The following is a 46,710-nucleotide window of genomic DNA, read 5'->3' on the forward strand; positions in this document are numbered from 1 at the left end:
CGACGGCCGGCCGGCGGTGCGGTACATGGAGTATCCGGTGCTGACCGGGATGTATCAGTACGTGTCGATGGCGCTGGCCAAGACCTACACCGCGCTGACGAAGCTGGCCCCGATCCCGGTGGTCGCCGAGGTGGTGATGTTCTTCGACATAGCGGCCTTCGGCCTGGCGCTGGCCTGGTTGGCGACCGTTTGGGCGACCGCAGGCCTGGCGGGACGCCGGATATGGGACGCGGCTCTGGTGGCCGCCTCGCCGCTGGTGATCTTCCAGATCTTCACCAATTTCGACGCGCTCGCAACGGCTTTCGCCATGGGTGGGTTGCTGGCGTGGGCGCGGCGCAAGCCGGTGCTCGCCGGCGTCCTCATCGGATTGGGCGCCGCCGCCAAGCTCTATCCCCTGTTGTTCCTGGGCCCCATGGTGGTCCTGGCGATCCGGACGGGGCGCTATCGGGCGCTGGCGCGGACCGCCGGGATGGCCGCGGCCACCTGGCTGTTGGTGAACCTGCCGGTGCTGGTGCTCTTTCCGCGCGGTTGGTCGGAATTCTTCCGGCTCAACACCCGACGGGGTGACGACATGGATTCGGTGTACAACGTCGTGAAATCGTTCACCGGCTGGCACGGGTTCGATGCGAAGCTGGGGTTCTGGCAACCACCCACGGTGCTGAACGCCGTGGTCACGATTCTGTTCGTAATCGGGTGTGCGGCAATCGCTTACGTGGCGCTCACCGCCCCGCAACGCCCGCGGCTCGCGCAACTGTTGTTCTTGGTGGTGGCGGTGTTCCTGTTGACGAACAAGGTGTGGAGCCCCCAGTTCTCGCTGTGGCTGGTGCCGCTGGCGGTGCTGGCCCTGCCGCATCGTCGGATCCTGCTGGCGTGGATGACCATCGACGCGGTGGTGTGGGTGCCGCGGATGTACTACCTGTACGGCAACCCGAACCGTTCGCTGCCGGAACAGTTCTTCACCACGACGGTGCTGTTGCGAGACGTTGCCGTCATTGTGTTGTGCGCGTTGGTGATTCGCCAGATCTACCGGCCCGACGAGGACCTGGTCCGCTGGGGCGGCCGGGTGGACGACCCGTCGGGCGGACCCTTTGACCGCGCCCCGGACGCGCAGCCTCGCTGGCTGCCGGACTGGCTGCGACCGACCGGCGCGCGCCGCGCGCCGGTCCCCGAGGCCGAGCCCGCGGTGCCGGTGGGAGTGGCGCCATGACCCTCATTGCCGTCCCGCTGTTCCCACGGGTGACCGCGCTCGACGCCGTGGGCCCCTACGAGGTGCTGCAGCGCATCCCCTCGATCGAGGTGGTGTTCGTCGGTCACCGTCGGGGTGAGGTGCGCACGGAAAACGGGATGCTCGGGCTGAGCTGCGACGCGAGATTCGACGAAGTCGGCTCGCCCGATGTCGTGCTGTTCCCCGGCGGGATCGGGACCCGCCAGCTGATCCACGACGAGACCATCCGCGCGTGGCTGCAAGCCGTGCACCCGACGACGACGTTCACCACGTCGGTGTGCACCGGCGCGTTGCTGTTGGCCGCCGCGGGCCTGCTCGACGGGCTGACCGCCACCACGCACTGGCGCGCCAGGGACCTGCTCAACGACTTGGGCGCGCGTTACGTGCCGGACCGCGTCGTCGAGCATCTCCCGCAGCGGATCATCACCGCGGCGGGCGTGTCCAGCGGCATCGACATGGCCTTGCGGTTGGTCGAGCTCCTGGTCGATCGGGAGGCGGCCCAAGCCGCGCAGCTGCTCATCGAATACGACCCGCAGCCGCCCTTCGACTCGGGCTCCCTCGCCAAGGCCGACCAGGCGACGATGGACCGGGCCACCGAATACCTGGACGCCCGGCAGTAGCGGCTTGCTCGATCGCCCGGATTTCTTTCCCCACCCCGTCGTCCGGTAGCCTGGTGCGGTTGCCGACGCAGGCGACCCTCCTGCCACGGATCGACCGTGGCCGTTTTAGACCAGAGGAGGTGGTGAGGTTTCCATGCGTCCATACGAAATCATGGTCATTCTTGACCCCACGCTCGACGAGCGGACCGTTGCCCCGTCGTTGGAGACGTTCCTGAACGTCGTCCGCAAAGACGGCGGAACCGTCGAAAAGGTCGACATCTGGGGCCGGCGCCGGCTGGCCTACGAGATCGCCAAGCACGCCGAAGGCATTTATGTGGTCGTCGACCTGAAGGCGGAGCCGGCGACGGTCTCCGAGCTCGACCGCCAGCTGAGCCTCAACGAGTCGGTGTTGCGCACCAAGGTGATGCGCACCGACAAGCACTAACACCCATGGCTGAGTCGCGGGCCCACCGTCGGTGGACTTGCGTAGGCTCAGCGAGGATACGTGCCATTCACCGTCGGAGAAGCGAGTAGCAGGGCGGAACGAGGAGGAAACTGTGGCTGGTGACACCACTATCACCGTTGTCGGGAATCTGACCGCCGACCCGGAATTGCGGTTCACCCCGTCCGGTGCCGCCGTCGCCAATTTCACCGTGGCGTCGACACCGCGGATCTACGACCGCCAGAGCGGGGAGTGGAAAGACGGTGAGGCGCTCTTCCTGCGCTGCAACATCTGGCGGGAGGCGGCCGAGAACGTCGCCGAGAGCCTCACCCGCGGGTCGCGGGTGATCGTCACCGGCCGGCTCAAGCAGCGGTCCTTCGAGACGCGCGAAGGCGAGAAGCGCACCGTCGTCGAGGTCGAGGTCGATGAGATCGGGCCCTCGCTGCGGTATGCCACCGCCAAGGTCAATAAGGCCAGCCGCAGCGGCGGCGGTGGCGGTGGCGGCGGCTTCGGCGGCGGAGGCGGGTCCCGTCAGGCATCGGCGCCGGCGAGCAGCGCACCCGCCGACGACCCGTGGGGCAGCGCCCCGGCGTCCGGGTCCTTCGGCGGCGGCGACGACGAACCGCCGTTCTAAGAACTTCAACTGTAAGAAAAGGAAAGAAAGACAGTCATGGCCAAGTCCAGCAAGCGACGTCCGGCTCCGGAAAAGCCGGTCAAGACGCGCAAGTGTGTCTTCTGCGCGAAGAAGGACCAATCGATCGATTACAAGGACACCGCACTGCTGCGCACCTACATCAGTGAGCGCGGCAAGATCCGGGCGCGCCGCGTCACCGGCAACTGCGTGCAGCACCAGCGCGACATCGCGATCGCGGTGAAGAACGCCCGTGAGGTGGCGTTGCTGCCCTTCACCTCCTCGGCGCGATAGCCGGCGCATTCATTTAGGACCCAAGCGAAAGTACGAACAACGATGAAGCTGATTCTGACGGCCGACGTCGACCACCTCGGTACCGTCGGCGACACGGTCGAGGTCAAAGACGGGTATGGCCGCAACTTCCTGCTCCCGCGCGGCCTGGCGATTCTCGCCTCGCGCGGCGCCCAGAAGCAGGCGGACGAGATCCGCCGGTCGCGCGAGAGCAAGGCCGTGCGCGACCTCGGCCACGCCAACGAACTCAAGACGGCAATCGAGGCGCTGGGCCCCGTCCAGCTGCCGGTGCGGACCGCGGCCGACTCCGGGAAGCTGTTCGGCTCGGTGACGTCCGGTGACGTCGTCGCGGCCATCAAGAAGGCCGGCGGCCCCAACCTGGACAAGCGAATCGTCCGGCTGCCCAAGTCGCACATCAAGGCCGTCGGCACCCACCCGGTGTCGGTGCACCTGCATCCCGAGGTCGACGTCCAGGTGGCCCTCGAGGTCGTCGCGGAGAGCTAAGCCTCCGACGTTTGCTCTTTCCCGGCGGTGGCCACTATCGGCCGCCGCCGGGCTCTGTTGCGCTGGGGGCGCCCGCCCGCTTCGCGCGGCGGATGGTCGCGGACTGCCGCCCTAGCGAACAATTGCTGCGGTGTCTTCCACCGACCCTATTTACCGGCCCGTAACGCTGCCAAAATGTGGCTGAAAGCCAACACGCCCGGCGCAGTAACCTGCGACGACACGCCGTAGAGATTCTTGTCCACACGAATTTCGTCGCGTTACATGGCCCTTAACAGCAGTGATGTCAGGGCCCCTTGAATTCATACACAGGTTCTCCACACCCCACTCAACACAGGTGTCGACGGATATGCACACACGATGCACAGGTTCATGAACAGCGCCCCTTTCACCTACTAGCCAGCAACGTCTAACGTCGTCCCGGCGCGAGGCGTGCGAGTGCTGCGGGACGGAAGTGTCGGCTCCTTGACTTACGCTGACGAGAGCGGTTTTCGAATGTACGTTCGGGTGCGTGGTAGGGGAGGAGGGATGCATGGCGGTCGTCGATGACTTGGCGCCGGGCATGGATTCTCCCGCGCCCAGTGAGGACTTCGGCCGTCAGCCCCCGCAGGACATGGCGGCCGAGCAGGCGGTGCTGGGCGGCATGCTGCTGAGCAAGGACGCCATCGCCGACGTACTCGAGCGGCTGCGCCCCGGCGACTTCTACCGCCCCGCGCACCAGAACGTGTACGACGCCATCCTGGACCTCTACGGCCGCGGCGAGCCGGCCGACGCCGTGACAGTCGCCGCGGAACTCGACCGCCGCGGGATGCTGCGCCGGATCGGCGGCGCGCCCTATCTGCACACCCTGATCTCGACCGTGCCCACGGCCGCCAACGCGGGCTACTACGCGACCATCGTCGCCGAGAAGGCGTTGCTGCGCCGGCTTGTGGAGGCGGGCACGCGGGTGGTGCAGTACGGCTACGCCGGGGCCGAGGGTGCCGACGTGGCCGAGGTGGTCGACCGGGCGCAGGCGGAGATCTACGAGGTGGCCGACCGGCGGACGACGGAGGACTTCGTTCCGCTGGAGGATCTGCTGCAGCCGACGATGGACGAGATCGACGCCATCGCCTCGAACGGCGGCGTCGCACGCGGCGTACCGACCGGTTTCACCGAGCTCGACGAGGTGACCAACGGTCTGCACGCCGGGCAGATGATCATCGTGGCGGCCAGACCTGGAGTCGGGAAGGCACTCGCGCTGGACACGCTGCTGCCCACGCCGTCCGGCTGGACGACGATGGGTGAGGTCGCGGTCGGTGACGAGCTGCTCGGCGACGACGGGCGGCCGACGCGGGTGGTCGCCGCCACCGAGGTGATGCTCGGGCGGCCCTGCTTCGAAGTGGAGTTCTCCGACGGGACCGTGATCGTCGCGGACGCGGCGCACCAGTGGCTGACCGAAACCCGCGCATCCCGAAAGTCGGCGCAGGCCGCGGCGGTGGGCTACAACCGCTACAAGAATCAGCGCACGTTTGCGGCCGTGCGAACGACGGCCGAGATCGCCGGGAGCCTGCGCTGCGCCACTCAGGACCGGCGCCTGAACCACAGCGTGGTCAACGCGCGCGCCCTCGATCTCCCGGACCGGGAATTCCTCGTCCCGCCCTATACTCTCGGCGCCTGGCTCGGGGATGGCACCAGCGCTGCGGCCCAGATCACGGCGGCCGATCCCGAAATCATCATGCGCATCGAAGCGGACGGATTGGTGGCGGTTCCGTCGCAGTCGGCGCCGTACCGGTACCAGTTGCGGCTACCGGCCGGCGCCGAGTCGGCGGCTCGCTCGTGCGTCGTATGCGGTAAGTCGTTCATTCCGCAAACCAGTCAGGTGCGCACCTGCGGACGCTCATGCGGTGGCCGGGCCCGGTTCGTCTCCGCCCCGGTGCCGAGTCCAACCTGCGTCCGCTGCGCCGGGCCATCGGCCGGGATGCGGCTGTGCCAGAACTGCCACACCGCCGTGGGCACGTTGCAGGCCCGGTTGCGGACCCTCGGCGTGCTCGGTAACAAGCACATTCCCGTGGACTACTTGCGGGGTTCGGAGACACAACGGCGCGCCCTGCTCGCCGGCTTGCTGGACACCGACGGAACCGTAACGGCGGGCGGAGCCGTCCAATTCTCGGTCACCAACCAGCGGCTGGCCTGCGATGTCGCCGAACTGATCGTCAGCCTGGGCTACCGCTGCCAAACCTCGACCAAGCGCGTCCGGGGCCGCCGCGAGTCGTCCAGCGTCGCGTACACCCTGACGTTCTCCACCGACGACGCGGTATTCGCATTGCAGCGAAAAGCGTTGTTGCACAAGGAGCGTCGGGCCGCCACCTGCACCGCGCGCTCGGGTTCGCGCTTCATTGTGGACGTCCGGCCGATCGAGACCGTTCCCGTCCGTTGCGTCGAGGTGGACAACGACAGCCACATGTATCTGGCGAGCCAGGCGATGGTTCCCACCCACAACTCCACCCTGGGGCTGGACTTTCTGCGCTCATGCTCGATCAAGCACCGGATGGCCAGCGTCATCTTCTCGCTGGAGATGAGTAAGTCCGAGATCGTGATGCGATTGCTCTCGGCCGAGGCGAAGATCAAACTCGCCGACATGCGGTCGGGCCGGATGAACGACGACGACTGGACGCGGCTGGCGCGGCGGATGAGCGAAATCAGCGAGGCGCCACTGTATATCGACGACTCGCCCAACCTGACGATGATGGAGATCCGCGCCAAGGCGCGCCGGCTCAAGCAAAAGGCCGACCTGCGCCTGGTCGTGGTCGACTACCTGCAGCTGATGTCGTCGGGCAAGAAGGTCGAGTCGCGGCAGTTGGAGGTGTCCGAGTTCTCGCGCCAGCTCAAGCTGCTGGCCAAGGAGCTCGAGGTTCCCGTGGTCGCGATCAGCCAGCTGAACCGCGGTCCCGAGCAGCGCACCGACAAGAAGCCGATGCTCTCCGACTTGCGCGAGTCCGGGTCGCTGGAGCAGGACGCGGACATGGTCATCCTGCTGAACCGGCCCGACGCGTTCGAGCGTGACGATCCGCGCGGCGGCGAGGCGGACTTCATTCTGGCCAAGCACCGCAACGGCCCGACCAACACGGTGACCGTCGCGCACCAGCTGCACCTGTCGCGCTTCGCCAACATGGCGCGGTAGGAGAGGCTCCGCGGCTGCGATGCAGCGAAGAATGACAACGTTGCGCCCTGGTCTGGTGGAATGGCGCAGCCGCCACCCTGGCTCGTTGACCGTTAACGAAAGCGCAGATGCAGCGTCGCCAGGCCAAAGATCTTCCGGCCACCGGACTTCGCGCCGACGATTACGACACCGGTGCGGGTGGCCGGGTCCAGCGACTTGATCCGGCCGCTGTATTCGATATCGGCACCATCGGCGGCCGACACGATGACGGGCTGGGACAGCCGCACCGCGTACCGGGTCGCCGCACCGGGATCGCCCGACCATGCCGAGGCGAATCCGGCACCCAAACCCATGGTGAGCATTCCGTGGGCGATCACGTCGGGCTGCCCCGCCATTTTGGCGAGGTTTTCGTCCCAGTGCAGCGGGTTGGCGTCGCAGGCCACGCCGGCGTAGTTCACCAGGTCGCCGCGCGACAGTCGGGCGTGATGTACCGGTAACTCGTCGCCGACATTCACCTCATCGAAGGACGGCGTGCCGGGGATACGGGCCGGATCTGCTTGGGCGATGGGAACCTCGCCCTCGGGGCGCACTGTCTTCTGGTAGGCCGCATCGGAGTAGTCGATTCCGGCGAGGTTCACGTCGTGCATCATCACTTGCTGCGCGGTCACCCTGATCGCCGGATCGACATCCTCGGCGGTGACGCCGACGACGGTGGTGTGGAGCGTATGCACGCGCTCGCCGGCGGTGTCGGTGAAAGTGTTAGTCACGGTGATCAGGTCCCTGCCCGCGATCCTGCGCACCGATGACAGCTCGACGTCGATTTGTAGTTCGTCGCCGGCGACGATCGGTCGATGCTGCTCGAAGACTTCTTCGGTCTGCAGGTACATCTCGTAACCGATCACCACCGATTCGAACAGGTGCCGATTGGCCGCCATTGCCGGGGCCGATGTGAATGTCAGCGGCGCTACCAGGCCCGAATACCCCAGCTCGGCGGCAGCGGCGACGTCCCAGTGCGCGGGGTGATAGTCCTGCACGGCACGTGCGAACTCGCGTATCTTTTCGCGGCCGACCTGGTATGTGTCGTCGGCCCGGTAGTAATGGCCGACCCGCGATTCGAGCACCGACGTTTCGGTTGCTGCGGTCATGAATTGCCCAACTTTTCTACTGGCCTGTTCACTGAAGGCCTGCGAACGCACCCTAACGTGCACGATAGCCCTGACATGACGGCGGCTATGCCCGACGGCGTCCGCTACATCTGATCCTTTGCGGGAGCACAGACAGTCCACGCGCCGTCGTTTTTGCGAAAGTACATCGTCTGCGTTTCGTGGTCTTCGAATATCAGGGTTGCCGCCGCCGCGTCGCCGTGCACGACGACGTCCCCGATCTTGAACCTTGGCTTTGGCGCGTTAGCCGGTTCTCCGCCCGGGTCTGCCACGGCATCGAGATAGGGCTCGGCTTCCTCGCGGCACATGAGCCGGGCAATTTCGTGTGGATTACCCTTGCTGACCGAGTCGGAGAAGGCGCCGATCAACGCTTTGATCTTGACGGGATCACTGTTCTGGTAGTGCTCATAGGTAGCGATCGCCGCGACGCCGCCGGCGACGGCGATCACGATGACCGCCAGCACGGCGTACAACCACGCCTGTTTGCGGCGACGCGGCCGCACCGGCGGGGGCGGTGGCCACCAGCCGCTCGGAGGCGGCATCCACGGGCCGTGGGGCGGGGGTGGCCAGGGCGCTCCGCCTTGAGGGTTACCGTGATAGGGCGTTGTCATGTTGCGGCTCAGGCGAATTCATCGAGTTGTGCGGTCATCGTCTCGTCAAGCAATGCACCGAAATCGTCTGGCGGCTCGGGTACCCCTCCGTACACGGTGATGGCCTGGCCCGCGGGAAGGTCAGGCGAAACGCACACGTGTGAGTCCGCGGTAGTCGCCAGGAGCAGCAGGCGCGTCGGGTCTACCGCATCTTGCGGCCAGTTGGATTCTGGTAGCCCTTCGGGGCACCCCAGGTACTCGGCGTAGGTCTGCAGATGTCGAGGCTGGATGAGGCCGTTGGACATCCAGTCCGGCGCCACAAAGCCGGCATGTACCTCGCGGTAGAACCGGCGCACCGGATCGGGGATAGCGTCGGCGAACCGCAACTGTGAGCTCGTGCAGAGGGCCGGATCCCAACCGATCCAGCAGACGACATGCCGCCGGTCGGCATCGTGAATTTTGAGGGCGTAGACCAGGACGGGTTCCCCGCCGAGGTGGCCGATCCGGACGTCTTCGAGTTTGGTGACGAGTGCTTGGGCGAAGTCGGGCACCAGTTCCAGGAAGTCGCGGTTCCATAGCGACACAGCGGCTTGGCGCCGGGTCTTTGCCGTATCGGCGCGCGCGATCGCCTGCCAGCGTTCAGGGACCTCGGCGGTGGATCCAATATCGGCGAGCACGACTTGCTCGGAGTGCGCGACACTTCCGAGAACCCTTGCTATCTCAACGGTGTCGACTGTCATCAGCCTGGCGGAATCGTGGCGAGTAACTGGTTGATCAGGTCTTGTAGCGTCGCACGGGTGTCATTTTCCAGTTGTACCTGCTCCTGCACCCACTTGGGGTCGGCGTCGCCGATCCGGGCGAATTCGCCCGACCGCAGCGCGCCCACGCCGCTTGCCCGGCATCGATTCGCGATCAATGCCTCGAGGCACTAGTTTTCCTAAGCGTGATTGCGTCAGCGGCCGGTGCCTTCGTCCGGTGTATTTGCTCTGTGTTGACCGTTGCGGCCATCGCCTGGGTGGGTATGTCCACCGGCACGCCGCACGCCCCGACGATGCGACTGGCCGCCGACGGCAACCCGTTGGCCGGCGCGCCGTTCTACGTCAATCCCAACTCGGCGGCGATGCGCGCCGCGCAGAGCGCCGATCCGCCGAGCCCCGAGTTGACCGCCATCGCCAACACGCCGCAGGCCTACTGGATCGTTCCCGGCTCGTCCGCGGGCACGGTCGGCAAGTACGTCGGCGACGCGAACGCCGCCGGCGCGATCCCGGTGCTGGCGCTCTATGGCATTCCGCACCGCGACTGCGGCAGCTTCGCTGCGGGCGGCATGGGGTCGGGCGCCGACTACCGCGGCTGGATCGACGGCATCGCCTCCGGCGTCGGCGCCTCACGGGTGGCGATCGTCGTCGAACCCGACGCGCTCGCCATGGCCGACTGCCTGTCGGCCGATCAGCGTCAGGAACGCTACGACCTGATTCGCTACGCCGTCGACACGCTCACCAAGGATCCGAACGCCGCGGTCTACGTCGATGCCGGTCATCTGCGTTGGCACACCCCCGAGGACATGGCCGGGCGGCTGAATCAGGCCGGTGTCGCCCACGCGCGGGGCTTCAGCGTCAACACCGCCAACTTCTTCACGACCGAGGACGAAATCGGCTACGGCGAAGCCATTTCGGGGCTCACCAACGGTTCGCACTACGTGGTCGACACGTCCCGCAACGGTGCCGGGCCGGCGCCCGACTCCGAGCTCAACTGGTGCAATCCCAGCGGCCGGGCGCTGGGCACCCCGCCCACCGCGTCGACAGCCGGCGCGCACGCCGACGCCTACCTGTGGATCAAACGTCCCGGTGAATCCGACGGGTCTTGCGGCAAGGGCGATCCCGCGGCGGGAACCTTCGTGAGCCAGTACGCCATCGACCTCGCCCGCAAGGGCGGCCAGTAGTCCGTTCGGGATGAGGCACGGCGAGCAGGTCTACGACATCGAGATGGCGCTGCTGCGTAACTACGGTTACGTCGCGCGCAAGGTGGACAACCCCGACGACGACCCGCTGCTGCACGTGCTCGACAAGGCCGGCGGCGTCGGCATGACCGTCACGGTCTCCAGCGACGGGTTTCATTGGGTCGCCATGAGCAGCCGCCACAAACCGATCGTCTTGCCGATCCAAACGCCGGGTTCGCGTATCGCGGACGCGATAGTCCCAGCGCTGGACGCGCTCTAGGAAGTCGGGCGCGTAACCTCTGCCCCCATGACCGTTTATGCCTTGAACCTTTTCGACATCGCCGATGCCGACGAGTACCGCGCCTACTCGCGACGGTCTCCCGCCGAGGTGGCCAAGCACGGCGGTCGGGTGGTCGCGCTCGGCGGTTTCCAACACGCGGTCCTCGGCGACATCACTCCGCGGCAGGTGCTGATTCTCGTGGAGTGGGAATCGCGGGAGGCCTTCGACAGCTACTGCACCGACCCGGAGCTCGCCGATCTGCACGCGCATCGCGAGAACGGGTCATCGGGATATGTCTGGCACCTGTTCGACCGCCTGGACGACCTGAGGCCCCTGCTGAACAGGTAATCGCCTACCGCACAGTCACATCCAGTGCGAAACGCCGCACGACGTGCGCGGGGTTGCCGTTGTCTTCCTGGACGAGCGTCACGTGCACAGTCCCGGCGCCCGCCGCCCGATATCTACTGGTGAACGTGCCCCCGCTGGTGGCGCCCGGCGGTCTTCGGTCGGGTTGATAGCGCTGTCCGAGCGGCCGGAGGATCGCGAAGTCGTACTTCTCTTCGTCGTGCCATTGGCAGTGCGACGTCACATAGTCGTCCGCCAAGACGATGTCGAACAGCTGACCGTTGTTGATCGAGATGTGCCCGCCGTTGTCGGAATCGGACGCTGTGACGTCCGGTTCCGGCGAGCATCCCGCCACCCACAGCAGGAAGACGGACGAGAGTGCCAGCTTCCATCGCATCTGTGACACCGTACCGGGTCAGATCTTCAAATAGCCCTTGTCGGCAGGGATTTGGGCGGCCGTGACCAACGACGAGGCGTCGCTGGCAAGCCACACCACGATGTCGGAAATCAGGTCGGGCGACGCCAGCGAATCGGTCGGCAACGCGCCGGGCGAGAAGCTGTGGATGTACTGCGGATGATCCTGGAAGACCTGGTACATCGACAGGTCGTTGCCCATCGGGGTGTCGGTGCCGTACGGGTGCACCGAGTTGACGCGGATGCCGAACTCGCCGAGCTCGACGGCCAACGAGTTGGTGAGCCCGACGACCCCGAACTTGCTGGCGCAGTAGTGCCCGCAACCCGGGACCGCTTTGATTCCCGCCGCGGAACTGATGTTGATGATCGATCCGCCATTGCCCGCCGCGATCATCGCCGGGACAACGGATTTCATCGTGTTCCACAACCCGGTGAGGTTGGTGTCGATGGTCTCCTGCCACTGCTGGGCCGAAATCTCCCAGAGCCTGCCCCAGTTCAGCACGCCGGCATTGGCCACCACGATGTCCAGCCGGCCGAACTGCTCGATCGCGTTGGCCACGACCCGCTGCTGGCCCACCAAGTCGCGGACGTCGACCTCGTCGGCGAAGATCTTGCGGCCCTCGCCCTCGACCAGGCTGACCGTCTCGGCCAGGTCCTCGGGAAGGGCCGGGGGATAGCCGTTGTGTTGTGCGACCGGTGCGCAGGCGTCGATCGCGACGATGTCGGCGCCGGCCCGGGCCAGCTGGACACAGTGGGAACGGCCCTGGCCGCGGGCGGCCCCGGTCACATAGGCGACTCTGCCGGCCAGTGGGGCGACGGGATCGGTCATGCCGACGGCTCCTCTTCGTGCGCGCGGGCCGGGCACGGCCAGCGAGTGAATGACTGAAATTCAATGCCTTGGCCGCCCGGATATCAACCGCGGCGCCGACGGTTACTCCGCGGCGGCGAGCACGTCACGCACCGCGTCGTCGACCGTGCTCAGCACGTCCGGGTCGATGCCGGTGCGGCCGCGCACCAGAACCGATGCGTTATTGGCGGGTGGCAGACCCTCGGCGGGGCACAGGCCGTCGGGCAACTTTCCGATCATTGGCAGCAGCGCTACCCCCAGCCCCGACCGCACCGCCGCGTACAGCCCGGACAAGTCGCCGCACTCGGCGGCGATGTCATAGGCGATGCCGTTGTTTTCGAGGATGGCGAACGCCGGTTCACGCAAGGTACACGGCTCGGAGAAGACCACGAGGGGGAGCGGTTCTCGTGCCGGAACGGCTAAGGTGCGCGCCGAAATCCATTGCAGCCGAACGAGGCCGGACGCGCGGGCGCGGTCAAGGCCCGCGCCGTCGAGCATGATTGCCAAGTCGACCAGCCCGCGTTCGATTGAGTCGGCCAGGGACACGTTGCGATCGAGCCGGAAGCGCACCCGACGATCGGGCAGCCGCTCCCGCAGCACGGTGGTCAGTCCGGCAAGCATCACGTCGGCGCCGTGCTCGGTGGCGCCGATCGTCAGCAGCTTGGGTTCGGTGGCTCCCAGGTCGTCGAGCGCGATGTCGTGAGCGGCCAATATCGCGCGGGCATGCCGCAACGCCTTGAGCCCAATCTCGGTGAAGACGATGCCGCGTCCGGAGCGTTCGATCAGGGGCTCGCCGACCACCGCCTCGACTCGGCGCAGATGCTGGCTGACCGCGGACTGACTCAGGTGCAGGGCGGCGGCGGCGCGGTGAAATCCGCCACAGTCGGCGACCGCGACGAGGCTGCGCAGCGGCGCGATGTCCAGCACCTGGGCCATGGTCAGCACCATAGTCCGATCAGCGTTCTCGATCAATCATGCCGATGCGTGAACCGATTTCGGCGCCAGGCGGCAAAGACCGATAAGAGAACGCGATCGATCCCGATCAGCAATATTCGTTGGACGCCGGCGGCCGGTCTGGGCCAGCATGGGTCGCATGGAGCTACCGCGGATGCCGCTGACGACCGCGTCGGCGGTGACGTTCTTCTACGCGCTCGGTTACCCGATCGGGGTCCTGGCGGTGACAGCCATCACTCCCATGGCCGCGTTGGTCCTGCGATTCGGTTTGGCCACAATGGTTTTGGTCATCTGGGCGCTGCTGGCCAAGGCGCCCTGGCCGCGGGGAGCGCAGTCTGGTCACGTCGTGGTGGTCGGCCTGCTGATTCAAGCGGTGCAATTCTGTTGCCTCTACGAGGCCGTTCAGCTCGGGTCGCCGGCCGTGCTGTGTGCGGTCGTGATCGCGATGAACCCGGTCGTCACGGCGATCCTGGCCGCCGCGTTCCTGCGCGAACCCCTTGGCCCGCAACGGGTGGCGGCGCTCGCGCTCGGGGTCGTCGCAGTGGTCGCCGCATGCGCCAGGCGGCTGGCGAGTACCCACGGGATCGACCCCGTCATCGTGTTGCTTGGCGTTGCGCTGCTTGGCCTTTCGGCCGGCGGCGTCTACCAGCAGCGCTTCTGCTCGGGTGTCGACTTCCGCACGATGAGCGCGATGCAGAACGCGGTCGCACTGATCCCCGCGGTGGCGCTGGCGGTCGCCACGCCGTTCACCGTGCACGACGTCCGGCAGGCTGTGATCGCGGTCACCGCCATGGTGCTGCTGAACGCGACGTTGGCGGTGAGCCTCTACGTACGCGCCATCAATGCCCATGGCGCCGCGGCGGTGGCCATGCTGTTCGCCGTCATCCCCGCGGTCGCCGGGGTGTTGTCGTGGCTCATGCTCGGCCAGCGTCCCGACGCCGGTGTCGCCGCCGGGCTGGTCCTGGGCGGCGTCGCCTGCTGGCTCAACGGCAGGGCCGCCCGCCCGCGCCGTGCGGCGCCGGAGGTCCCGGAACTGGGGCCGTCCCCCCTGGGCCAGCGAATTCCCGCGGCGGCACCCTCGTGTTCCGGAAGATAGCGCTCGGGTCGGAAAATCCGGTCAGCCACCCGGCCACTTCCCGCGCACGCTGCGGCTACGGTGATCTTTATGCCGTCGACCAGCCGCGCCTCCGCAAAGCCGGTAAAGCGACGTCCCAAAGACCGCAAGGCACAGATTGCCCGGGCGGCCGCCGACGCGTTCAGCGAGCTCGGCTATCACGCGGTCAGCATGGAGAACATCGCGGCCCGGGTCGGGGTCTCGGCTGCGGCGCTGTACCGGCACTCGCAGGGCAAATACGACCTGTTCAGGTCCGCCGTCCTGGCGCTGGGTCAACAGCTCGTCGACGCCACCGAGTTCGCCGACCACCTGCCCGACGACGGCGATCCCGAAGAGGCGCTGCGCGCTCTGGCCGAATCGCTGATCGATACCGCCATCGCCAACCGCACCGCGGGCGGGCTCTATCGATGGGAAGGCCGTTACCTGCTCGGTGCGGACCAGAAATTGCTGGCCGAGCAGGTCAGGCTGGTCAACCGGCGCCTGCAACGGCCATTGGTCAGGCTCCGGCCCAAACTGCAGTCGCGGCAGCGGTGGGTGCTTTCTGCCGCGGCGCTGAGCGTGATCGGCAGCATCACCGACCATCGCTCCCGGCTCGGCAACGGTGAGATCCGGGCAGCCTTGGCCGATATCTCCGCGGCCGTGTTGAGGGCGGACTTGCCCGACCCGCCGGCGGCCGCAGCGGAATCCCCACGGGCAACGACGATTACGAGTGCGGCCGGTAGCTACGAATTGCTGCTGCACGAATCCATACGGCTGTTCGACGAACGGGGCTACCGCGAAACCGGCATGGAGGACATCGCGGCCGCCGTTGGCATACCGGTGGCCAGCATCTACCAATACTTCCCAAGCAAGGCCGCGATCTTGGCGGTCTCATATCGGCGCGGCGCGGACCAGCTTTCCAGCGACCTGACCACCATTCTGGCCGCGGGCGGCGATCCGGAGTACTCGCTGACGCAGCTGATCGACGCCTTCGTCGCGCGGTCGTTAGCCAATCCCGAACTGGGCCGCGTGTACTACACGGAGCGCCACAATCTGCCCGACGCCGACGCAGTGCTGCTTTACAACATTCACCGCTCGACCGTCGAGTCCTGGGCCCGACTGGCGGTAGCCGCGCGGCCCGGCCTCACGCTTGGCCGCGCGCGATACGCCGTACACGCCGCCTTCGCCCTGGCCGTCGACATCGGCCAACTCGTGATCCACGGCCCGGGCCAATACGCCCGCGAGACGGTGCGCCGGCTGATGGACATCACGTTGCTCGGCGGGTCAGCCCCAACCAAGGCTTGATCGCTGCGGGTCGGGCCGCACTTTGCCCGGAACGGCGCTGCACATCGCAGGCCCACCCTGTGCGCCGCCGGCTCACCGAGCTGCCCCGAAGACCAGGCCGCCCAGGCTAATCTCCGGATTAATGGGGCGACCGGGGGGCGCCCGATCCTCACAAGTGCTATCAATTCCGCTGAATAGCCATTAACATAATGAGATCCGACCGCGCTCTCCGTGCGAAAGGCACGCCCGATGCTCAACAAGATCCGCCGACTATTGGACTACCAGTTGACCATCGCCGAGCTGCTGGGACTGGCCGTCCTGCTCGGCACGCCCTATCTGATCGTCGGGGTGATCTGGTCGTCCACCCACACGGCGCACCTTCGCGACATGCACGGCGTCGATTTGGTGGTGTCGTTTCTCGGCTCGATCGTGTCGTGGCCCGTGCTGATCTTCGCCAACGTCTGCATGACTTAGGAACGACATGACCAAACGCGGATCCCTGGTTGCCGCCGCGGCCGTGCTGGCTTTGGCGGGCGGGCTTTTCGCCCTGCGCTTCCCCGTCTTCATCGACGCGTACGACCAGTTCGGTTGGCAGGTCAAATGCGGCAGCGGATTCACGACGGATTTGATTCAGGCGTCGAGCGCCGACCAGGCCGTCAGCGCCCCTGGCTCGAACTATGTCGGCCAATGCGGCACCGCGCTGATGATGCGTCGCCTGTGGGCGATTCCCCTGGCGGCGCTGGGGGGCCTGGCGTTGACGGCGCTGACGACGTCGACGCTCGCGCACGACCGCCGGAAGATCAGCACCTGACGGCAACCACCGGATCGTAGGCTGGCTCAACGGATTTCGAGCCCGCCGATCACCCTATCGCGTGCTCTCGTCGGGGAGGTCACGCCGGGACTGGTGCAGTCCCGGCGCATCCGGATCGTCGTCCTGGTGCTCCAGCTGTTCCTGCAACTTGCGCTGCTCCTCGGTCGCCTCTCTGGCGTCCTCGGGTGCGGGCGGCGGGTCGAAATTCACTTGCTGGTCCACGTGAGATCCCCTCTGGCTTGTTGCTCCAGTCAGGATCTCCCGAATGGCCGGTGGCGAAACCTTGCGAGCGGCTACGCGCCGAGATGCGCGGACAGCAGCCAGGCCCCCACCGACTTGCGGCCGTTGCCCTCGTCGCGGATGTCGGCCCCACCGAACGCCTGGAAGCCCGCCAGGAAACTGTCGGGCACGTTCGCGTGTATCCGCGCCGGGCGGATCTCGTCGATCACCCAGTACTTGGAGACGACGCCGCGCAGCTCGTCCTCGGTGACGGCGTTGACCGGGCCGTCGGCGGGCATGCCCGCGCGGTCGAAGACCAGCACGAAGTAGGAGGCACCCGGCTCGGCAGCGCGCACGATCGACTGCTGGTAGCCCTCGCGCAGCTCGACGGGCATCGAGTGGAAGAGGGTGCTGTCGACGATGGTGCCGAAGCGTCCGTCGTATCCGCCGAAGGCGCTGATGTCGGCAACTTCGAAGGTGGCGGTGGTCAGGCCCCGCGCGGCGGCCTTCTCGCGCGCCAGCTTGATGGCGGTGGGCGACTGATCCAGCCCCACCGTGGTAAAGCCTCGTTCGGCCAGGAACAGCGATACCGCCGCCTCTCCGCAGCCGGCGTCGAGCACGTCACCGTGGAACTTGCCGGCCTCGATAAGCGCCGCGATCTCCGGTTGGGGCTCGCCGATGCTCCACGGCGGCCGATTGCCCTCGCCCATCTCGGGGGCTTCGCCCCGGTAGGCGGCTTCAAACATTTCGTGAGTCGGCTGAGACATGCCACCTTTATATCAATCTCGCTGAGATATGTCAACCAGCCTGATATAGCCAAAGGCGGCGATTTTGGGGCGAACGCCGGTTAGTTAGCTCGTTAAAGCGACCGTGCGACCTACGCGCCGGGGGATGACTGAAGCGCGACGACGTGTTGAGATCGGGTATGGCCGACGACATCGAACTGAGTCCGCGGGACTGGGTACGCGAGCAGACCGAGAAGATTCTGGAGCAAGGCACGACCGACGGGGTGGAAATTCTCGATCGGCCGGTAGTTCTGGTGACCGTGACCGGAGCAAAGTCCGGCAAAAAGCGGTACGTGCCACTGATGCGCGTCGAGAGCGACGGCCGTTACGCCATGGTCGCCTCGAAGGGTGGCGCCCCGGCGCATCCTTCGTGGTACTTCAACATCAGGGCGAATCCGGACGTAACGCTGCAGGACGGCGACAAGGTCCTCGCGCTGAGGGCTCGCGAGCTCGAGGGATCCGAGCGCGAGCAATGGTGGCAGCGCGCGGTCGACGCCTACCCTCCCTATGCCGAATACCAAACCAAGACCGCAAGGCAGATACCGGTTTTCGTTCTGGAATAGGTCCGCTGCGCCCCAATTGATTTCACTTCAAGCGCGCACCAAAAACGGCGGAATCCAGCTGTAGCAAAACATTTGCATTCGCTATGCGCCCGGCTCGTCGGGTTGCCACCCAGGTGGCGCCCCCATACCTTCGGTAGGCATGGGCCAGGCACGCCCCAAAGAACAACGACGTTCGTGGCGGGTGTATTCGCTTGTGTCGCCGTATATTTCAGTGCGATAGTCGGGGTGTTACGGACAGATCCCCGAGCGCGCCGTCATGCCTGATGCAGGAGGGGTCGATGCAACACGCCGAAAAGGTTGATCCGACTCGAATCGGCGGCTTGCGCGCGGCCATCTCGTACGACTTGCCGGCCTCGGCGGTGGTTTTCCTGGTGGCGCTTCCCTTGTCGCTGGGGATCGCGATCGCCTCGGATGCCCCGGTACTGTCCGGCTTGATCGCGGCGATCGTCGGGGGCATCGTCGCCGGGTGTCTCGGCGGGTCGCCGTTACAGGTCAGCGGACCGGCTGCCGGCCTAACGGTGGTTGTCGCCGACCTGGTCGCCCAATTCGGCTGGGGAATAACATGTTTGATCACCGTGATAGCCGGAGCGCTCCAAGTCGTGCTGGGCATCAGCCGGATCGCGCGGGCCGCCCTGGCGATCTCGCCGGTGGTGGTGCACGCCATGCTGGCCGGGATCGGAATCACGATCGCCCTGCAGCAGGCGCACGTATTGCTCGGTGGTGAATCCCAGAGCTCGGCGTGGACGAACGTCGTCGGGCTGCCCGCCCAGATCGCCGACGCCCACCGGCCGGGCCTCGCGCTGGGGCTACTGGTCATCGCCATCCTGATCGCTTGGCGCTGGGCGCCGGCCCGGCTGGCCAAAATCCCCGGTCCACTGGTCGCCATCGTCGTCGTGACGGTGCTCTCGGTCGCGTTGCCGTTCAACGTGTCCCGGATCCGGCTGGAGGGCTCGGTGCTGGATGCGCTACAGCTGCCGGAACTTCCGCACGGCAATTGGGGTGCCATCGTGATCGCGGTGATCACCGTGACGCTGATCACCAGCGTCCAGAGCCTGCTGACTGCGGTCGCGATCGACCGCATGCACAATGGGCCGCGCACCGACTTCAACCGCGAGCTGATCGGCCAAGGCGCGGCGAACATGGCGTCGGGCGCGATCGGCGGCCTTCCCATTGCCGGCGTCATCGTGCGCAGCGCGGCTAATGTGAACGCGGGCGCCAAAACTCGCGCGTCGACGATCATGCACGGGTTCTGGATCCTGGCGTTTGCCGTGCCCTTCGCCGGGCTGGTCGAGCAAATTCCCACCGCTGCCCTCGCCGGCTTGCTCATCGTCATCGGCATCGAATTGCTGAAACCCGCGCACATCGAAACCGCGCTGCGCAACGGCGATCTCGCCGTTTACCTGGTGACCCTCGTCAGCGTTGTCTTCCTCAACCTGCTCCACGGCGTCATGATCGGACTGGCCGTGGCGGTCGTCGTCACCGGATGGCGGGTGGTTCGGGCGAAGGTGGAAGCCGCGCCCGTGGGGGGCGAATGGCATGTGGTGATCGAAGGCGCCTGCACGTTTCTGGCCCTGCCCCGGCTGACGGGCGTGCTCGCGACGATCCCCGAACGCACCCGCGTCACCGTCCACCTGGTGGCCAACTACCTCGACCACGCCGCGCACCAAGCGATCAGCGACTGGCAGCGCCTGCACTGCGCTACGGGCGGCGAGGTCACGGTCCACCACCGACCGATGGAACCCTATGGGCGCGTGGACAAGTCGGCGAGGGTCGGCCGCGGCGCGGCCCACCTCAGCCTGGTGGAGGCGGACGCGGGCTAACCCACGTCGCCCGGCTCAAGATGCGTAGGCGGTGCCTTGAGGCAACAGGTGCCGGCGAACGAGCTTGTGCCACCGCCGTTGGCGATACCGGAAAATGCCGGTCGCGACGCACGCCACGACGGTGGTCGCGGGCCCCGCGTCGATTTCGACCGTGTCGCTGTACCGGCACGAGTGCCCGTCGATCGGTTCAACGTGCAGCGTGTGATTCCACTCCCGGAGAATTCCGCCGTGCTCGTGGGTGCGAACCGTTCCCTCGGCCTCGTCGATGCGCACGACCTCGATCGTGTGCCGGTACGCAGGTAGCAGATGAAAGGCGAACAGAAGAGCCGTGCCGCGTTCGCCCAACCGCAGCGGCTCCGCGCGGCCGCTCAGCGCCGGGATGCCGAACAGGCCTTTGCAGACGTAGAGGAACGTGACGGGGGAGAGCATGGCCGCCCACACCCGGTCGGCCGTAGTGGGCAGGACCGTTTCGAGATGGACCGTGCGCATCACGCCTCCGGCAGTAATTAGGGTGCCCTAAGTATGCCTGGTGAGCGCGCGGTTGGCCACCCCGCTGGTCCCTATCTCGCGTCGGCGGCGAGGACTTCCAGCACCGCCAGGTGCTCGTCGACGGTCGCGAGCCCGGCGTTCATGGTGTTGACCGACACGTGGGTGGCACCGGCGGCGCGCCAGCCCGCGATGTGGGCGGCGACCCTGTCGCGATCACCTGACCAGTTGACCCGGCCTTCCATCCCGAGGCCGGCCGCGTCCCGGCCGGCGGCCACGGCCGCGCGTTCCACCCGTTCGCGCGCGTGCTCCAGGCCGGGCCCCGGAGCCGTCATCGGGAACCACCCGTCCGCGAGCCGTCCCGCCCGTTCCAGGCCGCGGTCCGAGGCCGCGCCGATCCAGACGGGAATGGGCCGTTGGTTGGGCAGTGGCGCCAGCCCGGCCGCGGTCACCGTGTGGTGCTTCCCGTCGAAGGTGACCGATCGTTCGGTCCACAACCGGCGCATCAGCTCGATCTGCTCCTCGGAGCGTTTCCCCCGATTGGTGAACCTCTCCCCGAGCGCCTCGTATTCGACTGCGTTCCAGCCCAATCCGACGCCGAGCCGGAACCGGCCGCCGGTCAGCAGGTCGACCTCGGCGGCCTGCTTGGCCACCAACGCCGTCTGCCGCTGCGGCAGGATGATGACCCCGGTGACAAGTTCGAGTGAGGTGATCGCGGCCAGGTAGCCGAACATGACGAACGGCTCATGGAACGTCGAGTCGATGTCGTACGGGCCGTCCCAGCCGTGATGGACTTTCGGATCGGCGCCCACGACGTGGTCGTAGGCGAGGATGTGGGTGAATCCGAGTCCTTCGACGCCCTCGCCATACGCGCGGACCACCGCGGGGTCGCCGCCGAGTTCGGTCTGCGGGAACACAACTCCAATGCGCATTCGCGGTGCAACCAAGCCGCCGCGGGATTGCTTCCCGGCCGGACGGGAAAAGGTTTGGGACGGTGCCGTCTTCGCGCCTCTCGGCAAGTGGTCGCTCGCGGCGACGGTTCTCAAGGTGGTACCCGGGGGAATGCCCGACACCGTCGCGTGTCATAACGGCGCCCGCCGCTGAAATATTTCCCCGACGCTTGATGATGGACGGGTGACGACGAAAAAGATCAGCAGCGCCGTGCGGCTCGGCAAGTTCGAGCTGACATTCGACGCCGAGCTGGCCGCACGCTACGAGATTCCGAAGCTGCCCGACGGTCCCGGGCGGGCCGACTTTCTGGCCGAGCGCGGGGCCGAGTTTCGTGTCGTGGTGACTTCGGGGCCGCCCGGCGTCGACGCCGAAACCATCGCGGCGCTGCCGAACCTGGAGGTGATCGTCAACAACGGCGCCGGGGTGGATTTGATCGACCTGCCGGCGGCGCAGCGCCGCGGCATCGGCGTCAGCAACACGCCCGACGTGCTTTCGGACACCGTCGCCGACACCGCCCTGGGCCTGATCCTGATGACCCTGCGCCGGTTTGGCGCCGCCGACCGCTACGTGCGGGCGGGCAGATGGGTCCGCGACGGCCCCTTCCCCTACGCCCGCGACGTCAGCGGCCTGCAGGTCGGGATCTTGGGTCTGGGCCGCATCGGATCGGCGATCGCAACCAGGCTCCTCGGATTCGACTGTGCGATCGCCTATCACAACCGCCATCGCATCGAGGGCTCACCGTTTCGCTACGCCGCATCGCCGCTGGAACTGGCCGAGTCGGTCGACATTCTCGTCGTGGCCACCACGGGTGACCCGCACACTCGCCACCTGGTGGACCGCGGCGTCCTCGAGGCGTTGGGTCCAGAGGGTTACCTCGTCAACATCGCGCGCGGCAGCGTGGTCGACCAGGAGGCGCTGGTGGAGTTGCTGGTCGGCGGGGGCCTGGCCGGAGCGGGGCTGGACGTCTTCGCCGACGAACCACACGTCCCGGCCGAGCTGCTGGACCTGGACAACGTCGTGTTGTTCCCGCATATCGGCAGCGCCACCGCGCGCACGCGCCGGGCGATGGCGTTGCTGGCCATCCGCAACCTGGAGCATTACCTGCAAACCGGGGAGCTGGTGACGCCGGTGCTTCGGCCGCGGCGCTGAATCCCCGAGCGGCCGGCACCTGTCAGATGTCTCACACGGATGGTCGAGCATCCGAATAACGGGTATCAGGCCATCCACCATGAGCGACACGACCCAACGCGAGCTCGGCCAAACCGACAGCCCGATCGAGGACGAGCTCGAGGACGCCTTCAGCAGGATGCTGAGCGAGGGCACTCAGCGGCTGCACCGCACCTGGCGCGGCGTCCTGGTCACCGGCTTCTTCGGCGGCACCGAGGTGGGGATCGGCGTGCTCGCCTATCTGTCGGTGCTGGCCGCCACCCACCGGCCGCTGCTGGCCGGGCTGGCGTTTTCCATCGGCTTCCTGGCCCTGCTGCTGGGCCGCAGCGAACTGTTCACCGAGGGCTTCATCATCCCGGTGGTGACCGTGGCCGCCAAGCGGGCGAATTTCTGGCAGCTGGCCAAGCTGTGGGGCGGCACCATGTTCGCCAACCTGGTCGGCGGTTGGGTCATCATGTGGCTGATCATGACCGGCTTCCCGGAACTGCACGCGCAGACCATCGAATCCGGGACTCACTTCGCCACCGCCCCGCTGTCCGGGCAGAGCATGGCGCTGGCGATCCTCGGCGGCATGGTCATCACGCTGATGACCCGGATGCAGCACGGCACCGATTCGGTGCCCGCCAAGATCGCGGCGGCCGTCGCCGCGGCCTTCCTGCTCGCGGGGCTGCGGTTGTTCCACTCGATCCTGGACTCGTTGCTGATCTTCGGCGCGCTGGTCACCGGGGATGCGCCGTTCGGTTACCTGACCTGGCTGGGGTGGTTCGGTTACACCGTGTTGGGCAACATGATCGGTGGGTTGCTGTTCGTGACGCTGCTGCGGCTGCTGCGCAGCAAGGACCGGCTCGAGGAAGAACGCGCCGAAGCGCAGTCCGTGGAGTAGCGCGTCAAAGCAGTTGCGGCATAACCTCGCTCGCGAGCAACTCCAGGTGCGCGAGATCGGTCAGGTCCAGCAGCTGGGTGTACACGCGCCGCACGCCGATTTCTCGCCAGGCGCCCAGCTTGTCGACGATCTCGGCGGGCGTGCCGACCAGCGGGCTGTTCGAACGCAGCTCGTCGAGGTCGCGCCCGATCGCCGCGGCGCGGCGGGCCACTTCGGTGTCGTCGCGCCCGGCGCAGAGCACGAACGCGCTGGAGTACGTCATCGAGTCGTCGGATCGGCCGGCCGCGGCGACCGCTTGTGCCACGCGCTGATACTGCTTCTCGGCCACGTCGATCGGCGCGAACGGAATGTTGAATTCGGCCGCGTAACTCGCCGCCAAGTGCGGGGTTCGCTTGGCGCCGAGGCCGCCGATGACGATCGGTGGATGCGGGGTCTGCACCGGCTTGGGCAGCGCCGGTGAACCGATGATGGTGTAGTGCTTGCCGGCGTAATCGAAGGTGTCACCCGGCTGCGTCGTCCACAGCCCGGTGACGATGGCCAGCTGTTCGGTGAGGCGATCGAACCGCTCACGCAGCGGCGGAAAGGGAATGCCGTACGCCAGGTGCTCTTGTTCGAACCAGCCGCTGCCCAGGCCGAATTCGACGCGGCCGCCACTCATCTCGTCGACCTGGGCCACCGCGATCGCCAGCGGGCCGGGGTGCCGAAATGTTGCCGAGGTCACCAGGGTGCCCAGCCGGATGCTCGACGTCTCCCGGGCGATCGCCCCGAGCGTCACCCAGGAATCGGTGGGGCCCGGCAGGCCGTCGCCGCTCATCGCCAGGTAGTGGTCGGACCGGAAGAACGCCGCAAAACCCAGCTGCTCGGCGGTCTGGGCAACGGCGACCTGTTCGGCGTAACCGGCGCCCTGCTGTGGCTCGATGAATGCGCGGAATTCCATGCCGATCCTTCGTATCTCGTTGTTATGCAGCCTGATTGAAGAACCTTTACCCGCCTGTGGCCAAAGCGAGACGCCGAACGGGTTAGCAGCCCCAGCGCAATTGGGTATGCACTGAGCATGGCCTCACTCCCTCCACCCATCGTTGTCACTCCCGCGCGATTGACCTGCACCGGCGCCGCCGACGCGGTCACCGCGGCGCAATTGCGCCGCGCCCTGCGCCGGTGGCTTCAGGAGGCGACCCTGGCTCCGGCGGAGATTCGCGACGACATCATTCTGGGCGTCAACGAGGCGTTGGCCAACTGCGTCGAGCACGCGTACCGCGCTCACAGCGCGGCCGGCACCATGAAATTGCAGGCGAGCCACGACGCCGCCACCCAATCGGTCAGCGTGTGCGTCAGCGACCGCGGATCGTGGCACCCCCCGTCGCCGCGGCGGCTCAGCGATCCGCGGCGGTCCCGCGGCATCATGTTGATGCACGCGCTCGCCGACCACTGCACCATCACGGCTCGCCCCAGCGGCACGACCGTGTGCCTGGACTACACCACCAGGCCCTAGCCGCCGCTCACACGCCGACGGCGCGTTCCAGGTCCTTGAGTGAGGTCTCGAGGTGGCCCAGCAGCCGCTGCAGGTGCGGGACGCTGCGGCGGCAGCCGACCAGGCCGAAGTCGAGGTTGTCGGCGTTGTTGGTCACCGTGATGTTGACCGCCTGACCGTCCAGCGGGATGGACAACGGGTAGTTGCCGTCCAACCGCGCGCCACGCCAGTACAGCGGCTCGGAGGGACCGGCCGAGACGTTGGAGATGACGATGTTGAACGGCGGTGACGCCGCGGACAGGTAGCCGGGGATCAGCCCGAAGAACAGGCCGCCGATGTTGAACGCCGACAGGGCCAGCTGCTGCACCGGCGGGAGTTGCTGGAAGACCTCTTTGGTGTCGCGGATCGACGTGCTGACGATCTCGAGCCGCTTCGCCGGGTCGTCCAGGTCCGTCGCCAGGTTGCACAGGAAGGTGCCGACCAGGTTGCCGCCGCGGTCGTCGTCGGCCTTGCGGAGATTGACCGGCACCATCGCGGTCAGCGGGGAGTCGGGCAGGGCGCCCTGCTCGAGGAGGTAGGCCCGCAGGGCCCCGGAGCACATGGCGAGCACGACGTCGTTGACCGTCACCCCGGCCGCCGACTTCACCGCTTTGATCCGGTCCAGCGACCAGGACTGCGCCGCCACCCGGCGGGCACCGCCGATGCGGACGTTGAACATGCTCCGCGGGGCCTGGAACGGCAGCGTCAGTTGCTGTTCGATCAGCGCCGCCCGCGTCAGTTTCAGCGTGCACGGCGCCAGCGCGAGCGCCGACCCCGCGGTGCGGCCCACCCGATCCAGCAGTGACGGACGCTTGTGGTCCCCGCCGCGGTTGCGCGGCCCGAGGCTCCACGGGACGCGCACCTCGTCGTCGTCGGGGTCGGGCGTGAAGGCGCGTTGCACCAGCCGCATCGCGGACACGCCGTCCATCAGTGAGTGGTGGTACTTCGTGTAAACGGCGTACCGGCCATCCTGTAGGCCCTCCACCAGGTGTGCCTCCCACATCGGCCGGTGCCGATCGAGCAGGCTGCCGTGCAGCCGGGAAACCAGCTCCAACAGGTCGCGGACCCGGCCGGGCTCGGGCAGGGCTGAGCGGCGCAGGTGGTAATCGAGCTCGACGTCTTTGTCGAGCGACCACGCGAGGTTGGTGAGGCCGCCGAAGAAGGCCGGGTGCTTGCGGAACGTCGGTTGTACGTCGGTGCACTCGAGCATGGCCTGATAGGACTCGCGGACGAAGTGGGGCCCGGCGTCCTTCGGCGGCTCGAAGAGTTGCAGCGATCCCACATGCATCGGGTGTTCGCGGGATTCGCCGATGAGGAACAGCGCATCCGTGGGCGATATCGGTTCCATGGTCAACCCCATTCCTTTCGCTGCGCCGGCGACGCGGCACGCACCCATCTCCTAGTAGCCGAAGTGCGCCCTCGCTAATCAGCCGTGGACGACTCGCGGAAGACCGCGGTGATCTCGGCGACCCTCGGGTCGGCGCGCAGCTCCTCGAGCGTTTCCGGCAGCGGCAGCCGCCAGTTCGGGTACTCGTCGACCGTGCCCGGCAGGTTGGGCTGGCGGGGCTCGGCCAGCACGTCGTACGGCGAGATCAGCTTCAGCCGGCTCGGGGTGGCGGCCAGGAACCGGTGCATCGCGGTGATGATCGCCGCCTCGTCCGGGTCCGGGCTCGTGAGCAGTCCTTCGGACCGCAGCAGCTCCACCCATTCGGCCCGTTCCTTGTCGGCCACCGACTGCTCGCCCGGCACGTCGTCGAGCAGGCCGAGGTCGGCGCGGGCGCGCACGTGCTCGCCGCGCAGGAAGCCGGCCGCCGTCGGCAGGTCGTGGGTGGACAGGCTGGCGGCCGCCCGCGACGGCCATCGCCGCGGCGCGAGCAGCGGTTCGCCCGCCTGGGATTCGTCGCGGGTGAACCAGGACACCGCGCACCCCAGCATCTCGTTGTCGGCCAGTGCCTGGGTCACCTCCGGTTCGACCGTGCCCAGATCCTCGCCCACCACGGTGGCGGCCCCGGCCCGGTGCGCTTCCAGCGCCAGAACGGCGAGCATGACCTCGGCGTCGTAGTGCACGTAGGTGCCGCGGTCCGGGCCGTCGCCCGGCGGAATCCACCACAGCCGCCACAGCCCGGCGACGTGGTCGATCCGCAGACCGTCGGCGTGGGCCAGCACGGCGCGCAGCATGTCGCGCAGCGCGGCGTAGCCGGTGGCGGCGAGGCGGTCCGGCCGCCACGGCGGCAGTCCCCAATCCTGGCCGCGCGGGGTGAAGTTGTCCGGCGGCGCCCCGATGCTGACCCCGGTGGCGAGCATCTCGGCCAGCGCCCACGCGTCGGCGCCGTTCGCGTCCACGCCCACCGGCAGGTCGTGCAGCACGCCCAGCGCCATGCCCGCCGCCCGGGCGGCGTCGCGCACCGCCGTCAGCTGTTCGTCGCAGCGATGCTGCACCCAGGCATGGAAGGCGACCCTGGGCGCCAGGTCGCGCCGGGCCGCCGTGACCGCCGGCCCGGCGACATCGCGCAGCGGCGCCGGCCACCGGGTCCACCGGCCGCCGTGCCGCTCGGCCAGGGCGCAATAGGTGGCCCAGTCGCGCAGCCCCGTCTCGGCGCCCGGGCCGTCCAACGGGCTGGGTCGGCCCTCGGCGCGCCACAGCAGCTCCAGGGCCGACCGCTTGGCCGCCCACACCAGGTCGTAGTCGATCCGCTCGGTGGTCGCCGAGACCCGTAGCGCATCGACCTCCGCGCGGGTGGCCGGGTCGGCGCGGGAATAGGCATCGAGGTCCTCGATGCGCAGGGCCAGCGGATTTGCGAACCGCCGGCTGGAAGGGGTGTAGGGCGATGGCTGTACGGGATGCGTCGGCCCCGGCGCGTGCAGCGGGTTGAGCAGCAGGGCACCCGCGCCGTGTTCGGTGGCGGTCCAGCTCAGGAACTCGCGCAGGTCGCCCAGGTCGCCAATGCCCCAGGACCGGCCCGAGCGCAACGCGTAGAGCTGCAGCATCCACCCCCAGGTCGCCGGCGTAGGCGGCACCCGCGGTGGGGCGGCCACCAGGGTGGCCTCCTGGCCGTCGCGCAGCTGAAGCCGATACCAGCCCGCGGGCAGGTCCGCGGGCAGCTCGTCGCGCACCTCGATCCGGTCGCCGTCCTCGCCCATCAACACCGCGGCCCCGGGCAGCCGCCGGGGTCGTCCGCCCACGCGCACGGCCATGGTGGGCGCCAGGGCGCCGGCGCGCTCACGCGCCGCCAGGTTCGCCAACTCTTGGCGCCGGCCGGCCTCGCTGGCGGCATCGACGTCCAGCAGGCCGAGCACGCGGATCACCACGTCGGCGTCGACCTCGACGGGTTCGCGTCGTTCGTTTCGGTAGGAGGTGGCGACGCCGTGTGCCGCGGCCAACCGGCGCAAGTCCTCGGGAACCGCCTTGGGCTTGGCCATCAGCGCGCCGGCCCGGGCAGGACGTGGGCGTTGAAGAGGGGGCGGCGGCAAGGCGGCTTCACCTGGCTTATATACCCACGCCGCGGCTCCTCACACGGAAGCCGTTTGGTTGCAGGCGCTTTCGCCTACTGCCCGGTGGCCTGGAAGATGACCCGCCGGGCGATCTGCACGGCGTGATCGGCGAATCGCTCGTAGAAGCGCCCCAACAGCGTGACGTCCACCGCGGCGGCCACGCCGTGCGGCCAGCCGGGGTCCATCAGCACCGCAAGCAATTGGTGATGCAGTTCGTCCATCGCGTCGTCGTCGCGGCGGATTTGCGCCGCGCCGCCCGGATCCTGGGCCAGCAACACCTCGCGGGCGCCGAAGGCCAGGTGCTCGGCCACGTCGCCCATCTCGGCGATGTGCCGGCGCACGTCGCCGGGCAGCGCGTTGCGCGGATGACGCATGCGGGCGATTTCGGCGACGTGCACCGCCAGCCCGCCCATCCGCTGCGCGTCGGCGGCGATGTGGATCGCGCTCACCACCGCGCGCAGATCCGTGGCCACCGGCGCCTGTAATGCCAGCAGCGCGAACGCGGTCTCCTCGACGTCGTGGTCGACGGCGACGATGTCCGCCTGGCCGGCGATGACGTGTTCCGCCAGCACCAGGTCGGCTTTCAGCAGCGCCTCGGTGGCCAGCGCGATGGCCTCCCCGGCCATCGCGCACATCGCCCCGAGCTGTTGGGTGAGCGTTCCCAACTGGTGGTGAAACGCGGTCCGCATGCCTAAAGAGATTAGGCAGGATCGCGGAAAATAAACGTCGCTAGCTGACGTCGTCGGCCAGCGCGCGCGCCTCCTGCTCGGTTTCCACCGCGGGCCCGGAACCCGGCAGCGGCCTACCGGCGACCTCGGGCGTGAACACCAACGTGACCGCCCCCACCAGGCCACCGAAGATCATCATGTAGGCGGGCGCCATGACGTTGCCGGTGCCCGACACCAACGCCTGGGCGATCAGCGGCGTGGTGCCGCCCACCGCCGATATCGCGATGTTGTAGGAGATGGCCAGCGCGCCGTAGCGCACGCTGGTGGGAAACAGGGCCGGCAGCATCGCGGGTGCGGTGCTGTCGAAGCAGAGCTCCATCAGTCCGATCAGCAGCACCCCGAGGAAGATCACCGGGTAGATGCCGCCGAAGCGCATGAGCAGGAAGGCGGGGATGGAACCCACGATCAACAGTGCGCATCCGGTCCACATGATCGGTTTGACGCCGATGCGGTCGGACAGCGCGGCGACGAGCACCACGGTGACCATCAGGATCGCGAGCGTCACCACGATCATCACGAGTCCCGCGGTGTGGCCGACGCGCACGAACAGCTTGAGGTACGTCGGCAGGTAACCGGTCAGCATGAAGTCCGCGACCTGGGAGGTCAACACCAGAGCCGCGCAGATGATCAGACCCCGCCACTGGTCCAGCACCGTGCGCCGGAATTGCTGCCGCCCGCCGGCCGGCGGCCCCGCGCTCTCGGCCGCGTTCTGGTAGGCGGACGACTCCTTGAGTTGCAGCCGCAGGAACAGCGCGAACAGGCCGAAGGGCGCGCCGAGCAGCAGCGGAATCCGCCAGCCGTAGGCCAGCCAGTCGTCGTCGGGCAGCCAGCTTTGCAGCGCGGTGACCATTCCCCCGGCGAGCACGAATCCGACCAGATTGCCCATCGGCAGGAAGCCCACCATCATGCCGCGCTTGTGGTCCGGGGCCTGCTCGACCAGGTAGGTCATCGCCCCGACAAACTCTCCGCCGGTCGACAGGCCCTGAAAGATGCGGGCGATGGCGAGGAGGATGGGCGCCCAGATTCCGATGGCGCTGTAGCCGGGCAGCAGGCCCGTCACGGTGGTGCTCACCGTCATCATCAGGATGGTGACGACGAGGACGCGGTGCCGTCCGATGCGGTCGCCGAGCGGGCCGAAGATGAAGCCGCCGAGCGGGCGCACCATGAACGCGGCCGCCAGCGTGCCGAAGGTCGCGATCAGATGGACGCCGCTGACGCTCTTACCCGGATAGAACACCTGGGCGATGGTCGTGGCGATGTAGCCGTAGACACCGAAGTCGTACCACTCCATGAAGTTGCCGATCGCGGTGCCCATGATGGTTTGGCGCATGGCCGGGTCGGCGACCCGGATCTCGTTGCGGGCCCATTTCGTTCGGCGCGGTCGCGCGTTCATCGCCCGATTGCGTACCCAGAAGTCTCGCGGGCCGAACACTTCTCACTCCCAACCGGCTGTACGTCGGAACTGACCGGGGGCCGATGGTAGCCACCGGGCCTTGGTCGACCGAATCACTGACCTTTCAGGCTGCCGATGCGAAGCGAAAAGTCCTTCGGCTCGGACCGCTCCTTGGGCGGCGCGGTGGCCTCGACATCCTCGACGTAGCTCTGCGGGTCCCGGTCGATGATGGGCAAGCCCTTGGTGGTGGGATGCTCGGCCATGAACTCGCTGTACTGCCGGCCCAATGCCTCGCGCAGGCCGGCGGGGGCGGCGCGGCGGAAGTCGGACAGCCCCTCGCGCTCCTCCTCACCCATGTGCTCGTCGTTGGCCTCGCGGGTGCGGCCGACCGCCGCCCACCACTGCTCGCTGCCGACCAGGGCGGCGTTGGCGTCGCGCACGCCGTCGCGGATGTCGTTGTGATCCCCGATCGCGTCGAGCGTCTCGCCCTCGGGGTCCTGCGTGCCCCGCTTCAGCAGCTGCGGGTAGAAAATCTTCTCTTCGATGTAGGCGTGCACGTCCAGCTTGTCGGCGAGGGGACGCCACACCCGCGCCAGGGCGGTCTCGTCGACCGGTGTCTGCGCCTGCAAGTAGTCCAGCTTGGCGAACTGTTCGCGGAACCACTCGTGGTCGGCGAGGATCAACATGGTGATGTCGGCCATCGCGGCGCCCCGCCTTTCTCACCCGCTACGGTTCGCGGCCATGGTGTCCCATCGGGGCGGGCCAGTCAACCGGCCGGGCGACGTGGGGAAAGGCTTCGCCAACCGTGTGGATACACTGGGGCGTCAGCATGTCGATCGACCGCGATCGCACGCGAGAAAAAAATCCACCAAAGTCAGAGGTTGTTTGTGCCCGAGAACCGCAGCGAGCCCGTGAGCCTAGAGCCGCATTTCGACGACGTTCAGGCGCACTACGACTTGTCCGACGACTTCTTCGCGTTGTTCCTCGACCCGACGCGGACCTACAGCTGCGCCTACTTCCAGCGCGAGGACATGACCCTCGAGGAGGCACAGCTGGCCAAGGTCGACCTCTCGTTGGGCAAGCTCGGGCTGCAACCGGGCCAGACCCTGCTCGACATCGGCTGCGGCTGGGGAACCACCATCATCCGGGCGCTCGAGCAGTACGACGTCAACGTCGTCGGCCTCACGCTGAGCCGCAACCAGCAGGCGCACGTGCAGCGCCGCCTCGACGAGCACCCCAGCCCGCGCAGCAAGCGGGCGCTGCTGCAGGGCTGGGAGCAGTTCGACGAGAAGGTGGACCGCATCGTGTCCATCGGCGCCTTCGAGCACTTCGGGCGCGACCGCTACCCCGACTTCTTCAAGATGGCCTACGAGGCGCTGCCCGACGACGGTGTGATGATGCTGCACACCATCATTCAGCCCAGCCGCGAGGAGTTCGAAGAGCGCGGGCTGCCCATCACGATGACCAAACTGCGGTTCATGAAATTCATCATGGACGAGATCTTCCCGGGGGGAGACCTGCCCGCGGCCAAGACCGTCGAGGAGCAGGCGACCCGCGCCGGCTTCGGCCTCAAGCTCTACCAGCCGCTGCGCCTGCATTACGCGCGCACGCTGGACACCTGGTCGGCCGCGCTTGAGTCGCGCCGCGACGAGGCCATCGCCATCCAGTCCCAAGAGGTCTACGACCGGTACATGAAGTACCTCACCGGTTGCGCCGACCTGTTCCGCGAGGGCTACACCGACGTCGCGCAGTTCACCCTCACCAAGGGCTGACGACGCCGCCGCCCGCGCGGGCGGCCCGTAACTGACCCGGGGCGGTTTATCAGCTTCGCCCCCGGGGTAAATCCACGAGCAACAACCTGACTCGGTGCGCGCCGGCATTCGTCGGCGCAAAGCCGCAGGGGAGGACTGATCGTGGCTGCCAAACATCGGATGCCCGCGACGCCGGAGCAAAGCCCGGCGGTACGCCGGACCGCGCGCCGCGGGTCGGGTGTCGCGGCGGTGTGCGAAGTCACCTCGGCGTCCATGCTGTGTGCGGCGGCGTGTGCGGCACTGCTGCTCAACGCGCCGCACGGCCAAAAGCGAACCATCGAGGCCAGCCAGGAGCCGCCGGCGGCCTCGCAGACGGTGCGCCAGGAGGGCACGGTGATCGCCGTGTCGCCGGGCTCGGTGACCGCGCGCAGCGCCAACGGGTACACCCAGACCTACCTGGTCACTCCCAACACCGCGCTCATCGGCCATGGCGGGGGCGAACCCGCCGGTGTCGCTTCGCATTTCACGGTCAACGACCACGTCGAGATCGTCGGAACAATTCAGGACGGCACCGCCCTGGCCACCGCGGTGGCCGACCGTGACGCCGGGCGTGGGGACGGGCCGCCCATGGATTACCTTGACGGACAGGTGATTCCGGCCGGCCGGACCTGACTCTCGACCGCTCGCCCACTCCTGGCCGCCCTCGCGGCATAGTCTGTATGCCATCCGGCCAAAGGAGGCACCGTGAGCGAGCACGAAGTGAAGATGATCATCCTGTCGACCGATGACCTCGAAGAGTCGATCCGGTTCTACAGCGAGACCCTGGGAATGGCGCTGAAATTCCGCGATGGAGCGCACTTCGCCGCCCTCGACGGGGGCCCCGTCACGCTCGCCCTCGCGACCCCGGTGGACCATCCCATCCCAGGGCAGGTCGTCGTCGGCATCAAGACCGCCGACGTCGACGCCGCAGCCAAGGCGGTGGAGGCCAGCGGCGGTGGCATCGTCAAGGGTCCGTACGACGACGCACACGAGCGCCGCGCGGTGGTCTACGACAACAAGGGCAACGGGCTGGTGTTCTACAAGCCGCTGGGGCGCTGACAGTTATTTGCCGGTGCGCTCGCGGTGCTTGCAGCCCGGCCAGCAGCAAGGCCGGCGCTTGCCCTCTTCCAACTCCTCCTGCGTCCGGCGGATGCGACGCTGCCGGGTCGCCTCCTGCTTGGCGTCCTCCACCCAGCAGATGAACTCGTTACGGGCCAAGGGCGTGATGTCGTTCCACGCGGCCAGCGCCGTGGCATTGCCGATCAGCGACTCGCGCAGGTCCGCAGGCAGCTTGTGCACCACTCCGCCGGGTATCCGCTGGTTGCTCATGCGGCCAGACTAACGCGCCGGCGCGGGCACGCAGCGGTCAGGAAGCCAAATGCGCACTGTCATCGTGCAATTCGTCGCGGCGCAACCCCATCGGCGTGAGGCCGGGAACGTCGCCGCCCGCCACCACGGCGCGGGTGATCGGTGTGAGCGCACGAAACAGCGTTTCCACCTCCTCGTCGCTGAGCGCGTCGAGCGCCGAGAGGGCCAGCGCATCGGTGGACCGCTCGATGTGGTCTTTCAGTTCCCGGCCGGCGCTCGTCAGCGACCCGTCAGCATCGAGCAATCCCCGATCGGCCAGCCGTTGCTCGTGGTGCCGCCACGCCGGCTCGTCGTAATCGCGGGTGCGCGCGATGTACTCGCGCGGCACCCCGCCCGCCGCGGCGTGCAGCACGTTGGATTCCCGGCCCGAGATGCCGGCGGCGGCCAGCACCGCCACGTGACCGTCGCCGCGTTGCTCGCGCAACAGCGTCGTCGCGTGCCACAGCGCGGCCAGCGGATCGTCGGGCCACGGCAACGCCGAGTTCGCCGCAAACAGCGGACGCCCGTCCAGCGGCGCCAGCCTTGCCGCCTTCCCCGCCAATTCCGCTGCGATGCAGACGCTTTCGGCAGACTCCAGCCCGTAGCGGCGCAGCGCCGCGACGGCCGAGTCCTGCCGGGCGCGCAGCGCCGCGTCCGGGCCGGCGATGTGCCATGCCGCCGGCAGCGCCTTGGCCACCCGCTCCGGGGCGAAGTTGTAGAAGACGGCGGTGACGACCTCGCGCGGCACCATCCCCAGCGGCGCCGAGCGGGCGGCGAAATAGCCCATCCAGAATCCGCGGTAACCCAGGCCGTCCAGGGCCGCCCGCGCCTCCGGCGCGAAGTACGTCACCGCGTGCACCGGTTCGAAGCGGTCGAAGAAGCGCCGGGCCAGTAGGGTTTCCCTCTGCACGGTCGCAGTCAACCACACCGGGGTTCCGCGACGCGGGCGGCTTCGGCCTAGTCTGGAAACTCGTGACCATCCCGTACGACGAGGCGCTGCGTGAGCGGATCGGCGGCCATCTGGCGAGTCATCGCCGTCGCGAGGTCACCGACCCCGCGAAGCGCCACGCGGCGGTGGCGGTGGTGCTGGTGGACTCGACCCCGGGCGAGGACCGGGTGGATCCGGCGCCGGTGGACGAGTGGAACGGCGACCGCGGCATGCCGGCGCACGGCCTCGACGGCCGGATGGTCGGCGTGTCCGGTGGCGCGGCGTTCCTGTTGTGCCGCAGGGCGTCTCGCCTCAGTTCGCATGCGGCGCAGTGGGCGCTGCCCGGCGGTCGCCTCGACCCGGGCGAGACCGCCGTCGACGCGGCGCTGCGGGAATTGCGTGAGGAGGTCGGCATCGCCCTGCCCGCCTCGACCGTGCTTGGGCTGCTGGACGATTACCCGACCCGGTCCGGGTACGTCATCACCCCGGTCGTGATCTGGGGCGGCGGCCGCCTCGATCCCCGCCCGGCGCCCGACGAGGTGGTGGCGGTGTACCGGGTGGGGCTGCATCAATTGCAGCGCGCCGATTCACCGCAGTTCATCACCATCCCCGAGAGCCCGCGCCCGGTGGTGCAAATCCCGTTGGGAAATGACCTGATTCACGCGCCCACCGGCGCCGTGCTGTTGCAACTGCGGTGGTTGTGCCTCGAAGGCCGCCCGGACCCGGTCGACGAGCTGGAGCAACCGGTCTTCGCCTGGAGATAGCGGTCGAGCGCCATGGTCGGCGTCGGCTCACTCGTCGGCCCGCGCGGACAGGCGGTGTTCCATGACGGCCAGCGCGCGGCTGGCCCAGCGAATGTTCTCTTCCTCGAACGCGATTCCGCGCAGCAGCGTCAGATAGGGACCGATGCGCTCGGCCTCGGCCAGGAATTCCTCTTCGTCACGACCGTCGAGCACCCGCGCCCGTAACCGTTCGTAGCGTTGCAGTTTGGCCGTCGCCCATTGCAGGCGCTCGTCAATGAATTCGCGCACGGCGCGGGTGTCCCCGGCGTCGGCGGCTTGGACCTTCACCATGAGTTCGTCGCGGATCGCCGACGGCCTGGGCGCCTTGGCGGTGAACTCACCGATCGCGGCGCGCCCGGCGTCGGTCAGGGAGAAGAGGCGCTTGTTGGGCCGGCGCTCCTGGTGCACCAGCCGCGCCTGGATGAGCCCCTGCTCGGCGAGCCGGTCCAGTTCCCGGTACAGCTGCTGCGGGGTGGCCATCCAATAATTGGCGACCGAGGCGTCGAAGTCCTTGGCCAGGTCGTACCCGGACGATTCGCCCTCGAGCAGGGCGGCCAGTACCGCGTCACGCAGCGACATCCAAAGAATGCTACAACGGCGCGATTATTCAACAAAGTGATTAATCGCACTATGGACATGTCGGGTCCCACCGCATAGCGTCAACGGAACTTCCCAACGAAATGTGAGGTGGGCGGATGCATCCCTTCCGCGAGGCGGTCGAAGAACGTGACGAGCGGGCCATGGTGGCGCTGCTGGCCGACGATGTCGTGTTCACCAGCCCGGTGGCCTTCAAGCCCTACGTGGGCAAGCCGATAACCGCGGCGATCCTGCGCGGCGTGTTGCGAATCTTCGAGGACTTCCGCTACATCCGTGAGATCCACGACGACGGCGGGCGCAACCACGCTTTCGTGTTCGAGACCGGGATCACCGGGGCGCCCGGCGTCAAGATCACCGGTTGCGACTTCCTGCACTTCGACGACGACGGGCTCATCGACGACTTCATGGTGATGGTGCGGCCGCTGTCGGGCGCCAAAGCGCTTTCGGAGGCGATGGGCGCGCAGTTCGACCGGATCCAGCGCGAGGCGCTCGAGCTGGCCGACGAGTCCACCACCGCGTAGGGGGCAAGATGCGAATCGGTTTGGGCATCAACTATGCGGGCGGATTCAAGGACGTGGCCGCCGAAGTGGCCGACCTCGAGCGCGCCGGGCTCGACATCGTCTTTGTCCCCGAGGCGTATTCGTTCGACGCGGTGAGCGCGCTGGGCTACCTGGCCGCCAGCACCGATCGGGTCGAACTGGCTTCCGGGATCCTGCAGCTCTACACCAGAACGCCCACGTTGACCGCGATGACCGCCGCCGGCCTGGACTACGTCTCCGACGGGCGGTTCACCCTGGGGCTGGGCGCATCCGGCCCGCAGGTCATCGAGGGCTTCCACGGAGTGCCTTACGACGCGCCGATCGCCCGGACCCGCGAGGTCATCGACATCTGCCGCCAGGTGTGGCGCCGCGAGACGGTCAAACACCAGGGCCGGTACTACACGATCCCGCTGCCGGCGGGGCAGGGCACCGGCCTGGGCAAACCGCTGAAGCTGATCAATCAGCCCGTCCGGGAACGCATTCCGATACTGATCGCGGCGCTGGGACCGAAAAATGTGGAGCTGGCGGCCGAGGTCGCCGAGGGGTGGCAGCCAATCTTCTATCTGCCCGAGAAGGCGCAGGAGGTGTGGGGAGAGGCGTTGGCCGCCGGCCGCGCCAAGCGGGATCCCGGCCTGGGTAAGCTGGACATCTTCGCCGGCCCGGTGCTGGCGATCGGCGAAAACGCGGAATTGCTAAGGGAATTCGTCAAGCCGCACTTGGCCCTCTACATCGGCGGGATGGGGGCCAAGGGCAAAAATTTCTATCACATGCTGGCCACCAAGTACGGCTACGGCCCGCAGGCCGACCGGATCCAAGAGCTCTACCTGGCGGGTGACAAGGAGGGCGCCGCCAAAGTGGTGCCCGACGATCTGGTGCGCGACGTGAACCTGATCGGGAGCCGCGCGTTCGTCAAGGATCGCCTTGCCGCCTTCCGGGAAGCCGGGGTTACCACCCTGAACGTCTCGCCCATCGCGTCAACGCCCGGCGAGCGGATCAAGCTGATCGAGACCCTACGCGAATTGGCGTAAGCCTCAACGCCTTACGCATCCGCCGGGGAGCGATGTAGCGCGGGAACACGCCAGCAACGCGGCCAACGTGATCGAAAGCCGTACGGCCAGAGCGACGAACGGCAACGTCAGCCCTTTCGGTGGGCGTGGCGTCGAAGGCGCACCGCCCGAGTGGCGGCGGCCAACAACGCCAACGCCGCCATCACCGCGAGAATGGTCGTCGAAACCGCCGATCCGACCGTCGCCAAGATGAGCGGCAGGCCGAAGCCGATGTAGGTCACCACGTAGAACGCGCCGACGAGCGCGCCGCGCAAGTGTTTCGGCGCCGCGGACTCCAGGTCGATCAAGCCCTCACGCAGACAGAGGCCGGACGCGCACCCGAGCACCAGGAACAGCAAAAGGCCCAACGCCAGCGACATTGTCGGCGGGGCCAGCGCCGTGACCGCGTAGCCCAGGGCGGCCAGCAGGGCGCCGACCGTGCCGGCCCGCGGCCCCCAGCGGCGCGCGCGGGCGAGCACTTGGATAAGTCCGCTGACCCCGTTGACGAGCAACGTGGCGGTGCCGATCGCCATCGGGGCGGCCAACCCCGTGTGGACGCGGCCGGGGATCGCGACGAAACCAAGGGTCGCCGACGCGAACACCCATGGCGCCAGCGGCATCGCCCAACTCAACGCCCGCGCGGCTCCCTGCCCCGGGTTCGTCGACGGCTGCTGCACCTGCGTGGTTGGCGGCGCGGCGGTGCGCGCGCCCCGCGCGGCAAGAACTGCGAAGGCCATCGCGGCCACGCCGATCGCGGCCGCGATCACGAACGACAAGAGGATGCCGGCCGGGCCGGCCTTGACGATCAACCCCCCGGCGAACGGGCCGATCGCAAAACCGCCCATCAACACCGCCCCGGCCATGGCGGCCCCGGCCGGACCCTTCAGATCGGAGGCCCAGGCGGTGCAGGAACTCATGGCCAGGCCGACGCCGAACCCGACGACCAGGCGTCCGACGAGCAAAACGTCGTACTGCTGAGAGCACAGCATCGCCACGGTGCCGGCCACGGCGGTCGCCGCACCCGCCAGCGCCACCGGCCGCCGCCCGAACGCGTCCGACGCGCGCCCGCCGACGAGCAGACCCGGCACCAATCCCACCGCGTAGACGCCGAAGATCGCATCAAGCGTGGCCGGGCTGAGGCGTTGCCGAACGCTGAGCAAGGGCATCAATGCGACGAAGTGGTTGGCGACCCACCCCACGGATAACAGCAGCACCAACACGGCCGCGAACACGCCGCGGTCGGAATTTTGGGTACCAGCCTTGCCCAGTGTCGCCACCGACGGCCGCGGAGTTGACCCGTTGGCTAGGGACACTGGACGTTTCCTCCCCGTCTGGCTTGGCGCGACAAACCCTAAACGACGATGCGGACGAGGCAGTTATTCCCCATCGCGTGCGGTTTGCACGCGGCGCAAACGCGGGAACCGGCGGGCAAATCTCGTGCGGGGGTTTCAAATCGGTCGATTTGGTGTACTGATACCACTACTCGACTCCAGGGAGGCAAACCATGAAGCAAATCGCGGCCGCGGCGTTCGCGATGGCTGTGCTGCTGTCCAGCGCGTGTTCGGCCTCACAGGTCATCAACACCGGTGGCGACACCAAGTGCAAGGACTTCACGACGCAGGACGAGAAGAAGCAGAACGACGAGGTCAGCAAGATGCTGAAGGACAAGAACGGCACCGACCCGGCCAACGCCGAGATCTCGGCCACCCGGCTCTCGGCCTTGACGTACTGCCAGACGTTGGGCAAGCCGGACACCAAGATTTCCGAGGCGCCGCACGGCTGACCGTGGCCGCCGGCCCGCACCGAAGCGATTGCGCGCCAAGGCTTTACTGATCGGCAAGATCAGCGCCGCATCGAGTGATCCTGCGCCGCAACTAGTTCAACGCCAACTCGGCCGGCGTCTCATCGCTGAGCACCGCCCGCGCGAGCAGCTCACCCAACAGCGGGCCGAACTTCATCAGGTTGGCGCCGACGAACGCGAGAACGCGACCGCGCCGCGCCACCGTCCAGCCGTCGCCGCCCGCGTCCAGCCAAGGCGCTCGAACGGTCACGCAGTCCACCCGCTCCACCGGGGTAAGCGTGGGGAACAACGCGCGGACCGTCGCGGGATCCGGTGCTTGCTGCCCGAAGGCCCAGCGGCCCGTGCTGCCGAGCGGCAGCCCGTAGCCCTCGGGCGCCGACAGGCACGCCGCCCCCGTCGCGTCGGCGCCCGCGTAGGTGAACCGGGTGTGCGGCGCAAACTCGACGCCTAGCGGGCCGAAGAGCGCGGGGGTTTGCACACCGGCGCAGATCAGCACGCGATCGCCCCGCAGCACGGTGCCGTCGGCGAGCGTGGTCGCGCCGTCGTCGGCGACCGACACGACCTCGTCGCGGCGCACCCCGACCCGCAGCGCCAACGCGGACAGCGCCCGGCGGATGCGCAGGCTGCCCCCGAGGGGGTCCAGCACGCCTGACTCCCAGGGCGGGGCGGCGAACGGAATGCGCGCCGCGATATCGGCCCGGTCCAGCCAGCGGAACGTCGCCCCGGCCTGCGTCATCGCCGCCGCGGTCTCCTCGCGGGCGCCGGCGGCGATGAATCCCTCCGAACCCAGCAGCCGGCCCGCGGCGAGTTCGGTCTCCCAGCGCTGCCAGCCGGCGCGGGCCCGCAAGGCGAGGCGGCACAGCGCAGGGCGTCGGTGTGCGGTCCGGAAGATGCGGGCCAGCCCGGTGGATTGCTCGCCGAACGGGCGCCCGCGCTCCAGCACGATCGCGGGCTTCCCGCGCCGCGCCAGCTCGTAGGCGGCGGCCAGCCCACACACCCCCGCGCCGACGATGACGATCACGCGACCCGCATACCCGCGCGGCTAGAAGAAGAACCCGGCGTGGGGAGCCTGCGGCACCGCGAACAGGCGGTCGGCCGCGGCGATCGCGGCCGGGTCGTCGGCGCGGACCAGGCCCGCGACGGCGAGGTCGCGCCAGGTGGTGCCGCCGAGTAGGACCGCACCCAGCCCCTCGGCGTCGACCCGCAACTGCGCGGGCCGTTCGGTCGGCCCGGCGCCGTCCGGCGTGATCACGAAGCTGCACGAATTACCCTGCAGCTGAGGGTCGTTCACCGCGATGGTGACCGCGTCGTCGCCGACGTAGCTACGCGCCGCCAGCGCCCGCGGCGCGTCGACGACGCGCAGCCACGTCTCGTCGTGCACCGCGGTGACCCGCGCCGCCCGCCGATCGGCCAGCAGCCCGGGCAGCGGGTCGTCCAACGGCAGCATCCAAAAGATTACGCGGTCAATGAGATCGAGCCCGAGCAGAAACCGAAGCAGACCGAGGTAGGCCTCGGCGGTGGGGGCGAAGAAGTCCTCCACCGCGATGGTGCGCTGGTCGCTGACGAACCACCTGTCGGTGTCGACGGGTCGGTAGCGGGCGAACCCGGATTCGGATCCCGGCGCGCCGTGCACCGCGACATACGAAGGCTGCGGCGACATTTCGGTGCGTAGCCGCAGACTCTGCCACCACGCGTCGGGCCGGTCGATGGTGCCCGGGCGTGCCGGACGGTTCTGGGCGTAGATCCGGGGCAGCAGCTCCCAGGCTTCCGCCGGGTCGACCAACCGCACCGGGCCACCGGCCCCGACGTCGCGGCGCAGCGTCGCCCGCGCGGTGTGCACCTCCACCGTCTGCGACGAGCTGGCGACGCCATAGCCGTATCGGCCGTAGATCGTCGCCTCCGATGCCCGCAGCGAGGCGACCACCTCACCGCGGGCGGTGATGTCGCTCAGCTGATGACGGATCAGCTCGGTGGCGATGCCGCGCCGGGTGAACGACGGCAGCACCCCGATGTGCGTGACGGCGGCGTGCCCCACCACCGCCCCGCCGGGCAGCGTCATGCGGCTCGTGACGGCGTCGGCGGTGCCCACCAGCTGGCCGCCCACGAATGCGCCGACGGTGCGGCCGGGTTCGAGCAGCTCGGTGATCCGGCCGGCCGGCAGCTCCGGCAGCGGCGGGAAGCCGATCATGGCGACCCGAAACACGTTGGCCGCGGCGAGCAGGTCCGCTTCGCTGTCGAGGACCCGGATCTCGGTGGTCATCCGGCCATCATGGCTGGTGCCCGCCGCGGCACGGGCCTCGGGATGCGGCCGCTACCGAATCTGCAAGCCGGTCAGCGCGCGCGAGATGACCAGGCGCTGGATCTCGCTGGTGCCCTCGAAGATGGTGAAGATCTTGGCGTCCCGGTGCATCCGCTCGACGGGATAGTCGCGGGTGTAGCCGTTGCCGCCGAGGATCTGGATCGCCTCGTCGGTGACGTAGACGGCCGTCTCGCTGGCCACCAGTTTGGCCATCGACCCCTCCGCGGCGTCGAACTGCTGGTTGTTGCGCGCCATCCAGCCGGCCCGCCACACCAACAAGCGGGCGGCGTCGATACGGCTCTTCATGTCCGCCAACTTGAATGCCACCGCCTGGAATTCACCGATCTTGCGGCCGAATTGCTCACGCTGGCAGGCATAGTCGAGGGCGTACTCGTAGGCGGCCCGGGCCACGCCGACGGCCATGGCCCCGACCGTGGGACGGGTGCGCTCGAAGGTCTTCATCGCCGCCTGGCTGCGCGCGGAGGCACCCGACTTGACGCGGGCGATGCGCGCCTCGAACTTCTCCCGCCCACCGAGGATGTGGTCCTCGGGCAGGCGGACGTTGTCCAGCACCACCTCGGCGGTGTGGGAGGCCCGGATGCCGTGCTTCTTGAACTTCTGGCCCTGGGCCAGCCCGTTGACACCGGCCGGGACGACGAACGTCGCCTGCCCGCGGGTGCCGAGCTCGGGGTAGACCGACGCCACCACGATGTGCACGTTCGCGATGCCGCCGTTGGTAGCCCACGTCTTGGTGCCGTTGAGCACCCACTCGCCGGTGGCCTCGTCGTAGCGCGCCCGGGTGCGGATCGCGCCGACGTCGGAGCCGGCGTCGGGCTCGGACGAGCAGAACGCACCCAGCTTCGGCTCATCGGCGGTGCCGAACATCTCGGGCAGCCAGCGACCCAGCTGTTCGGGAGTTCCGTTGCCCGCCAACGCCGCCGCGGCCAAGCCGGTGCCCATGATGGACAGCGCGATGCCCGCGTCACCCCAGAACATCTCCTCGAACGCGGTGAGCATGCCGAGCCCCGTCGGCTCGGCCGCCTGCTGGGCGAAGAAGTCGGGGGAGTACAGGCCCACCTTCGCGGCCTCCTGGATCACCGGCCAGGGCGTCTCCTCCCGCTCGTCCCATTCCGAGGCTGCGGGGCGGATGACGTCGGCGGCGAACTTGTGCACCCAGTCGCGCACCTCGATCACGTCGTCGGTCAGTTGTAGGGAAAAAGTCACGGCTTCACTCCTGAATGGTTGTTGTGCTCAACGGGTTCCGTATTGCGAGAGGACGCTGACCGTCTGGTTGACCCACGCCTCGAAGTAGCGGTCTTCGTCGATGTTGCCCGGCAGCCGGCCCGTCAGCGCCTGCAGCGTCGCGGCGTAGGACAACGACCCGATCGCGACGGCCGCGGCCGCCTCGGGATCGGGGATGGCCGTGCGGCCCGAGCGGTTGGACGCCGCCAACTCGTCGGCGAAACGCTGATAGGCGTTGTCGGTGATCACCTGCCACGTCTTCTCGTCGAGGTCGCCGAGCTCGTCGGGTTCGCGCAGCATCACCTTGAGCAGATCTTCGCTTTCCTTGAAGTTGCTCCAGATCAATTGGCCGGCGGTGCGGACCGCCTGCTCGACGCTGCCCGGCTGCCCGGCGTCGTACTGCTCGCGCGCCGCCACGATGCTGTCGATCCGGTGCGCGACGGCGGCCTCGAGCAGCTCGCGCTTGGAGCCGAAGTGCTTGTACAGCGCTCCCGACCCGGGGGCCAGGCCGGATGCCCGCTGGATGTCGGCGACCGACGTCGCCGCGTACCCCTTGGCGGCGAAGAGCTTCAGCGCCTCGGCAAGCAGCCGGTCGCGTCCTGAGGCGAGCATGGTGAGAGAGTACTCACTCACCGAGTTCGGAGGCAAATGTCGCAGGTCGCGGGGCGGCCGGGCACGAGCCGAACGATTGGCGCTACATTCTCTGCGAAACGCCACGACGCCTGAAGGCGGCGAACCGTTATCGGTGTGAGGGTTGTGATCAGCCGTCGACACCGTCGCCGGCCCGGCGCCGCGAGCGGCACGAAGGAGCGTGACATCCGCGTGTTACCGCACGTAAAGCTGCCGATGCGGGTGTTGTCGCTGCGCACCATCGTCGTCGTCGCGGCGCTGTCGGTGATCACCCTCGTCGTGCTCTTGGGCACCTGGGTGTGGGTCGGTGTCACCAACGATCAGTACAGCCAGCTGGACCGCCGGCTCGACTCGGTCAGCAGCCTGGGCGACATCAACACGTTGCTCAACAACGTGGAGCACGCCAGCCCCGACCAGCCCATGCCCGACGGCAACCTGGTCCGCACCGCGCGCATCGGCGACGTGACCGTCTCGGTGCCCAGCAACATCGTGCTGCCCAAGCTGCCCAACGGATACGCGAACACCACCATCAACGGGGTGCAATACCGCGTCCGCACCTTCTCCGCCGGCCCCGCGTCGATCGCGCTGGCCGCGCCGCTGGCCGAAGCCCAGCACCGCATCAACGAGCTGCATCTGCGGGTGCTGTTGATCTGCGCCAGCGTCATCGGCGGCACGGTGGTCGTCGGCTGGGTGATCTCGTTGATCATGGTGAACCCGTTCCTGCTGCTGGCGCAGCAGGCCCGCGCCATCAACGCCCAGTCCAGTCCCGACGAGGTTCAGGTGCGCGGGGTGCGCGAGGCCGTGGAGATCGCCGAGGCCGTCGAGGGCATGCTCGCGCGCATCGGCAACGAACAGCAGCGCACCAAAGCCGCGCTCGAGTCGGCCCGTGATTTCGCGGCCGTCGCCTCCCACGAGTTGCGCACCCCGTTGACGGCGATGCGCACCAACCTGGAGGTGCTCTCCACGCTGGACCTGCCGCGCGAGCAGCGGGACGAGGTCATCGGCGACGTCATCCGCACCCAGAGCCGCATCGAGGCGACGCTGACGGCGCTGGAGCGGCTGGCGCAGGGTGAGCTCACCACCGTCGACGATTTCGTCCCGTTCGACATCACTGAACTTCTCGACCGCGCGGCGCACGATGCGCTGCGGGTCTATCCGGATGTGGACGTGTCGCTGGTGCCGTCGCCCACGGTGCTGATGGTCGGGCTGCCCACCGGGTTGCGGCTGGTGATCGACAACGCCATCGCCAACGCGGTCAAGCACGGCAACGCGGGGAAGATTCTGCTCACCGTCAGCAGCTCCAGCGAGGGCGTCCAGATCGCGATCGACGACGACGGAACGGGCGTCCCGGAGTCGGAGCGCGCCTCGGTCTTCGAGCGCTTCGCCCGGGGGTCGACGGCATCGCGGTCGGGATCCGGCCTGGGCCTGGCGCTGGTCGCCCAGCAGGCCGAGCTGCACGGTGGCACGGCGGCGTTGCAGACCAGCCCGCTTGGGGGCACGCGGCTGCTGCTGAACCTGGCCGGCGATGGGCGCGGCCCCTTGTAGCCTCGGGCGCTATTGCGGCCGCGAAATTGCGGCGGTCGGCCGAATTCGGCTAATACCGCCAACAATGGGCGGATTGCCGATTACTGCCACGCATTTGCATGACCGAGCCGGATCGACGGTTCGGGCCGGTGCCTACGTGGCCCCTGTGCCTGCAGTGACATACGAGATTGTTTGACGGATGACTGATAGCGGGAATACCGGCGGTCAGATCAACCGCGGAATTTTCGGACTCCGGCCTCGGAGAAAGCGAGTGAATACACGAACGGTCGAACCGCACTAGACTGATGCGCCAAGCCCGTCTTATGACGTTGAGCAATCGGAGGGAAATCATGACTATGTCGATGCAGCCAGAGGCGGTTCTGGCATCGGCAGGCGCGGAGTCGGCCATCAGCGCCGAAACCGAGGCGGCGGCTTCGGCGGCGGCGCCGGCGTTGCTCGGTGCGCTGCCGATGGGCAGTGACCCCGACTCGGCGATGTTCGCGGCGGCCCTGAACGCCTGTGGCGCCAGCTATCTGGGTGTGGTGTCCGAGCACGCCGCGCAGCGCGGCCTGTTCGCCGGGGCACAGGGCCTGGCTTCGGCGACCGTCGTCTCGACGGAGGCCGCCCGCATGGCCGCGCTCGCGGCCGGCGGAATGCTCTAAAAGGGGGAAGTACGCATGGCCGATCCGGGGTGGGCCGCGCGTACGCCTGAGGAGAACGATCTGCTGCTGAAGGGCGGCGTCGGGGTGGGCACGCACCTCGCCAATCAGGCCGCCTGGATGGCTCTGGCAGCCACCCACCACGCCTCAGGTGTCGCGTCGGCGATCAACACTGCGACGACGTCCGCATCTTGGCTGGGCGCCGGGTCGGTGGCTTCGGTCGCAAACGTCACGATGCTCAACACCGCGCTACACGGGCTGGCCGGCTGGGTCGACGTGAAGCCGCCCACCGTCGCCACCGCGGTCTCCGCGTATCAGATGGCGTACGGCTCCATGCGTCCCGCGCCCGAGTGCATCGCCAACCGTGACGAATGGGGCGTCGACAACTGCATCAACCCCCTCGTGCTCGGGGCGCTGACCCCGCGCATCGTCTCGCTCGACGTCCAGTACTTCGGGGTGATGTGGCCCAACAACTCCGCCGTCGGCGCGAGCTACGGTGCCATCCTCACCTCGCTGACCCAGAGCCTCGCGATCGCCCCGCCCGTCGCGACCATGGGCGCGTCGCCGGCGGCGCCGGCGCAGGCGGCCTCGGCCGTCGCCGAGTCGGCCGCCCAGGTCGGCGCCGGCGACGGCATGCGCTCCGCATTGCAGGGCGCGCAGCAGGGCACCTCGAGCGCCGGTCAGGCGGCGTCGGGCGGCCAGGACTTCATGAGCCAGGCCGGCTCGTTCATGGAGCCGTTGCAGTCGGTGATGCAAGCGCCGATGCAGATGATGCAGGCGCCGATGCAGATGATGCAGGCGCCGATGCAGATGATGCAGCCGCTGCAATCGATGATGGGCATGTTCGCCAACCCGGGCGCCATGGCCGGCGCGGCACCCGGGGTGTCGGCGGTGTCGGCGACGGAGATGTCGGCCGTCAGCGCGTCCGGGGGCGGCGGGGGCGCGGCGATGGGCGCCGGGGGTATGCCCGCGACCAGCTTCACC

General features: G+C 68.1%; 54 protein-coding genes. 29 read left to right on the forward strand and 25 right to left on the reverse strand.

All coding sequences use genetic code 11. The features are described 5' to 3' along the window. The 7 genes from A5680_RS15790 to dnaB all read left to right on the forward strand — a co-directional run. Nucleotides 1-1,207: glycosyltransferase family 87 protein (locus tag A5680_RS15790; RefSeq protein ID WP_067820857.1), on the forward strand; the 1,207-nt coding region annotated here is incomplete at its 5' end. Beyond that, nucleotides 1,204-1,845, forward strand: a complete 642-nt coding sequence (locus tag A5680_RS15795) for a DJ-1/PfpI family protein (protein WP_067820860.1) — start codon at nucleotides 1,204-1,206, stop codon at nucleotides 1,843-1,845. The genes A5680_RS15790 and A5680_RS15795, both read left to right, overlap by 4 nt. A 133-nt stretch (nucleotides 1,846-1,978) precedes the next feature. Next, nucleotides 1,979-2,269, forward strand: coding sequence for a 30S ribosomal protein S6 (rpsF, locus tag A5680_RS15800; protein ID WP_036362157.1), 291 nt, complete (start codon nucleotides 1,979-1,981; stop codon nucleotides 2,267-2,269). Between the two features lie 112 nt (nucleotides 2,270-2,381). After that, nucleotides 2,382-2,900, forward strand: a complete 519-nt coding sequence (locus A5680_RS15805) for a single-stranded DNA-binding protein (RefSeq protein WP_055399561.1) — start codon at nucleotides 2,382-2,384, stop codon at nucleotides 2,898-2,900. Between the two features lie 36 nt (nucleotides 2,901-2,936). Further along, nucleotides 2,937-3,191, forward strand: a complete 255-nt coding sequence (gene rpsR / locus A5680_RS15810; RefSeq protein WP_055399563.1) for a 30S ribosomal protein S18 — start codon at nucleotides 2,937-2,939, stop codon at nucleotides 3,189-3,191. 42 nt (nucleotides 3,192-3,233) lie between these two features. Beyond that, the gene (gene rplI / locus A5680_RS15815; protein WP_067820864.1) at nucleotides 3,234-3,692 is read left to right on the forward strand and encodes a 50S ribosomal protein L9; all 459 of its coding nucleotides are present in this window, start codon (nucleotides 3,234-3,236) and stop codon (nucleotides 3,690-3,692) included. Between the two features lie 529 nt (nucleotides 3,693-4,221). Further along, on the forward strand, nucleotides 4,222-6,849 hold the full coding sequence (gene dnaB, locus A5680_RS15820; RefSeq protein ID WP_067820867.1) for a replicative DNA helicase: 2,628 nt from the start codon (nucleotides 4,222-4,224) through the stop codon (nucleotides 6,847-6,849). A gap of 92 nt (nucleotides 6,850-6,941) precedes the next feature. On the opposite strand, the gene A5680_RS15825 is transcribed toward dnaB, so the two are convergent. The 4 genes from A5680_RS15825 to A5680_RS25815 all read right to left on the reverse strand — a co-directional run bounded on the left by A5680_RS15825 (nucleotide 6,942) and on the right by A5680_RS25815 (nucleotide 9,467). After that, a complete protein-coding gene (locus A5680_RS15825; protein ID WP_067820870.1) occupies nucleotides 6,942-7,973 on the reverse strand; it encodes a fused (3R)-hydroxyacyl-ACP dehydratase subunits HadA/HadB in 1,032 nt (343 codons plus the stop codon). A 104-nt stretch (nucleotides 7,974-8,077) separates the two neighbouring features. Then, complete coding sequence (locus A5680_RS15830) at nucleotides 8,078-8,455, reverse strand: hypothetical protein (protein WP_156675135.1); 378 nt, start codon at nucleotides 8,453-8,455, stop codon at nucleotides 8,078-8,080. A 155-nt stretch (nucleotides 8,456-8,610) separates the two neighbouring features. Then, a complete protein-coding gene (locus A5680_RS15835) occupies nucleotides 8,611-9,321 on the reverse strand; it encodes a hypothetical protein (protein WP_067820877.1) in 711 nt (236 codons plus the stop codon). Beyond that, entirely contained in the window at nucleotides 9,321-9,467 is a 147-nt protein-coding gene (locus A5680_RS25815) for a hypothetical protein (RefSeq protein ID WP_156675136.1), read from the reverse strand. Before A5680_RS25815 ends, A5680_RS15835 begins: the two co-directional genes overlap by 1 nt. A 57-nt stretch (nucleotides 9,468-9,524) precedes the next feature. Here A5680_RS25815 and A5680_RS15840 point away from each other — a divergent pair, with 57 nt between their 5' ends. Genes A5680_RS15840 through A5680_RS15850 form a run of 3 tightly spaced genes read left to right on the forward strand, consistent with a single transcriptional unit; the run spans nucleotide 9,525 to nucleotide 11,145 of the window. Next, the gene (locus tag A5680_RS15840; RefSeq protein ID WP_067820880.1) at nucleotides 9,525-10,520 is read left to right on the forward strand and encodes a glycoside hydrolase family 6 protein; all 996 of its coding nucleotides are present in this window, start codon (nucleotides 9,525-9,527) and stop codon (nucleotides 10,518-10,520) included. Between the two features lie 10 nt (nucleotides 10,521-10,530). Then, nucleotides 10,531-10,797 (forward strand): hypothetical protein, encoded by a 267-nt coding sequence (locus A5680_RS15845; RefSeq protein WP_067820883.1) that lies wholly within the window; start codon nucleotides 10,531-10,533, stop codon nucleotides 10,795-10,797. Nucleotides 10,798-10,824: 27 nt separating this feature from the next. Continuing rightward, the gene (locus tag A5680_RS15850; protein ID WP_055399577.1) at nucleotides 10,825-11,145 is read left to right on the forward strand and encodes a DUF1330 domain-containing protein; all 321 of its coding nucleotides are present in this window, start codon (nucleotides 10,825-10,827) and stop codon (nucleotides 11,143-11,145) included. A 4-nt stretch (nucleotides 11,146-11,149) separates the two neighbouring features. On the opposite strand, the gene A5680_RS15855 is transcribed toward A5680_RS15850, so the two are convergent. The 3 genes from A5680_RS15855 to A5680_RS15865 all read right to left on the reverse strand — a co-directional run bounded on the left by A5680_RS15855 (nucleotide 11,150) and on the right by A5680_RS15865 (nucleotide 13,339). Further along, nucleotides 11,150-11,539: a protease inhibitor I42 family protein gene (locus tag A5680_RS15855; RefSeq protein ID WP_055399579.1), complete on the reverse strand. Its 390-nt coding sequence runs from the start codon at nucleotides 11,537-11,539 to the stop codon at nucleotides 11,150-11,152. Between the two features lie 18 nt (nucleotides 11,540-11,557). After that, nucleotides 11,558-12,385, reverse strand: coding sequence for a mycofactocin-coupled SDR family oxidoreductase (locus A5680_RS15860; RefSeq protein WP_067820887.1), 828 nt, complete (start codon nucleotides 12,383-12,385; stop codon nucleotides 11,558-11,560). Between the two features lie 102 nt (nucleotides 12,386-12,487). Next, on the reverse strand, nucleotides 12,488-13,339 hold the full coding sequence (locus tag A5680_RS15865) for a LysR family transcriptional regulator (RefSeq protein ID WP_067820963.1): 852 nt from the start codon (nucleotides 13,337-13,339) through the stop codon (nucleotides 12,488-12,490). Nucleotides 13,340-13,496: 157 nt separating this feature from the next. Between A5680_RS15865 and A5680_RS15870 the strand changes: the two genes are divergently transcribed. The 4 genes from A5680_RS15870 (at nucleotide 13,497) to A5680_RS15885 (ending at nucleotide 16,545) form a co-directional block, all read left to right on the forward strand. Next, a complete protein-coding gene (locus A5680_RS15870) occupies nucleotides 13,497-14,453 on the forward strand; it encodes a DMT family transporter (RefSeq protein ID WP_067820965.1) in 957 nt (318 codons plus the stop codon). A 69-nt stretch (nucleotides 14,454-14,522) separates the two neighbouring features. Further along, complete coding sequence (locus A5680_RS15875) at nucleotides 14,523-15,755, forward strand: TetR/AcrR family transcriptional regulator (RefSeq protein WP_067820891.1); 1,233 nt, start codon at nucleotides 14,523-14,525, stop codon at nucleotides 15,753-15,755. Between the two features lie 228 nt (nucleotides 15,756-15,983). Next, nucleotides 15,984-16,208: a hypothetical protein gene (locus A5680_RS15880; protein WP_055399588.1), complete on the forward strand. Its 225-nt coding sequence runs from the start codon at nucleotides 15,984-15,986 to the stop codon at nucleotides 16,206-16,208. A gap of 7 nt (nucleotides 16,209-16,215) precedes the next feature. After that, entirely contained in the window at nucleotides 16,216-16,545 is a 330-nt protein-coding gene (locus A5680_RS15885; RefSeq protein WP_067820894.1) for a hypothetical protein, read from the forward strand. Between the two features lie 54 nt (nucleotides 16,546-16,599). Here A5680_RS15885 and A5680_RS26060 read toward each other — a convergent pair whose 3' ends face one another. Together A5680_RS26060 and A5680_RS15890 are read right to left on the reverse strand one after the other, a co-directional pair. Continuing rightward, nucleotides 16,600-16,767, reverse strand: a complete 168-nt coding sequence (locus A5680_RS26060) for a hypothetical protein (protein WP_197281059.1) — start codon at nucleotides 16,765-16,767, stop codon at nucleotides 16,600-16,602. A 71-nt stretch (nucleotides 16,768-16,838) separates the two neighbouring features. Then, on the reverse strand, nucleotides 16,839-17,531 hold the full coding sequence (locus A5680_RS15890) for a class I SAM-dependent methyltransferase (RefSeq protein ID WP_067820897.1): 693 nt from the start codon (nucleotides 17,529-17,531) through the stop codon (nucleotides 16,839-16,841). A 158-nt stretch (nucleotides 17,532-17,689) separates the two neighbouring features. On the opposite strand from A5680_RS15890, the gene A5680_RS15895 reads away from it, so the two are divergent. Together A5680_RS15895 and A5680_RS15900 are read left to right on the forward strand one after the other, a co-directional pair. Continuing rightward, nucleotides 17,690-18,112 (forward strand): nitroreductase family deazaflavin-dependent oxidoreductase, encoded by a 423-nt coding sequence (locus tag A5680_RS15895; protein ID WP_055399591.1) that lies wholly within the window; start codon nucleotides 17,690-17,692, stop codon nucleotides 18,110-18,112. A gap of 263 nt (nucleotides 18,113-18,375) precedes the next feature. Continuing rightward, a complete protein-coding gene (locus tag A5680_RS15900; RefSeq protein ID WP_197499799.1) occupies nucleotides 18,376-19,932 on the forward strand; it encodes a SulP family inorganic anion transporter in 1,557 nt (518 codons plus the stop codon). Nucleotides 19,933-19,947: 15 nt separating this feature from the next. Here A5680_RS15900 and A5680_RS15905 read toward each other — a convergent pair whose 3' ends face one another. Further along, nucleotides 19,948-20,421 (reverse strand): hypothetical protein, encoded by a 474-nt coding sequence (locus A5680_RS15905; RefSeq protein ID WP_067820900.1) that lies wholly within the window; start codon nucleotides 20,419-20,421, stop codon nucleotides 19,948-19,950. A gap of 71 nt (nucleotides 20,422-20,492) precedes the next feature. Next, nucleotides 20,493-21,350 (reverse strand): LLM class F420-dependent oxidoreductase, encoded by an 858-nt coding sequence (locus tag A5680_RS15910; RefSeq protein WP_067820903.1) that lies wholly within the window; start codon nucleotides 21,348-21,350, stop codon nucleotides 20,493-20,495. A 202-nt stretch (nucleotides 21,351-21,552) separates the two neighbouring features. On the opposite strand from A5680_RS15910, the gene A5680_RS15915 reads away from it, so the two are divergent. Further along, on the forward strand, nucleotides 21,553-22,518 hold the full coding sequence (locus A5680_RS15915; RefSeq protein WP_067820907.1) for a 2-hydroxyacid dehydrogenase: 966 nt from the start codon (nucleotides 21,553-21,555) through the stop codon (nucleotides 22,516-22,518). Nucleotides 22,519-22,597: 79 nt separating this feature from the next. After that, entirely contained in the window at nucleotides 22,598-23,419 is an 822-nt protein-coding gene (locus A5680_RS15920; protein WP_067820910.1) for a formate/nitrite transporter family protein, read from the forward strand. 4 nt (nucleotides 23,420-23,423) lie between these two features. Here the strand turns inward: A5680_RS15920 and A5680_RS15925 are convergent, their stop codons facing one another. After that, complete coding sequence (locus A5680_RS15925; protein WP_067820913.1) at nucleotides 23,424-24,356, reverse strand: LLM class F420-dependent oxidoreductase; 933 nt, start codon at nucleotides 24,354-24,356, stop codon at nucleotides 23,424-23,426. A gap of 117 nt (nucleotides 24,357-24,473) precedes the next feature. Here A5680_RS15925 and A5680_RS15930 point away from each other — a divergent pair, with 117 nt between their 5' ends. Further along, a complete protein-coding gene (locus A5680_RS15930) occupies nucleotides 24,474-24,911 on the forward strand; it encodes an ATP-binding protein (RefSeq protein WP_067820916.1) in 438 nt (145 codons plus the stop codon). A gap of 7 nt (nucleotides 24,912-24,918) precedes the next feature. On the opposite strand, the gene A5680_RS15935 is transcribed toward A5680_RS15930, so the two are convergent. From A5680_RS15935 to A5680_RS15955, 5 genes are all read right to left on the reverse strand, one after another. Continuing rightward, nucleotides 24,919-26,277 (reverse strand): wax ester/triacylglycerol synthase family O-acyltransferase, encoded by a 1,359-nt coding sequence (locus tag A5680_RS15935; protein ID WP_067820918.1) that lies wholly within the window; start codon nucleotides 26,275-26,277, stop codon nucleotides 24,919-24,921. Nucleotides 26,278-26,351: 74 nt separating this feature from the next. Beyond that, a complete protein-coding gene (locus tag A5680_RS15940; RefSeq protein ID WP_067820921.1) occupies nucleotides 26,352-28,349 on the reverse strand; it encodes a 4-alpha-glucanotransferase in 1,998 nt (665 codons plus the stop codon). A 125-nt stretch (nucleotides 28,350-28,474) separates the two neighbouring features. After that, on the reverse strand, nucleotides 28,475-29,110 hold the full coding sequence (gene phoU / locus A5680_RS15945; RefSeq protein ID WP_067820924.1) for a phosphate signaling complex protein PhoU: 636 nt from the start codon (nucleotides 29,108-29,110) through the stop codon (nucleotides 28,475-28,477). A gap of 40 nt (nucleotides 29,111-29,150) precedes the next feature. Beyond that, a complete protein-coding gene (locus A5680_RS15950; RefSeq protein ID WP_067820971.1) occupies nucleotides 29,151-30,479 on the reverse strand; it encodes an MFS transporter in 1,329 nt (442 codons plus the stop codon). 176 nt (nucleotides 30,480-30,655) lie between these two features. Beyond that, on the reverse strand, nucleotides 30,656-31,243 hold the full coding sequence (locus tag A5680_RS15955) for a hemerythrin domain-containing protein (protein WP_055399607.1): 588 nt from the start codon (nucleotides 31,241-31,243) through the stop codon (nucleotides 30,656-30,658). 186 nt (nucleotides 31,244-31,429) lie between these two features. On the opposite strand from A5680_RS15955, the gene A5680_RS15960 reads away from it, so the two are divergent. The 3 genes from A5680_RS15960 (at nucleotide 31,430) to A5680_RS15970 (ending at nucleotide 33,391) form a co-directional block, all read left to right on the forward strand. Further along, entirely contained in the window at nucleotides 31,430-32,314 is an 885-nt protein-coding gene (locus A5680_RS15960) for a cyclopropane mycolic acid synthase family methyltransferase (protein ID WP_067820927.1), read from the forward strand. Nucleotides 32,315-32,455: 141 nt separating this feature from the next. Next, a complete protein-coding gene (locus A5680_RS15965; protein WP_067820930.1) occupies nucleotides 32,456-32,965 on the forward strand; it encodes a hypothetical protein in 510 nt (169 codons plus the stop codon). 72 nt (nucleotides 32,966-33,037) lie between these two features. Beyond that, nucleotides 33,038-33,391 carry a VOC family protein gene (locus tag A5680_RS15970; RefSeq protein ID WP_067820933.1) on the forward strand — a complete coding sequence of 118 codons (354 nt, stop codon included), beginning with the start codon at nucleotides 33,038-33,040 and terminating at the stop codon, nucleotides 33,389-33,391. Nucleotides 33,392-33,394: 3 nt separating this feature from the next. Here the strand turns inward: A5680_RS15970 and A5680_RS15975 are convergent, their stop codons facing one another. Further along, a complete protein-coding gene (locus A5680_RS15975) occupies nucleotides 33,395-33,661 on the reverse strand; it encodes a YdeI/OmpD-associated family protein (protein WP_055399613.1) in 267 nt (88 codons plus the stop codon). 37 nt (nucleotides 33,662-33,698) lie between these two features. Further along, nucleotides 33,699-34,589: a hypothetical protein gene (locus A5680_RS15980; RefSeq protein ID WP_067820936.1), complete on the reverse strand. Its 891-nt coding sequence runs from the start codon at nucleotides 34,587-34,589 to the stop codon at nucleotides 33,699-33,701. Nucleotides 34,590-34,651: 62 nt separating this feature from the next. Here A5680_RS15980 and A5680_RS15985 point away from each other — a divergent pair, with 62 nt between their 5' ends. Further along, complete coding sequence (locus tag A5680_RS15985; RefSeq protein WP_067820939.1) at nucleotides 34,652-35,371, forward strand: CoA pyrophosphatase; 720 nt, start codon at nucleotides 34,652-34,654, stop codon at nucleotides 35,369-35,371. A 27-nt stretch (nucleotides 35,372-35,398) separates the two neighbouring features. Here A5680_RS15985 and A5680_RS15990 read toward each other — a convergent pair whose 3' ends face one another. Further along, a complete protein-coding gene (locus tag A5680_RS15990) occupies nucleotides 35,399-35,968 on the reverse strand; it encodes a PadR family transcriptional regulator (protein WP_067820942.1) in 570 nt (189 codons plus the stop codon). A gap of 116 nt (nucleotides 35,969-36,084) precedes the next feature. Between A5680_RS15990 and A5680_RS15995 the strand changes: the two genes are divergently transcribed. Continuing rightward, nucleotides 36,085-36,507, forward strand: a complete 423-nt coding sequence (locus A5680_RS15995) for a nuclear transport factor 2 family protein (protein ID WP_067820945.1) — start codon at nucleotides 36,085-36,087, stop codon at nucleotides 36,505-36,507. An 8-nt stretch (nucleotides 36,508-36,515) separates the two neighbouring features. After that, nucleotides 36,516-37,553 carry an LLM class F420-dependent oxidoreductase gene (locus A5680_RS16000; RefSeq protein WP_067820948.1) on the forward strand — a complete coding sequence of 346 codons (1,038 nt, stop codon included), beginning with the start codon at nucleotides 36,516-36,518 and terminating at the stop codon, nucleotides 37,551-37,553. Between the two features lie 107 nt (nucleotides 37,554-37,660). Here A5680_RS16000 and A5680_RS16005 read toward each other — a convergent pair whose 3' ends face one another. Beyond that, a complete protein-coding gene (locus tag A5680_RS16005; protein WP_067820951.1) occupies nucleotides 37,661-38,848 on the reverse strand; it encodes an MFS transporter in 1,188 nt (395 codons plus the stop codon). 227 nt (nucleotides 38,849-39,075) lie between these two features. Here A5680_RS16005 and A5680_RS16010 point away from each other — a divergent pair, with 227 nt between their 5' ends. Next, entirely contained in the window at nucleotides 39,076-39,354 is a 279-nt protein-coding gene (locus A5680_RS16010; RefSeq protein WP_055399627.1) for a hypothetical protein, read from the forward strand. A 91-nt stretch (nucleotides 39,355-39,445) separates the two neighbouring features. On the opposite strand, the gene A5680_RS16015 is transcribed toward A5680_RS16010, so the two are convergent. The 4 genes from A5680_RS16015 to A5680_RS16030 are packed head-to-tail and all read right to left on the reverse strand — an operon-like array spanning nucleotide 39,446 to nucleotide 43,525. Next, complete coding sequence (locus A5680_RS16015; protein ID WP_067820954.1) at nucleotides 39,446-40,393, reverse strand: FAD-binding oxidoreductase; 948 nt, start codon at nucleotides 40,391-40,393, stop codon at nucleotides 39,446-39,448. 21 nt (nucleotides 40,394-40,414) lie between these two features. Continuing rightward, entirely contained in the window at nucleotides 40,415-41,632 is a 1,218-nt protein-coding gene (locus A5680_RS16020) for a GNAT family N-acetyltransferase (protein WP_067820957.1), read from the reverse strand. A gap of 51 nt (nucleotides 41,633-41,683) precedes the next feature. Then, complete coding sequence (locus A5680_RS16025) at nucleotides 41,684-42,895, reverse strand: acyl-CoA dehydrogenase family protein (protein WP_055399633.1); 1,212 nt, start codon at nucleotides 42,893-42,895, stop codon at nucleotides 41,684-41,686. A 27-nt stretch (nucleotides 42,896-42,922) separates the two neighbouring features. Further along, the gene (locus tag A5680_RS16030; RefSeq protein WP_156349414.1) at nucleotides 42,923-43,525 is read right to left on the reverse strand and encodes a TetR/AcrR family transcriptional regulator; all 603 of its coding nucleotides are present in this window, start codon (nucleotides 43,523-43,525) and stop codon (nucleotides 42,923-42,925) included. Between the two features lie 234 nt (nucleotides 43,526-43,759). On the opposite strand from A5680_RS16030, the gene A5680_RS16035 reads away from it, so the two are divergent. From A5680_RS16035 to A5680_RS16045, 3 genes are all read left to right on the forward strand, one after another. Then, the gene (locus tag A5680_RS16035) at nucleotides 43,760-45,088 is read left to right on the forward strand and encodes a HAMP domain-containing sensor histidine kinase (RefSeq protein WP_067820974.1); all 1,329 of its coding nucleotides are present in this window, start codon (nucleotides 43,760-43,762) and stop codon (nucleotides 45,086-45,088) included. A gap of 329 nt (nucleotides 45,089-45,417) precedes the next feature. Then, nucleotides 45,418-45,729: a PE domain-containing protein gene (locus A5680_RS16040; protein WP_055399676.1), complete on the forward strand. Its 312-nt coding sequence runs from the start codon at nucleotides 45,418-45,420 to the stop codon at nucleotides 45,727-45,729. A gap of 15 nt (nucleotides 45,730-45,744) precedes the next feature. Beyond that, nucleotides 45,745-46,710 (forward strand): PPE family protein (locus A5680_RS16045; RefSeq protein WP_067820960.1); only part of this gene is annotated, 966 nt, incomplete at its 3' end.

This window comes from Mycobacterium sp. E2989 (assembly GCF_001667595.1).
Lineage (GTDB): Bacteria > Actinomycetota > Actinomycetes > Mycobacteriales > Mycobacteriaceae > Mycobacterium.

Bases quoted from the DNA above. Each gene is read 5' to 3' on its own strand.
- A5680_RS15795 (WP_067820860.1), top strand. From the start codon at position 1,204: ATGACCCTCATTGCCGTCCCGCTGTTCCCACGGGTGACCGCGCTCGAC.
- rpsF (WP_036362157.1), top strand. From the start codon at position 1,979: ATGCGTCCATACGAAATCATGGTCATTCTTGACCCCACGCTCGACGAG.
- rpsR (WP_055399563.1), top strand. From the start codon at position 2,937: ATGGCCAAGTCCAGCAAGCGACGTCCGGCTCCGGAAAAGCCGGTCAAG.
- rplI (WP_067820864.1), top strand. From the start codon at position 3,234: ATGAAGCTGATTCTGACGGCCGACGTCGACCACCTCGGTACCGTCGGC.
- dnaB (WP_067820867.1), top strand. From the start codon at position 4,222: ATGGCGGTCGTCGATGACTTGGCGCCGGGCATGGATTCTCCCGCGCCC.
- A5680_RS15825 (WP_067820870.1), bottom strand. From the start codon at position 7,973: ATGACCGCAGCAACCGAAACGTCGGTGCTCGAATCGCGGGTCGGCCAT.
- A5680_RS15835 (WP_067820877.1), bottom strand. From the start codon at position 9,321: ATGACAGTCGACACCGTTGAGATAGCAAGGGTTCTCGGAAGTGTCGCG.
- A5680_RS15845 (WP_067820883.1), top strand. From the start codon at position 10,531: ATGAGGCACGGCGAGCAGGTCTACGACATCGAGATGGCGCTGCTGCGT.
- A5680_RS15850 (WP_055399577.1), top strand. From the start codon at position 10,825: ATGACCGTTTATGCCTTGAACCTTTTCGACATCGCCGATGCCGACGAG.
- A5680_RS15855 (WP_055399579.1), bottom strand. From the start codon at position 11,539: ATGCGATGGAAGCTGGCACTCTCGTCCGTCTTCCTGCTGTGGGTGGCG.
- A5680_RS15860 (WP_067820887.1), bottom strand. From the start codon at position 12,385: ATGACCGATCCCGTCGCCCCACTGGCCGGCAGAGTCGCCTATGTGACC.
- A5680_RS15865 (WP_067820963.1), bottom strand. From the start codon at position 13,339: ATGGCCCAGGTGCTGGACATCGCGCCGCTGCGCAGCCTCGTCGCGGTC.
- A5680_RS15870 (WP_067820965.1), top strand. From the start codon at position 13,497: ATGGAGCTACCGCGGATGCCGCTGACGACCGCGTCGGCGGTGACGTTC.
- A5680_RS15875 (WP_067820891.1), top strand. From the start codon at position 14,523: ATGCCGTCGACCAGCCGCGCCTCCGCAAAGCCGGTAAAGCGACGTCCC.
- A5680_RS15880 (WP_055399588.1), top strand. From the start codon at position 15,984: ATGCTCAACAAGATCCGCCGACTATTGGACTACCAGTTGACCATCGCC.
- A5680_RS15885 (WP_067820894.1), top strand. From the start codon at position 16,216: ATGACCAAACGCGGATCCCTGGTTGCCGCCGCGGCCGTGCTGGCTTTG.
- A5680_RS15890 (WP_067820897.1), bottom strand. From the start codon at position 17,531: ATGTCTCAGCCGACTCACGAAATGTTTGAAGCCGCCTACCGGGGCGAA.
- A5680_RS15895 (WP_055399591.1), top strand. From the start codon at position 17,690: ATGGCCGACGACATCGAACTGAGTCCGCGGGACTGGGTACGCGAGCAG.
- A5680_RS15900 (WP_197499799.1), top strand. From the start codon at position 18,376: ATGCAGGAGGGGTCGATGCAACACGCCGAAAAGGTTGATCCGACTCGA.
- A5680_RS15905 (WP_067820900.1), bottom strand. From the start codon at position 20,421: ATGCGCACGGTCCATCTCGAAACGGTCCTGCCCACTACGGCCGACCGG.
- A5680_RS15910 (WP_067820903.1), bottom strand. From the start codon at position 21,350: ATGCGCATTGGAGTTGTGTTCCCGCAGACCGAACTCGGCGGCGACCCC.
- A5680_RS15920 (WP_067820910.1), top strand. From the start codon at position 22,598: ATGAGCGACACGACCCAACGCGAGCTCGGCCAAACCGACAGCCCGATC.
- A5680_RS15925 (WP_067820913.1), bottom strand. From the start codon at position 24,356: ATGGAATTCCGCGCATTCATCGAGCCACAGCAGGGCGCCGGTTACGCC.
- A5680_RS15930 (WP_067820916.1), top strand. From the start codon at position 24,474: ATGGCCTCACTCCCTCCACCCATCGTTGTCACTCCCGCGCGATTGACC.
- A5680_RS15935 (WP_067820918.1), bottom strand. From the start codon at position 26,277: ATGGAACCGATATCGCCCACGGATGCGCTGTTCCTCATCGGCGAATCC.
- A5680_RS15940 (WP_067820921.1), bottom strand. From the start codon at position 28,349: ATGGCCAAGCCCAAGGCGGTTCCCGAGGACTTGCGCCGGTTGGCCGCG.
- phoU (WP_067820924.1), bottom strand. From the start codon at position 29,110: ATGCGGACCGCGTTTCACCACCAGTTGGGAACGCTCACCCAACAGCTC.
- A5680_RS15950 (WP_067820971.1), bottom strand. From the start codon at position 30,479: ATGCGCCAAACCATCATGGGCACCGCGATCGGCAACTTCATGGAGTGG.
- A5680_RS15955 (WP_055399607.1), bottom strand. From the start codon at position 31,243: ATGGCCGACATCACCATGTTGATCCTCGCCGACCACGAGTGGTTCCGC.
- A5680_RS15975 (WP_055399613.1), bottom strand. From the start codon at position 33,661: ATGAGCAACCAGCGGATACCCGGCGGAGTGGTGCACAAGCTGCCTGCG.
- A5680_RS15990 (WP_067820942.1), bottom strand. From the start codon at position 35,968: ATGTCGCTGCGTGACGCGGTACTGGCCGCCCTGCTCGAGGGCGAATCG.
- A5680_RS15995 (WP_067820945.1), top strand. From the start codon at position 36,085: ATGCATCCCTTCCGCGAGGCGGTCGAAGAACGTGACGAGCGGGCCATG.
- A5680_RS16000 (WP_067820948.1), top strand. From the start codon at position 36,516: ATGCGAATCGGTTTGGGCATCAACTATGCGGGCGGATTCAAGGACGTG.
- A5680_RS16010 (WP_055399627.1), top strand. From the start codon at position 39,076: ATGAAGCAAATCGCGGCCGCGGCGTTCGCGATGGCTGTGCTGCTGTCC.
- A5680_RS16020 (WP_067820957.1), bottom strand. From the start codon at position 41,632: ATGACCACCGAGATCCGGGTCCTCGACAGCGAAGCGGACCTGCTCGCC.
- A5680_RS16030 (WP_156349414.1), bottom strand. From the start codon at position 43,525: ATGCTCGCCTCAGGACGCGACCGGCTGCTTGCCGAGGCGCTGAAGCTC.
- A5680_RS16035 (WP_067820974.1), top strand. From the start codon at position 43,760: ATGCGGGTGTTGTCGCTGCGCACCATCGTCGTCGTCGCGGCGCTGTCG.
- A5680_RS16040 (WP_055399676.1), top strand. From the start codon at position 45,418: ATGACTATGTCGATGCAGCCAGAGGCGGTTCTGGCATCGGCAGGCGCG.